Source organism: Roseibium sp. AWQ4_254, assembly GCF_056161025.1.
Genome location: NZ_JBSWYH010000022.1, coordinates 57672 through 114992, shown reverse-complemented (window position 1 = coordinate 114992; position 57321 = coordinate 57672). Strand labels below are relative to the sequence as shown.

The 57321-nt window shown below is 59.5% G+C and carries 48 protein-coding genes and 1 pseudogene (1 of these 49 cut by a window edge); 18 read left to right on the top strand and 31 right to left on the bottom strand.

All coding sequences use genetic code 11. From position 1 onward, the window contains the following. Positions 1–6 precede the first annotated feature (6 nt). From ACXAIC_RS17375 to ACXAIC_RS17350, 6 genes and pseudogenes are all read right to left on the bottom strand, one after another. Complete coding sequence (locus ACXAIC_RS17375; RefSeq protein ID WP_475182791.1) at positions 7–327, bottom strand: transposase; 321 nt, start codon at positions 325–327, stop codon at positions 7–9. A 17-nt stretch (positions 328–344) separates the two neighbouring features. Next, positions 345–674: pseudogene (locus tag ACXAIC_RS17370) on the bottom strand (helix-turn-helix domain-containing protein); the annotation flags it as partial. Positions 675–784: 110 nt separating this feature from the next. Beyond that, positions 785–1885, bottom strand: a complete 1101-nt coding sequence (locus ACXAIC_RS17365) for a glycosyltransferase family 2 protein (protein WP_475182773.1) — start codon at positions 1883–1885, stop codon at positions 785–787. Further along, complete coding sequence (locus ACXAIC_RS17360; RefSeq protein WP_475182770.1) at positions 1878–2648, bottom strand: sulfotransferase family protein; 771 nt, start codon at positions 2646–2648, stop codon at positions 1878–1880. The genes ACXAIC_RS17365 and ACXAIC_RS17360 overlap by 8 nt, the downstream gene beginning before the upstream one ends. 57 nt (positions 2649–2705) lie before the next feature. After that, on the bottom strand, positions 2706–3623 hold the full coding sequence (yegS, locus tag ACXAIC_RS17355) for a lipid kinase YegS (protein ID WP_475182769.1): 918 nt from the start codon (positions 3621–3623) through the stop codon (positions 2706–2708). Positions 3624–3661: 38 nt separating this feature from the next. Beyond that, the gene (locus ACXAIC_RS17350; RefSeq protein ID WP_475182766.1) at positions 3662–4585 is read right to left on the bottom strand and encodes a LysR substrate-binding domain-containing protein; all 924 of its coding nucleotides are present in this window, start codon (positions 4583–4585) and stop codon (positions 3662–3664) included. Between the two features lie 232 nt (positions 4586–4817). Here ACXAIC_RS17350 and ACXAIC_RS17345 point away from each other — a divergent pair, with 232 nt between their 5' ends. Both ACXAIC_RS17345 and ACXAIC_RS17340 read left to right on the top strand, forming a co-directional pair. After that, positions 4818–6035, top strand: coding sequence for an acyl-CoA dehydrogenase (locus ACXAIC_RS17345; protein WP_475182762.1), 1218 nt, complete (start codon positions 4818–4820; stop codon positions 6033–6035). A gap of 178 nt (positions 6036–6213) precedes the next feature. Beyond that, on the top strand, positions 6214–7395 hold the full coding sequence (locus ACXAIC_RS17340) for an NAD(P)/FAD-dependent oxidoreductase (protein ID WP_475182758.1): 1182 nt from the start codon (positions 6214–6216) through the stop codon (positions 7393–7395). A gap of 26 nt (positions 7396–7421) precedes the next feature. Here ACXAIC_RS17340 and ACXAIC_RS17335 read toward each other — a convergent pair whose 3' ends face one another. Next, on the bottom strand, positions 7422–8378 hold the full coding sequence (locus ACXAIC_RS17335; protein ID WP_475182753.1) for an N-formylglutamate amidohydrolase: 957 nt from the start codon (positions 8376–8378) through the stop codon (positions 7422–7424). Between the two features lie 404 nt (positions 8379–8782). Between ACXAIC_RS17335 and ACXAIC_RS17330 the strand changes: the two genes are divergently transcribed. Both ACXAIC_RS17330 and ACXAIC_RS17325 read left to right on the top strand, forming a co-directional pair. After that, the gene (locus ACXAIC_RS17330; protein WP_475182749.1) at positions 8783–9961 is read left to right on the top strand and encodes a pyridoxal-phosphate-dependent aminotransferase family protein; all 1179 of its coding nucleotides are present in this window, start codon (positions 8783–8785) and stop codon (positions 9959–9961) included. Between the two features lie 69 nt (positions 9962–10030). Then, entirely contained in the window at positions 10031–11755 is a 1725-nt protein-coding gene (locus ACXAIC_RS17325) for a Na/Pi cotransporter family protein (protein ID WP_475182745.1), read from the top strand. 24 nt (positions 11756–11779) lie between these two features. Here ACXAIC_RS17325 and pap read toward each other — a convergent pair whose 3' ends face one another. Next, positions 11780–13246 carry a polyphosphate:AMP phosphotransferase gene (gene pap, locus ACXAIC_RS17320; RefSeq protein ID WP_475182741.1) on the bottom strand — a complete coding sequence of 489 codons (1467 nt, stop codon included), beginning with the start codon at positions 13244–13246 and terminating at the stop codon, positions 11780–11782. Positions 13247–13467: 221 nt separating this feature from the next. Here pap and ACXAIC_RS17315 point away from each other — a divergent pair, with 221 nt between their 5' ends. The 6 genes from ACXAIC_RS17315 to ACXAIC_RS17290 all read left to right on the top strand — a co-directional run bounded on the left by ACXAIC_RS17315 (position 13468) and on the right by ACXAIC_RS17290 (position 21210). Next, complete coding sequence (locus ACXAIC_RS17315) at positions 13468–15486, top strand: bifunctional DedA family/phosphatase PAP2 family protein (RefSeq protein WP_475182734.1); 2019 nt, start codon at positions 13468–13470, stop codon at positions 15484–15486. 220 nt (positions 15487–15706) lie between these two features. Beyond that, positions 15707–16135 carry a YeeE/YedE family protein gene (locus tag ACXAIC_RS17310; protein WP_475182728.1) on the top strand — a complete coding sequence of 143 codons (429 nt, stop codon included), beginning with the start codon at positions 15707–15709 and terminating at the stop codon, positions 16133–16135. 1 nt (position 16136) lies between these two features. Continuing rightward, entirely contained in the window at positions 16137–16577 is a 441-nt protein-coding gene (locus tag ACXAIC_RS17305) for a DUF6691 family protein (RefSeq protein ID WP_475182725.1), read from the top strand. Positions 16578–16625: 48 nt separating this feature from the next. Then, positions 16626–17519, top strand: a complete 894-nt coding sequence (locus ACXAIC_RS17300; protein ID WP_475182720.1) for an MBL fold metallo-hydrolase — start codon at positions 16626–16628, stop codon at positions 17517–17519. 37 nt (positions 17520–17556) lie between these two features. Further along, positions 17557–19233, top strand: a complete 1677-nt coding sequence (locus ACXAIC_RS17295; protein ID WP_475182716.1) for a bifunctional protein tyrosine phosphatase family protein/NAD(P)/FAD-dependent oxidoreductase — start codon at positions 17557–17559, stop codon at positions 19231–19233. A gap of 192 nt (positions 19234–19425) precedes the next feature. Beyond that, positions 19426–21210 carry a SulP family inorganic anion transporter gene (locus ACXAIC_RS17290; protein ID WP_475182712.1) on the top strand — a complete coding sequence of 595 codons (1785 nt, stop codon included), beginning with the start codon at positions 19426–19428 and terminating at the stop codon, positions 21208–21210. Positions 21211–21361: 151 nt separating this feature from the next. On the opposite strand, the gene ACXAIC_RS17285 is transcribed toward ACXAIC_RS17290, so the two are convergent. After that, the gene (locus ACXAIC_RS17285) at positions 21362–21850 is read right to left on the bottom strand and encodes a hypothetical protein (protein WP_475182708.1); all 489 of its coding nucleotides are present in this window, start codon (positions 21848–21850) and stop codon (positions 21362–21364) included. 127 nt (positions 21851–21977) lie between these two features. Between ACXAIC_RS17285 and ACXAIC_RS17280 the strand changes: the two genes are divergently transcribed. Beyond that, positions 21978–22487 (top strand): MmcB family DNA repair protein, encoded by a 510-nt coding sequence (locus ACXAIC_RS17280; protein WP_475182705.1) that lies wholly within the window; start codon positions 21978–21980, stop codon positions 22485–22487. A gap of 102 nt (positions 22488–22589) precedes the next feature. On the opposite strand, the gene ACXAIC_RS17275 is transcribed toward ACXAIC_RS17280, so the two are convergent. From ACXAIC_RS17275 to tnpA, 6 genes are all read right to left on the bottom strand, one after another. Then, positions 22590–24239: a methyl-accepting chemotaxis protein gene (locus ACXAIC_RS17275; RefSeq protein ID WP_475182701.1), complete on the bottom strand. Its 1650-nt coding sequence runs from the start codon at positions 24237–24239 to the stop codon at positions 22590–22592. A 513-nt stretch (positions 24240–24752) separates the two neighbouring features. Further along, entirely contained in the window at positions 24753–24863 is a 111-nt protein-coding gene (locus tag ACXAIC_RS17270) for a hypothetical protein (protein WP_475182699.1), read from the bottom strand. Positions 24864–24939: 76 nt separating this feature from the next. Further along, positions 24940–25236, bottom strand: coding sequence for a hypothetical protein (locus tag ACXAIC_RS17265; protein ID WP_475182696.1), 297 nt, complete (start codon positions 25234–25236; stop codon positions 24940–24942). After that, positions 25236–26873, bottom strand: coding sequence for an IS66 family transposase (gene tnpC / locus ACXAIC_RS17260; protein ID WP_475182691.1), 1638 nt, complete (start codon positions 26871–26873; stop codon positions 25236–25238). The genes ACXAIC_RS17265 and tnpC overlap by 1 nt, the downstream gene beginning before the upstream one ends. A gap of 63 nt (positions 26874–26936) precedes the next feature. Further along, entirely contained in the window at positions 26937–27284 is a 348-nt protein-coding gene (gene tnpB, locus ACXAIC_RS17255; protein ID WP_475182688.1) for an IS66 family insertion sequence element accessory protein TnpB, read from the bottom strand. Next, positions 27281–27670 (bottom strand): IS66-like element accessory protein TnpA, encoded by a 390-nt coding sequence (gene tnpA, locus ACXAIC_RS17250; protein WP_475182686.1) that lies wholly within the window; start codon positions 27668–27670, stop codon positions 27281–27283. The genes tnpB and tnpA overlap by 4 nt, the downstream gene beginning before the upstream one ends. Before the next feature lie 239 nt (positions 27671–27909). Here tnpA and ACXAIC_RS17245 point away from each other — a divergent pair, with 239 nt between their 5' ends. Continuing rightward, complete coding sequence (locus tag ACXAIC_RS17245; RefSeq protein ID WP_475182684.1) at positions 27910–28203, top strand: putative quinol monooxygenase; 294 nt, start codon at positions 27910–27912, stop codon at positions 28201–28203. A gap of 129 nt (positions 28204–28332) precedes the next feature. Here the strand turns inward: ACXAIC_RS17245 and ACXAIC_RS17240 are convergent, their stop codons facing one another. The 7 genes from ACXAIC_RS17240 to xylF form a co-directional block, all read right to left on the bottom strand. Beyond that, a complete protein-coding gene (locus ACXAIC_RS17240; RefSeq protein ID WP_475182681.1) occupies positions 28333–29886 on the bottom strand; it encodes a putative bifunctional diguanylate cyclase/phosphodiesterase in 1554 nt (517 codons plus the stop codon). A 640-nt stretch (positions 29887–30526) separates the two neighbouring features. Then, a complete protein-coding gene (locus ACXAIC_RS17235; RefSeq protein ID WP_475182678.1) occupies positions 30527–30715 on the bottom strand; it encodes a hypothetical protein in 189 nt (62 codons plus the stop codon). 602 nt (positions 30716–31317) lie between these two features. After that, entirely contained in the window at positions 31318–32637 is a 1320-nt protein-coding gene (gene xylA, locus ACXAIC_RS17230) for a xylose isomerase (protein ID WP_475182676.1), read from the bottom strand. Between the two features lie 81 nt (positions 32638–32718). Continuing rightward, the gene (xylB, locus tag ACXAIC_RS17225) at positions 32719–34170 is read right to left on the bottom strand and encodes a xylulokinase (RefSeq protein ID WP_475182671.1); all 1452 of its coding nucleotides are present in this window, start codon (positions 34168–34170) and stop codon (positions 32719–32721) included. Positions 34171–34541: 371 nt separating this feature from the next. After that, entirely contained in the window at positions 34542–35309 is a 768-nt protein-coding gene (locus tag ACXAIC_RS17220; RefSeq protein WP_475182788.1) for an ATP-binding cassette domain-containing protein, read from the bottom strand. Positions 35310–35333: 24 nt separating this feature from the next. Continuing rightward, positions 35334–36629: a sugar ABC transporter permease gene (locus tag ACXAIC_RS17215; RefSeq protein ID WP_475182668.1), complete on the bottom strand. Its 1296-nt coding sequence runs from the start codon at positions 36627–36629 to the stop codon at positions 35334–35336. 124 nt (positions 36630–36753) lie between these two features. Beyond that, on the bottom strand, positions 36754–37785 hold the full coding sequence (xylF, locus tag ACXAIC_RS17210) for a D-xylose ABC transporter substrate-binding protein (protein ID WP_475182663.1): 1032 nt from the start codon (positions 37783–37785) through the stop codon (positions 36754–36756). Between the two features lie 351 nt (positions 37786–38136). Between xylF and ACXAIC_RS17205 the strand changes: the two genes are divergently transcribed. The 6 genes from ACXAIC_RS17205 (at position 38137) to preA (ending at position 46020) form a co-directional block, all read left to right on the top strand. Beyond that, positions 38137–39321: an ROK family protein gene (locus ACXAIC_RS17205; RefSeq protein WP_475182659.1), complete on the top strand. Its 1185-nt coding sequence runs from the start codon at positions 38137–38139 to the stop codon at positions 39319–39321. Then, positions 39318–40763 carry a di-heme oxidoredictase family protein gene (locus ACXAIC_RS17200; protein ID WP_475182656.1) on the top strand — a complete coding sequence of 482 codons (1446 nt, stop codon included), beginning with the start codon at positions 39318–39320 and terminating at the stop codon, positions 40761–40763. The genes ACXAIC_RS17205 and ACXAIC_RS17200 overlap by 4 nt, the downstream gene beginning before the upstream one ends. Continuing rightward, entirely contained in the window at positions 40760–42448 is a 1689-nt protein-coding gene (locus ACXAIC_RS17195) for a CRTAC1 family protein (protein ID WP_475182653.1), read from the top strand. The genes ACXAIC_RS17200 and ACXAIC_RS17195 overlap by 4 nt, the downstream gene beginning before the upstream one ends. Before the next feature lie 221 nt (positions 42449–42669). Next, on the top strand, positions 42670–42921 hold the full coding sequence (locus tag ACXAIC_RS17190; RefSeq protein ID WP_475182650.1) for a hypothetical protein: 252 nt from the start codon (positions 42670–42672) through the stop codon (positions 42919–42921). Positions 42922–43322: 401 nt separating this feature from the next. Next, complete coding sequence (locus ACXAIC_RS17185) at positions 43323–44714, top strand: NAD(P)-dependent oxidoreductase (protein WP_475182647.1); 1392 nt, start codon at positions 43323–43325, stop codon at positions 44712–44714. Further along, positions 44707–46020, top strand: coding sequence for an NAD-dependent dihydropyrimidine dehydrogenase subunit PreA (gene preA, locus ACXAIC_RS17180; protein ID WP_475182642.1), 1314 nt, complete (start codon positions 44707–44709; stop codon positions 46018–46020). The genes ACXAIC_RS17185 and preA overlap by 8 nt, the downstream gene beginning before the upstream one ends. A 123-nt stretch (positions 46021–46143) precedes the next feature. Here preA and ACXAIC_RS17175 read toward each other — a convergent pair whose 3' ends face one another. From ACXAIC_RS17175 to ACXAIC_RS17135, 9 genes are all read right to left on the bottom strand, one after another. Further along, on the bottom strand, positions 46144–48417 hold the full coding sequence (locus tag ACXAIC_RS17175; RefSeq protein ID WP_475182638.1) for a bifunctional diguanylate cyclase/phosphodiesterase: 2274 nt from the start codon (positions 48415–48417) through the stop codon (positions 46144–46146). A 337-nt stretch (positions 48418–48754) separates the two neighbouring features. Further along, a complete protein-coding gene (locus ACXAIC_RS17170; RefSeq protein ID WP_475182632.1) occupies positions 48755–49744 on the bottom strand; it encodes an ABC transporter substrate-binding protein in 990 nt (329 codons plus the stop codon). 282 nt (positions 49745–50026) lie between these two features. Further along, positions 50027–51925 carry a V-type ATP synthase subunit A gene (locus tag ACXAIC_RS17165; RefSeq protein ID WP_475182629.1) on the bottom strand — a complete coding sequence of 633 codons (1899 nt, stop codon included), beginning with the start codon at positions 51923–51925 and terminating at the stop codon, positions 50027–50029. Continuing rightward, on the bottom strand, positions 51922–52668 hold the full coding sequence (locus ACXAIC_RS17160; protein ID WP_475182626.1) for a hypothetical protein: 747 nt from the start codon (positions 52666–52668) through the stop codon (positions 51922–51924). Before ACXAIC_RS17160 ends, ACXAIC_RS17165 begins: the two co-directional genes overlap by 4 nt. 2 nt (positions 52669–52670) lie before the next feature. After that, positions 52671–53372 (bottom strand): hypothetical protein, encoded by a 702-nt coding sequence (locus ACXAIC_RS17155; RefSeq protein ID WP_475182623.1) that lies wholly within the window; start codon positions 53370–53372, stop codon positions 52671–52673. Between the two features lie 9 nt (positions 53373–53381). After that, the gene (locus ACXAIC_RS17150) at positions 53382–53831 is read right to left on the bottom strand and encodes an ATP synthase subunit C (protein WP_475182620.1); all 450 of its coding nucleotides are present in this window, start codon (positions 53829–53831) and stop codon (positions 53382–53384) included. After that, positions 53828–55621: a V-type ATP synthase subunit I gene (locus ACXAIC_RS17145; protein WP_475182616.1), complete on the bottom strand. Its 1794-nt coding sequence runs from the start codon at positions 55619–55621 to the stop codon at positions 53828–53830. The genes ACXAIC_RS17150 and ACXAIC_RS17145 overlap by 4 nt, the downstream gene beginning before the upstream one ends. After that, positions 55618–56241, bottom strand: a complete 624-nt coding sequence (locus tag ACXAIC_RS17140) for a V-type ATP synthase subunit D (protein ID WP_475182613.1) — start codon at positions 56239–56241, stop codon at positions 55618–55620. The genes ACXAIC_RS17145 and ACXAIC_RS17140 overlap by 4 nt, the downstream gene beginning before the upstream one ends. After that, a protein-coding gene (locus ACXAIC_RS17135) for a V-type ATP synthase subunit B (protein WP_475182609.1) crosses the window boundary here: on the bottom strand, positions 56241–57321 show its 3' portion. It continues 290 nt past the right edge of the window; only the last 1081 of its 1371 coding nucleotides appear in the window; the start codon falls outside the window, past its right edge; its stop codon occupies positions 56241–56243. Before ACXAIC_RS17135 ends, ACXAIC_RS17140 begins: the two co-directional genes overlap by 1 nt.

Genomic DNA, 57321 nt, shown 5'->3' with positions numbered 1-57321 from the left:
AGCGGCTCAGGCCGGAGCCGGCCGGAACTTCCAGGCCCGCCTCAAAGGCCGGGACCGTGACCGCAGGCGACAGGATGAAGTCATACTCCGCAGGGGGCCTTGTCCATGCGCGCGCCAAATCCGGGCCGCGCCGACACCGCGTGCTGGACAGATGGCGCCAAAGATCCAAGTTGATTTCGTCCGCTGGTCTTTGGCGACACGTGGTCGTGTTCCACGTTTGGCCCATCGCCGTGTGATCTTGGTCTTTTGGCCGACCCGCGCCTCATCCTGAAACCAGACTTCTCTTTGGGTTCCCCCTGCAAGCCGCTCTCGGATTTCCGCCAACACGCCGGGGACGTTTTTTTGAAAGCCTCAACGGCAAATTCGTTCTGCGCCGGATGCAGCGGAGGGGCGGTCAAACGCCGGCAGCCAGCGCGCTTCAACTCCCGCGACACTGTGCGCTCTTCAACGCAAATGCCGAACTCTGACACGATCCAAACCGCAAGGTCCTTAAGGCGCCAACGCACAACACCGTCCACCGAGGGATAGGGGCCGCGCTCGACACGCTCGATCAGCAGCCTGCGCTGCGTGTTATCAAGCTTCTTGCGACACCCCGCATTTTTCACGTCAATCAATCCGTCTGGGCCCTTGGCATTAAACCGCAGGACCCAATCCCAGATAACCTGCAAGGTCACACCACCCAAGGCAAACTCCTTGTGTTTGCCATTCTGAACCAAATTCGAAGGCGCTTGGGAAGCCTAAGGAGTCACTGTCCGTCGTCAATTTTTTAGAGACAGATGGTCGCCTATCCGCTTCCCTCAACACTTCTCATCAAACCACATGCCAGCAGGGCTTTAGTTCCCGTGAACTTAACGCTACAGTCATCAGAAAGTCCCTGCTCCATCAGCCGGGCCATTTGCGCATCGTAGTCGCGATAATGCCCCGCATCGCCGGTGTGCTGTTTGCGGGCGATCGCCTCGGTTACCTTGCTTTGAAAGTCGTCGAGATACTTGAAGTGCAACAACGCGCCCCAGTCGGGTGCGACGCTGATCTGCTTGTCGATGCCATGCACACCTCCGGAGAACTTGAAGTCGCTTCGCCATTTTATCAGGGGAATCTTGCTCTGCACGGCGGCGGTGTCCGGAAGTGCGTCCTTCACCAGCTTGAACAGCAAATGATCGACGATCCGTCCGATAGCCGTCTCGGGAGCACGCGAGCGAATTGAAAAAATCCGGTCGAGCAGTGCCCTGTCCAGAAAGCTTGCCGGGCGTTTGGCATTCTGGTGAAACAGCCGTTCTCGCGTTCCACCAAACAAATGACGGGACGGCGACTTGTATCGTTTCCGATGGCTCCCCTTAAGCGGACAGTATCGGTACCCGTTTCCGTCGAAAAAAGGACTGGCATCCAAAAAACTGTCGCCTGCCCTGTAATTCAGCTCCATCAGCGGACCCTTTGGGTACATGTCAACCATGGGACAAAACAACGCCCGGTGTTGCCCTGCATCAAGGGAATTCACAAGTTCATCAATCGACCGCTCGGGCCAGCCCGGATAGACAAAAAGCTCATCGACGTCGGGAAAGATCACCCAGCGGTTCTGCAGGTACCGCTCACAAACCAATTGGCGCCAGACTGACTTATGGTCCCGGTAAGGTCTGTCGGTTCGAACAACGCTCACATCAGAATAGTTTGCCAGAAGCGTGGAGGTATCATCGCTAGAATTGTTTTCGACAACAATGAAGTGGGCGACACCAAGTTTTCGGTGATGTTCCAGAAAATAAGGAAATCGCAGCGCTTCATTATAAGCGAGGATGACAGCCACCACCCCCTCATCCGGAACAGTGACGCGGTGAATGTCCGGTGACGCAAAGGCAGCGTTCAGACGGGTCTCAATAGAGCCCTCAATCATTGGCCAGTTCCTCCCAGCCGCGATCCTCCGTAAAGTAAGTATTCTTCGACGCTGGCGTATCAAAATCAAAGCCGAACCGATCGATGTCTACAGCATACCAGTCCGCAATTATTTGTATTGTCTTATTAGTGTAAATATCTCGATAGTTCTCATCTGATATCTTACTAACATTTCGACGCTTCAAATCTCCCTTTAGCAGAAAGTATTTTCCTATCTCTTCCGTCAGGTGCTCCTGACGCAGCACGTTAACCGGAACCCGGCTGTTCTCGTCCACAAGGTAATCCAACTGCGGATACCAGCCCCTAATTGCGCGATGCCAGAAATAATCTTCCCCGCCCCACATATGTCGCTCGTTCAGAAACGTCTCAAAGCCGGTCCGATCGAACCGCTTGCTTCCTTCCGTTTCATTGACACGGGTCTGTAAGGCAAACTTGAAACGTGAGACTGTTCTGGACCACGGGTTTCGGACGACAGAAAATGCAGTTGTTGCCTTGCGAACAGAAATATCGACATCTCGATAGCGTGCATGTTCATAGCTAGGCTGGCCGCCCTTTTTCTGCATATGCTGTTTCAGACCATCAGCATAAGCCTTGCTTTTCAGCCGCCTTCGATGGGCAAGAATGACCCGATCCTGAAGTTCGGGGGCATGACGTATCGCCATGCCCCCATTTTTCGGAATATGCACCAGCAAGTGCTTCTTGCGAACCAGCCCCAGGCGCGCCGGGGCAAATTTCAAAAAATTCTTGAGCTGGTATTCATCCATCAGGGCAGGAACTTCAATCTGTCTTTTGGAAACGGCATGTCAGCGGGCGAACAGCCGCTAGCGCCGCACATTAATCTGGTGGTGCCTTATCCCAATCTGGAAGTCCTGTCCATTCATCGGTTCGCCGTCCAGGTTGAACTGGACGGGTTTGTCCGTCTGGATGGAAACTGAACGGGCCTTGCGCTGGATCAGCGCGGAGGGCAGGCCGTCTACCCCGCTTTCCAGCAGCACCGACAGCAGATCTGTGACACCGCCACCCTTTGGAACAGGCAAGAGGGTCAGGTCCAGAAACCCGTCATCCAGTTTGGCGCGCGGGCACAGGCGGATGCCGCCACCCGCCCGGCGGCCATTGCCGATGGCAAGCGCCAGGAACGCCCCCTCCCAGGAAAAGTCTTCCGCCTCGATCCGCCCCTCGCAGGCGGCCAGTTCAGAAAATCGGTTGAGCCCGGTAAACAGATAGGCGGCTCCGCCCAACACCCGTTTCAATTTCGGGTCGGTCTGGGAGGTAACCTGCGTGCCGAACCCGCCGGTCGCCATGTTGACAAAAAAACTGCCATTGATCTCGCCCACATCCGTTGGCTTGGCGCTGGCCCGCACCGCAAAGCGCAGGCAGGCGGTCACATCGGCCGGATCCAGGCGGATATGGCGGGCGAAATCATTGGCCGTACCGAGCGGCAGAACCGCGAAGGCAAAGGGCGGCTTGTGATCTGGGGGCGTCCGGCGCAGCACCGCGTCGACGATTTCATGGAGCGTGCCATCACCGCCGCCGCTCACCAGCGTACTGATCGGCATCTCTTCGTGATCGCGCAGGGCCTCAAGGGCCAGCCGCTGGGTATCGCCCGCTTCATAGGTCACACGCACGGACACCTCATGGCCCCTCTCCCGCACCGCCGACACTGCCGCACGCACATCACTGCGGCCGGCCGACTTGCCATTGAGGATGAGCCTGAGATGCTGTGTGTCTGTCTTGCTCAACCGCCTAACATCCCCTGACTGTTTTTCCACATGTCCGTTCACTCCGGCAGCATGGTTTCACGTTTGACCCGGGCGGTTCTGGCTTCTTCCGTCAGCCATTGCCGGAACGCCTTGACGACCGGGCGCATAGTGCGCCCTTCCGGATAGACAAAGTGATAGGCCGTCTGCTGGTCCAGCGACAAGTCGAACAGGCGCACCAGCCGGCCCGAGGCCAGTTCCGCCTCCACGAAAAACCGTGGAATCAGGGCCGCCCCTGCATGATGGATCGCGGCCTCCGATATCATGACAAATTGTTCGAAACGGGCCCCTTGAAAGGCCGTTTCCGTTTCCACCCCGGCCAGATCAAACCATTGCCGCCAGGCAAGCGGCCGGGTGGCCAGCTGCAGGCGTGGCACCCGGACCAAATCTTCCGGGCTGCGGATGCCATGCCGGTCCCGGAACACCCGGGAGGCCACAGGGATCACCTCTTCGGCAAAGAGCCGCTCGGTGATCGCTCCTGCCCAGACCGGGTCGCCATGGTGGATGGCTCCGTCAAAGGGTTCCTCGTCAAAATCAAACGGCTGCAAACGCACGCTCAGGTTCAGCCCCGCATCCGGATAGCGGCGGCCAAACTCTGCCAGCCTTGGCGCCAGCCAGCGGGTGCCGAAGGTGGGCAGCACCGCCAGGTTCAAGACATCCGCGCTGCCCGCATAGGACATGACCTGGCGGGTAGCCGCCGTCATCTGCTCCAGCGCGCCGCGAATGTCATGAAGGTACAAGCGCCCGGCATCGGTCAGAACAATGCGCTGGCGCACCCGGCGGAACAATTCAACCCCCAACCGGTCTTCCAGATGGCGGACCTGTTTTGACACAGCCCCCTGGGTCAGGTGCAATTCTTCCGCCGCGCGTGTGAAGCTCAGATGCCGGGCCGCGCATTCAAAGGCAATCAGCGTATCTGCCGAAGGGATAAAGGCGCGTCGCATGGTCTTTTGCCGAATTCATTCCAATTTGTCATGAACGATGGACCAGCATTCGCTTTTCTGCAACTGAATTCTCGTCCAAACTCGCTCAATCAGAATGAAGTCAGGTAGAGGGTATGGTGCGAACAGCCGCTTTTTCGCGTCCTTGCAAGCTATGTCCCCATCGGCCGTTCAACAAGCCGGCCATGTATCATACCGGGTCCGTTTCTCAGCGGCCTGTCACCGGAGTAGAGCCATGAATGCACCCGTCAACGTCAAGTCCTCCCCATCCGGCGGCGGCACTTTCGACTGGCAAGACCCGTTTCACCTGCGCGAGCAGCTGGCCGAAGACGAGCAGCTGATTCAGGAAACGGCCCGTGCCTATGCCCAGGAAAAGCTGCTTCCACGGGTAATCGACGCCTACCGGGAAGAAACCACCGAGCGTGGCATCTTCAACGAGATGGGCGAACTGGGCCTGCTCGGTGTCACCCTACCGGAAGAATATGGCTGTGCCGGGGCCTCTTACGTCGCCTATGGCCTGGTGGCCCGGGAGGTCGAGCGGGTGGATTCCGGATACCGCTCCATGATGAGCGTGCAGTCCTCGCTGGTCATGTATCCGATCTATGCTTATGGCTCGGAAGAACAGCACCGGAAATACCTGCCGAAGCTGGCCACCGGCGAGTTTGTCGGCTGTTTCGGCCTGACCGAACCGGATGCGGGCTCCGATCCGGCCGGTATGCGCACCCGAGCGGAAAAGATTGACGGCGGCTACAAGCTGACCGGTTCGAAAATGTGGATCTCCAATTCGCCGATCGCCGATGTTTTTGTGGTCTGGGCCAAATCGGAAGCCCATGACGGCGCCATCCGCGGCTTTGTTCTGGACAAAGGCCTGAAGGGTCTTTCGGCCCCGAAAATCGGCGGCAAGCTGTCCCTGCGCGCCTCCATCACCGGCGAGATTGTCATGGACGGGGTGGAAGTGGGCGAAGAGGCGCTGCTGCCGAATGTCTCCGGCCTGAAAGGCCCGTTCGGCTGTCTGAACCGTGCGCGTTACGGCATTGCCTGGGGCTCCATGGGCGCAGCTGAAGACTGCTGGACCCGTGCGCGTCAATATGGCCTCGACCGGGAACAGTTCGGCCGCCCACTGGCCCAGACCCAGCTGTTCCAGAAAAAGCTGGCGGACATGCAGACCGAAATTACCCTTGGCCTTCAGGCCGCGCTCCGGGTCGGCCAGCTGTTTGATGCGGGCAAGGTGTCGCCGGAAATGATCTCCCTGATCAAGCGGAACAATTGCGGCAAGGCCCTGGAGATCGCCCGCCAGTCCCGCGACATGCATGGCGGCAATGGTATTCAGGAAGAATACCATATCATGCGCCACGCCCAGAATCTGGAAACGGTCAACACCTATGAAGGCACCCATGACGTGCACGCGCTGATCCTGGGCCGCGCCCAGACCGGCCTGCAGGCCTTTTTCTGAGCACAGCGGCCTTCCCAAATGGCGGCGCGGCATTTGATCCGCGCCGTTTTGTCTTGAGGCAAATCGCGTCTCATCGGATTTGCCTTTCGCTGCCTGAAATCAGAGATTTCAACGCAAAAGACAAAATGGTTTGAACTGATATGAACGCGATGCGTTCCAATCCAACCGGGACACCAGCATGACACAACAGACTGCGGATGTGGTCATCATCGGCGGGGCCGCCGTCGGATCGGCCGTTGCCTGCCACCTGGCAATGCGCGACGATTTTTCCGGGCGGATTGCGGTTGTAGAAGCCGATCCCGCCTATGAGATCTGTGCCTCCGCCCGTTCTGCAGCCTCGATCCGCCAGCAGTTTTCGACGGCCATCAATATCGAGATCTCCCTCTATGGCATCCGCTTCCTGCGCGACATCGGCGCCAAACTGGCGGTCGATGGCGAGGCCCCGGAAATCGGCCTGCAGGAAGGCGGCTATCTCTTCCTTGCCACGCCCGGAAAGGCGGACATTCTGAGGGGAAACCATGCCCTGCAGCAGGAACTTGGGGCAGATATTGCCCTGTTCGATGCGGACGGGCTCAAGGCACGCTTTCCCTGGCTCACGGTCTCAGACCTGGCCGCCGGCTGCCACGGCCTGACTGGCGAGGGCTGGTTTGACGGCTACGGCCTGATGCAGGCCTTCCGCAAGAAGGCCCGCTCCCTTGGCGTTGACTACCTGGCTGCCAAAGCCGGTATTGCCCCCCGCACGGGCGGCGGCTGGACCGTGTCCCTGTCCACCGGGGACACCTTGTCCACACCGGTGGTGGTCAATTGCGCCGGGGCCTCCGGCGGGGCCGAAATTTGCGCCCAGGCCGGTCTTTCCGTTCCCATCGTCCCGCGCAAGCGCTGCGTCTTCACTTTTGAATGCCGGGACACCCTCTCCGGCTTTCCCCTGCTGATCGACCCGACCGGCACTTATGTGCGCCCGGAGGGCACCGGCTTTATCTGCGGCTCCGCACCGCCTGCCGGTCAGGACCCGGACTGCACGGATTTCGACGTCGACCATACTCTGTTTGAGGAGCATATCTGGCCGGTTCTGGCTGAACGCGTCCCGGCCTTTGAGGCGATCCGGCCCGGTCCATCCTGGGCCGGGACCTATGACATGAACCTCTTTGATCACAATGCCTTTGTGGGTCCGGCAGCCGGGCTGGACGGTTTTTTCATGGCGCTCGGGTTTTCCGGACACGGCCTGCAGCAGGCCCCGGCCATTGGCCGCGGGCTCGCCGAACTGATCGCGACCGGCGCCTATCAGTCTCTGGACTTGTCACCGCTCTCCTTCGACCGGCTGGCCGCAAAGGCTCCGATTTCGGAAAAAAATGTGGTCTGACGGCTGCGCAGACCGCTACACAAGACCTATTCGGCGACCTCCAGCCTGACAGCTTCTTCAAAAGCGGCTTCAAAATCCGGCTGCAGCTTATCTGCACCGCCATCTTCCACCGCCTGAGAAGCCTCAGGCGCCGGGTCTGCGGCCTCCTCCGGTTCAAAGATCTCGTCCTGGTCCGATGGACCTGAGACCGGGTCCTGAATGCTGCACCAGTCGATCATCCGTGACAGGCTGTCGGACAGAATCGTCTGCAATCGTGCCAGCCGGGTCTTGTCAGGCTCAAAGGGCGGCGACTCGTGGCGAAGATAGGCCCGCTGGGCCAGAAGAAGCGTGAGGCAGTTCAACCCGCGCTCCGGCCGCCCGTATGAGCGCGTGATAAACCCGCCTTGGGTGTGTTCGTCAATGGCAACCGTGAAACCGTCGACACCGGCAAACCCGCTGACAAAAACATCCCGCAATCCTGTGTCGCAGGACGCGCCTTCTTGGGTGCCGATATTGACCAGAGGCAGACCACTGCCCGTCACGCCCTTGATCTGGGAGCGCATGGACTGGCAGTCGAGAAGAATGACCCGCCTGTGTTTGCGCAGCAGCCGGTCAACCTGCTGGCGCAGAGCCCTGTGAAACGGCGCGTGAAACAGAAGAACCCGCTGTTCAATCTCTGTCGGGCCCGGGTCTTCCCCCTCCAGATAGATCCGCTTCTCGTCCAGGGTTTCCAACGGGCAAAGACCGGCCTCTGTGCCGCCCGGCGCTCCATTTTCGGGTCCGGGCTCCTTGTCCGGATCGACTACATATCTTGAAATCGATGATCTCAGGACCGTTGCATCCAGTTCCCGGTGGATTTCAAAGACACGCTCCAGGCGCCAGGCCAGATCCGCCTGCAGCCGGCCCGTTGCATTCAGCCGTCCGGCCACAGGTTTGGGCACGTCCGTGCCGCTATGGGGCAGGCACAGGATAAGAGGGCTCTGTCCTTCTTCGACCAAAATCATGTTGCAGCGCCTGACCGACAATCCGGAACGGCATCAGATTGATGCTATTACTTAACGGAAACAAGACATTTTCTTTTCAAGCATGAGTCATTTGCGCACATGGTGAATGCATGCACCACGCTCATATGTCTTGTAATTCATAGTGTTACGCCATATCAGCCCCGTTTCCAAGGCCGATTTGAGCACACTCACAGTTTCCTGCACCTTGTTCGTTTTGCCAAGCAAAATCCCGCAGTACGTGTCTTATACTTTTCTACACTCACCCAAGATGTTGCAAAGGTGCGTTAAGTTCGCTTGACCTTGTTCCGATTGCAGGCGACCTTGGCTGGCTGAACTCTCCCAAGCTGGGTCGCGGCCCGTTTTCAACCTCTCCTGAGACCCTGCTCCTCGACAAAGGATCGCCCATGCCTCTTCGCCACGGCAAAGAATTCCTGATGATTCCCGGACCGACAAATGTGCCGGAAGAAGTCCTGCGGGCCATGCACAAGCCCGCCGTCGATATCTATGAAGGCCCGCTTCTGGAGGCCACCGGCACCTGCCTTGCAGGTTTGAAGCGCCTGTTCCGGACCGAAGGCAAAACCTACATCTACGCCGCCAATGGCCATGGGGCCTGGGATGCTGCGCTGTGCAACACATTGAAGCGGGGCGACAAGGTTCTGGCGCTGGAATCCGGCCGCTTTGCCCTTGGCTGGGGCGAGGCTGCGCAGGTCACCGGACTTGAAGTAGACGTTCTGGAAGGCGCCTGGGACAAGGCTGTCGACCCGGCCGCCCTCGAAGCGCGGCTGAAACAGGACAGCAGCCATGAGATCGCAGCCATTCTTGTGGTACAGGTGGATACGGCTTCAGGCGTATGGAACGATATAGCCGCCCTGCGCAAGGCGATTGACGCAGCCGGGCATCCGGCCCTGTTCATGGTTGACACCATTGCCTCCCTCGGCTGCATGCCCTTTGAAATGGACGCCTGGGGCGTTGATGTGGCTCTGACCGGGTCCCAGAAGGGCCTCATGTGTCCGCCGGGCCTTTCTTTTGTGGCCGCCAGCCCAAAGGCGGACAGGGCCCACGAAACCGCCACCTTGCGCACCAACTACACCGACTGGACGTTCCGCCAAGGGCCGGAACACTATCAGAAATATTGCGGCACACCGCCCGAGCATCTGCTCTACGCCTTTGAAAAAGGCCTGGAGCTTATCTTTGAAGAAGGCCTGGAACAGGCCTGGCACCGCCATGCCCTCCTGGCAGAAGCCACCCGCCGCGCGGTTGCCGAGTGGGCCCGCGGCGGCGCCCTGCATTTCAACATCGCCGAGCCCCATGCCCGGTCCAACAGCGTGACGGTCGTGCGGATTGACAATGGCAGGGCGGCCGAGTTGCGCGCCTTCACAAAAGATGTCTGCGGCGTGACCATTGGCGGCGCGATCGGGTCGCTGTCAGGACAAGGCGTCCGGATCGCCCATATGGGCCATGTCAATGCGGTCATGCTGCTGGGCACGCTATCGGCCATCGAACTTGGACTGGAAAAGCTGGACATTCCCTTTGGCAAGGGTGGCGTCCAGGCGGCCATTGACTATCTGGCGCAGGCGCTCTGAAATTCGGGGGAGCCTGCGCAAGAATAAGACCAAAGGCCCGGATGAAGACCTGAAAAAGGGGAGCTGACCATGATCATCCTGCTGAACCTTGCCGGGGCGCTCGGCCTGTTTCTGTATGGCATGAAGGTCATGAGCGAAGCCCTGTCCGAGCTTGCCGGGCGGCGCCTGAGAACCACCCTGGGCAAACTTACGTCCAACCGGGGCAAGGGCGTGCTGACCGGGGTGTTCATCACCTGCGTCATTCAGTCTTCGTCCGCCACCACCCTCATGGTGGTCAGCTTCGTCAATGCCGGGCTGCTGACCCTTAAAGGGGCCATTCCGGTGATCATGGGCGCCAATATCGGCACCACCTTCACCGCCTGGCTCATCGCCCTTCTGGGCTTTGGCGTCTCCATGACGGCAATTGCCATCCCGCTGATGGCCGTCGGCTTTGTGCTGTTTTCGCTATCGTCGGCACAGGCGCGCAAATGGGGTGGCGTCATTCTCGGCTTTGGCCTGCTGTTCATCGGCCTGGACTTCATGAAAGACAGTGTGCCGGATCTGCAGAACAATCCGGCGGTCTTCACGTTTATCGAACAGGCCTCGGGCTATGGCTTCGCCTCCACGCTGCTGTTCCTGCTGATCGGAACCGCGCTCACTGTCGTGCTGCAATCTTCCAGCGCGACCATGGCCATCACCATTGTGGCTGCAAGCCAGGGCTGGCTGCCTTTCGAGGCTGCGGCGGCCATTATTCTGGGGGAGAATGTCGGGACGACAATTACCGCCAATCTCGCGGCACTGGTCGCCAACACCAATGCCAAACGGGCGGCCCTCGCCCATCTGTTTGTCAATCTGTTCGGGGTGACCTGGGCGCTGGTGCTGCTTGGACCGCTTGTTGCCCTGGTCAGCGAAATCGCGCTTTTTACGGGTGCCGGCTCGCCCCTGGCCGACATGGCGGCCGTGCCCTTAGGCCTCGCCCTCTTCCATAGCTGCTTCAATATTTTGAACATCACGCTACAGATCGGGTTTGTCGGGCCCCTTGCCAGGCTGGTCACCCGGGCTCTGCCCGAGCAGCCGGATCCGGAACTGGAATTTGCGCTCCCGAAATATCTGACGGCCTCGTCCGCCAACTATCCGGAAACGGCGATTGATGCCTTTTTGAAAGAAGCGCGGCGGCTTTATAACAATGCGCTGTTTGAAGGGGTCGCGCACGGGCTGACCCTGTCGCGCAGCCAGATTCAGGCCGAAATTCCGCTGGCTGAAGTTGTCAATCAGGCCGGGCCGATGCAGCCTTATGACACCCAGACGCTGTTTCTGCGGCGCATCGAACCGCTGTTTGAGGACATGCTCACCTATTCCTCCAAAATTCTCGCCCAGGACGATCTGTCCAAAGAACAGGCCGACCAGGTCCAGACAATTCGTCTGGCATGCCGGCGGATGCTGGATATTTTAAAAAACAGTGCTGTGTTGAACCGGATCGCCACCCGGGATGTGGACGCCCCCAATGCAGCCTTCCTGGCGGAGATCAATTCCATCCGCCAAGTCATTGCCCATTTGCTGCGGGAGCTGTTTGCCCTGTTTTCCAAAGAGCCGGACCAGCGCACACCGGCCGCGTTCAAGGCCTTGCGCAAAGCGGCCGCCCAACATGATGATCACGTGTTTCAGGAAGTGGACGACCTGATCCGAAAACAGCAGATCACCCCGGGCGAAGGGGCAACCTTGATCAATGCCAGCTCCATCTCCAAACACATGAGCCGGGATCTGGTGAAGGTGGCCCGCACCCTTTACGGCACCTTCCACAGCCTTCCCTCATAGGGGACGGCCTTGTGGGGCCTGTGTTCAAAGACGCTCCTTCAGGCGGTCGCAGATTGTCTTGAGAACCTTGACCCGCGCATGGCGCTTGTCTTCAGAAGAGACAAGAGTCCAGGGGGCATAATGGGTCGAGGTGCGGTCGACCATATCGCCGGCCGCTATCGCATACTGGTCCCATTTCAGGCGGTTGCGCCAATCCTCATCGGTGATCTTGTGCTGCTTATAGGCCGTGTCCTCGCGGGCCTTGAAGCGGCGCAGCTGTTCCTCTTCGGAAATGGCAAGCCAGAACTTGCAGATGACGAAGCCGAAATCCGTCAGCTCCTCTTCGAACTCGTTGATCTCGTTATAGGCGCGCAGCCAGTCGTCATGACCGGCAAAGCCTTCGACCCGTTCGACGAGGACACGCTCATACCAGGACCGGTCGAAAATCGCGAAATGTCCCTTGCGCGGCACCCGCCGCCAGAAACGCCACAGATACGGGCGCGCCTTTTCCTCATCCGAGGGCGCCGAAATCGGATGAACCTTGTAAAGCCGGGGGTCGAGCGGGCGGATGACCCTGCGGATCGCCCCGCCCTTGCCTGCCGCATCATTGCCCTGAAACACCAGCACCACACCGGTCTTGGACATCGCCTTGCTGTCGGACAGATCCGACAGGATCTCCTGATAGGCCTCCCGCTGCTTTTCGTAAGCCGCCTTGTCCAGCTTTTCGCTCAGGTCAATCGTATCGACCGCCGTTTCCCGCTGCAAGCCACCGACAACCGGCGGGGCGGCAATGGAGCGGGCTTCGCCATTTTCCAGTTTGAGGCTCATGGAGCGGGCCACTGTCTGGGCCAGGGCCGCATCCCGGTATTCGGCATCCTGGGAGGGAATGACAAACCAGGGGGCATAGCCCTTGCTGGTTTCCAGAACGATCTTCTCGCCCGCCTCGCTCGCCCGTTTGTGGTGATTGAGGGCCGCCCAATCGGCCAGAACATGGCGGGCGGCTTGTTTCTTCTCAATCTTTTTCAGGCGCTTTTCCTGAATGTCCTTCGGCAGGAAGAACCAGAACTTGAGGATCAATACATCCTCATTGGCCAGCATTTCCTCAAAGCGGCGAATGCGCACCAACGCCTTTTCAAACGCATCCTCATCGATCTTCTTGTAGATCCAGTCTCGCAGCACCGACTGATACCAACTGCCGAACACAATGGCGGTTTCGCCCTTGGCCGGCAGGTCCCGCCAATAGCGCCACAGCGGCGGCCGTGACCGGGCTTCGTCCGTCGGGTCGCCATAGGCATTGCACACCAGATGGCGCGCATCCATCCAGCCATAAAGCCGGGCGACTGCCTCGCCCTTGCCCGCCCCGTCCAGACCATCCACGAGGATGAGGGTCGAAAACGGCTTTTTCTCAATGACCGGAAGCTGGGCAGACAAAAGCGCCTCGCGCAATTCAGGTTCAAGTTTCTTGAAGTCCTTCTTGGTCATCTTTTGCGGCAAACGGGCGGATTCAAACATCAATGGCTCCTGAAAAAGCGATCTGAGTGCATCTTGTCGCAGCCGCCCTTAAAAAACCATGGCGCAGATCAAAGATCAGGGAATGCGTGAGAAACAAAATTTTCGCTTTTGGTTGTCAGGATCGCCCCATATATGAAGCTGTATCCCGTATCTCAGCCTGTTCTTCCGCTTCGGAAGTCAGGTTCTCAAAATTTGATTTACCGTCAGGCTGACACACGTCCGTGACCGACTTTCTTGATCCCATCCTGACCTTTATCGCGGAAAACCCTTCGCTGGCCGGGTTGATCTGCTTTCTGGCCGCCATGGGCGAGGCGCTGTTTCTGGTCGGCCTGTTCGTGCCTTCCACCGTGGTTCTGGTCGGTGCAGGCACCCTGATCGGCCTTGGCAAACTGGACGCGCTGCCCATCGTGATCTGGACCACGCTCGGTGCGACGGCCGGAGATGCCATTTCCTATTGGGTAGGCTACCGCTTCAAGGACCAGCTCAAGAACAACTGGCCTTTGAACAAATACAGCCACATGGTTGAAAGCGGCGAGCGGTTTTTCGAAAAACACGGCGGCAAGAGCGTGTTTTTCGGCCGCTTCGTGCCCGGTGTCAAATCGGTGGTTCCGGGCATTGCCGGAATGGCCGGTATGAATTTCAGCCGCTTCTCCGTGGTCAATGTGACCTCCGCCATTGCCTGGACCATCGCCCATCTGGGGCCGGGCATTCTGGCCGGGTCCGCGCTAAACGCTCTGGGACAGATCAGCGGCCGGCTGGCCATGGTGCTGGGCGCGCTTCTGGTGGTCATCTTCCTGATTGTCATGCTCGGACGCTGGCTCATTCTGATCATTCTGCCGCTGTTTCCAAATGCCCATGCGCTCATTGTTGCCTGGTTCGCGCGCCGGCCGGACCGGATCTCCAAGTGGATTGCCCGCACCTTTGACCCGGCCCATCCCCGCTCGGTCGGCATGCTGGCCTCCGCGCTGTTACTGCTGGTCTCCGTGCCCGCCTTTTTCTGGATCGTCGGCGAGGTCGCGCCGGGGGAACCGCTGGTGCTGGCAGATCTGTCGATCCTCAATCTCTTCGACAGCCTGCGCACGCCGGCCGGGGACAGGATCATGGTGTTTTTCACCATGCTCGGGGACGGGATTGTCGTTACGGCGATTGCAGTTGTGGTTACCCTTTATCTGTTTGCGAAAAAGGCCTGGCGGCGCGGAACCGGCTTTATCATCGCCATGGCCGGCACCGCCGCCTTTGTGCCGCTCTTCAAGCTGCTGCTGCACCGCTCGCGCCCGCTGGACCTTTACACTGGCGCCCATGCCTACAGCTTTCCCAGCGGCCACGCGACGCTGACCGCCGTCCTCTTCGGGATCTGCGCGGTTCTGATCGCCCATGAACTAACCCGTTGGGCCAAGGCCAGCATCTTCACGGTGACTGCCGCCCTCGTGATCACCATCGGCTTTTCCCGGGTCTATCTGGGCGCCCACTGGATGTCCGATGTTCTGGCCGGTCTGTTGTTCGGTACCGCGATGGTTGCCGCCTTTGCCTTTGTGTTCGGCCCGATCCACAACGAGAAGATCGGCCGGGTTACCCTGGCCGCTCTTGTGGCCGCCACTCTGGCCCTTTTTGGCGGCTGGCATATCACCTCTTCCTTCGACACGGCCCTGGTGACCTACCAGCCAAAGGCCGAGACCGAGACCCTGACCGCACAAGACTGGTTTGATGGCGGCTGGCGCTCCCTTCCAGACCGGCGGATCGAACTCAACGGTGATCTGGAAGAGCCCCTGGTGATCCAGTATGCGGGGTCCCTGGAACACTTTGCGCAGCAGGCTGTAAAGGCCGGCTGGCAACGCCCGCCGAAATGGTCCCTCACTTCCGCCGGTGGTTTCGTGGAAGGCAAGACCCCACCCGATTCTCTGCCGATCCTGCCCCGCAGCCAAAGCGGCCGGCAGCCGGATCTGGTGCTGATCCGCAAAGACGCTGGCACGGACAAGGAAGGCCGCTGGGTACTCCGGCTGTGGCCGAGCCGGTATCAGGTCGAGGAAAATGGCCAGGATCATCCGCTATATCTCGGCAGCGTGGTGCATGAGGATATCTTGCGGCCCATGGGCGAATTTTCCGGCCCCCGGACCGATCTTCACGTTCCCTCTGCGTCCGAGAACCCGGCTCTGCTCCTGCCAGGCGCCATGTCCCGAAAACGCGCAGACGGGACAGATGTGGTGCTGAGCCTGCCCTCAGCCTCGCTGGCCGAGAACTGAGACCTGGTCCCACCTTCCCCCCAACCCGGTTCCAATTCCAGTTGTGCCTCCTGCACTTTGTCCGGTCCTTCTTTTCCCTCTGTTTCCTGCCTCTTTCAGGCTTGATCCTCACATTTTCCTGCGCCGTCACACTGGTTCAAGATGCCGCAGGCCGCTCTCGGGGCTTGCGTTCAATTACTTATATTCATAAATTCGAATATATTGTAGTTTGAGGCCCATCATGACAGATTTTACACCCTTCACCAGTTTCGCGGGCGGATTGCTCATCGGTGTTGCAGCCGTCTTTCTGATGGCAGCTCATGGCCGCATTGCCGGGATCAACGGCATCGTCAATGGCCTGCTCACATTTAATATCGGCCGGGACTGGGCGTGGCGGGCGGCCTTTCTCGCCGGCATGATTGCCAGTCCGCTCGTGCTGCTGGCTGCAAGTGGCCAGTTGCCCGACATTCAGGTGTCCTCCCCCCCTGTCCTGCTTGTGGCAGGTGGATTCCTGATCGGCCTTGGCACATCGCTGGGATCAGGCTGCACCAGTGGCCACGGGGTCTGCGGACTTGCGCGCCTATCGGCCCGCTCCCTCGTGGCAACCCTCACCTTCATGGCCACAGCCGCCGTGACCGTATTCCTCAGCCGTCATATGTTTGGAGGGTGACATGCTCAAACTTCTTTCCGCTTTTGCCATTGGCCTCGTGTTCGGATGCGGTATTCTGATCTCCGGAATGGGCAACCCGGCGAAGGTACTCAACTTCTTCGATGTTTTCGGCAGCTGGGACCCGAGCCTCGCCTTTGTGATGGGAGGTGCCCTGCTCGTGACCGCCGCTGGATACCGGCTTGTGTTCCGGTGGCCCCGTCCGCTTCTGGCTGCGGCCTTCAGCCTGCCAGCCCGGCAGGATCTGGACCGGCGGCTCATCACCGGATCGGCGATCTTCGGGATTGGCTGGGGCCTTGCCGGTTTCTGCCCGGGCGGCTTGATCCCGGTGCTTGGTTTCGCAGGCCAGGATGCGCTTCTCACCGCCGCCGCCCTTCTGGCTGGCATTCTTGCCGCCAGAGGGGTGACCCGATTGACCTTCAAGGACCAGCCGGCCCGCGCCTGACCGCGGCAACGCCCGTCCCTTTCAGCCTTTCGTTCAAGGAGACACCAGATGTTCGCTTCAAACTACCCGGTCGATATGACGGTCATCCCTGAGGTGACGGCCTTCTTCGATCCCGCAACCAACACGATCAGCTATGTGGTAAAGGATCCGGCCTCCAAAGCATGCGCGGTTGTCGACAGTGTCATGGATATCGACTATGCGGCCGGGCGCATAACCTATGACCATGCGGACCAGATCATTGCCCATATCAAGGAACATGATCTTGAGCTGGAATGGCTGATCGAGACCCATGTGCATGCGGACCATCTGTCGGGGGCGCCCTATATCCAGCAGCAGCTCGGCGGCAAGCTCGGCATTGGCGACAAGATCACCGTTGTTCAGGAAACCTTCGGCAAAGTGTTCAACGAGGGCACGGAGTTTCAGCGGGACGGCAGCCAGTTCGACCGTCTTTTCAAGGATGGTGATACCTACAAGATCGGCTCCCTGACCGCCTTTGCCATGTATACGCCGGGCCACACGCCCGCCTGCATGGTGCATGTGATGGGCAACGCGGCCTTTGTCGGCGACACCCTGTTCATGCCCGATGGCGGCTCTGCCAGGGCCGATTTTCCCGGTGGCGATGCGGCCACGCTCTACGATTCCATCCAGAAGGTGCTCGCCCTGCCCGATGAGCTGCGCCTGTTCATGTGCCACGATTACGGGCCGAACGGCCGGGATATTCAGTGGGAGACAACGGTGGGAGACGAAAAGGCCCACAACATTCATGTGGGCGCCGGCAAGACCCGGGAGGAGTTCGTCAAGTTCCGGACCGAACGCGATGCGGTGCTCGACATGCCGAAGCTGATCATCCCGTCGCTTCAGGTCAACATGCGCGCCGGTCAACTGCCGCCAAAGGACGAGAGCGGCAAGACCTTCCTGAAGGTCCCCGTCAACGCGCTTTGACCCAATGAACCGCAACAAACACTCGGGAGGGACCGCTGTGACACTGAAATCGATAACGGACCAAATCTATGTGTCGCCGCAAATCCGGCCCGAGGATCTGGCCGAACTTGCCCAGGCCGGTATCCGGTCGGTAATCTGCAACCGGCCGGACGGTGAAGGCGCCGACCAGCCGGCTTTTGAGGAGATTGAGGCCACCGCCGGAAAGTTCGGGATCGAAACCCGCTATCTGCCCATCGTTGCGGGCAAGGTCGGAGATGGGGATGCGGACGCCTTCGGCCGTTTGCTGGAAGGCCTGCCCAAGCCAACCCTAGCCTATTGCCGGACCGGAACCCGGTCGGCCACCCTGTGGTCCCTGTCTCAGGCCGGGACCTTGCCGCTGGCTGAAATCCTGGAGCGGACCAAGGCGGCCGGATACGATATGGCCGGCGTCGCCAGACGGATCGTGAACGGCGGCAGGACACCGACAGAAACCGCAGAAGATGCCCGTTTCGATGTCGTCATTGTTGGCGGTGGCGCGGCAGGCATCTCTGTGGCCTCCAGCCTTCTGTCCCGCACATCAGATCTTGAGGTCGCCGTGATCGACCCGGCCGATGTACATTATTATCAGCCCGGCTGGACCATGGTCGGCGGCGGCATCTTTCAGGCCGCAGACACGGCAAAGACCATGGGTTCGCTCATTCCCAGGGGCGTTCACTGGATCAAGTCGGCGGTGGCTGCCTTTGAACCGAAAGACAATGCGGTGGTTCTGGACGGCTGCCGGGTGATCAAATACGGCCGCCTGGTGGTCTGCCCGGGCCTTAAACTGGACTGGCACCGGGTGGAGGGCCTGGTGGACACTCTTGGCAAGAACGGGGTGACCTCCAATTACCGCTATGACCTCGCCCCCTATACCTGGAAACTGGTGCAGGAGATGCAGGCTGGCAGGGCGCTATTCACCCAGCCCCCAATGCCGATCAAATGTGCGGGCGCGCCGCAAAAGGCGATGTACCTGTCGGCGGATCACTGGGTCCGCACCGCCCGTCTGGGCAATATGGACATCCAGTTCATGAATGCGGGCGGGGTTCTGTTCGGGGTCAAGGATTACGTGCCTGCCCTGATGGACTATGTGAAGCGCTATGGTGTGCAGCTGAATTTCTTTCACAATCTGGTTGCCATTGACGGTCCGGGCAAGACGGCCACGTTCGAGGTCTCCCAGCCGGACCAGCCCGTGAAGCGGATTGAGGCCGGTTTTGACATGATCCACGTAACACCTCCCCAGACGGCACCGGACTTCATAAGAGTGTCGCCATTGGCAGATGCGGCAGGCTGGGTGGATGTGGATCAGGCAACTCTGCGCCACACCACCTATGACAATATCTGGTCACTCGGTGATGTGATGAACGCCCCAAATGCAAAGACGGCCGCCGCCGCCCGCAAACAGGCCCCAGTGGTGGCGGAGAATATCGTCTCCGACATCAGGGGCGGCAGTGCAACGGCCCAATATGATGGCTACGGCTCCTGCCCGCTCACCGTGGAGCGCGGCAAGATCGTGCTGGCCGAGTTCGGCTATGGCGGCACCTTGCTGCCAAGCTTCCCGCGCTGGCTGGTGGACGGCACCAAACCGACCCGGACCGCCTGGCTCTTGAAGGAACGCATCCTGCCTCCGGTCTATTGGAAGGCCATGCTGCGCGGCAAGGAATGGCTGGCCAAACCGGAAAAAGTCTCTGCGTCCTGACCGCCCAGCCACCGCTCTGAATTGCTTTCCCGGGCCGGGACACTGGCCCGGATCCTGTTCGAGACAGCCCCGGAGTGCACCCGCCCGCAAGCTGTCCCATGTTCACCGGCCTCCCCGTTCCGGCACGGCCCTCCCGCGCCGCAAACGCATTTTCTGGCCCTCCGGCGCCTTGAGATGCCTTAGAAAGATCACATGACTGCGCTCAAGCGTTTCCTGCCCATTCTCGACTGGGGCAAAAGCTACAACAAGACAACCGCGACCAGCGATCTGGTGGCCGCCGTGATCGTGACGATCATGCTGATCCCCCAGTCACTTGCCTATGCGCTCCTGGCGGGCCTGCCGCCTGAAGTCGGTCTATATGCCTCGATCCTGCCGCTTGTGGCCTATGCGGTGTTCGGCACCAGCCGGGCGCTGGCGGTCGGCCCCGTGGCCGTTGTCTCCCTGATGACAGCCTCCGCCGTCGGTGAATTTGCCACTCAGGGGACGCCGGAATATCTTGGTGCAGCGATTGTGCTGGCCCTGCTGTCCGGCTTGATGCTGACGGCCATGGGCTTTTTCCGGCTCGGGTTTCTGGCCAATCTGCTCAGCCACCCGGTCATTTCCGGCTTCATCACCGCGTCCGGATTGCTGATTGCGGCCAGCCAGCTGAAGCACATTCTGGGGGTCCCGGCGCATGGGCACACGCTCTACGAGATTCTCCTGTCGATCCTGAAGCATCTGGACGCGGTCAACGGGATCACCCTGACCATCGGGGCATCCGCCACCTTGTTCTTGTTCTGGGTGCGCAAGGGCTTGAAACCCCTTCTGCTCGGCCTGGGCCTTCCCGCCTTTCCCGCCGATCTGCTGGCAAAGGCCGGGCCGGTGGCGGCCGTCGCCGTAACCACCCTTGCCTCTGCTCTTTTTCATTTGTCCGATGCCGGGGTGCGGGTCGTCGGTGACATCCCCTCCGGCTTGCCCATCCCGCATCTGCCTGCCTTTGACAGTGAGCTGTGGCTTGCGCTTGCCGGGCCCGCACTGCTCATTTCCGTCATCGGCTTTGTGGAATCGGTCTCTGTCGCCCAGACCCTGGCGGCCAAGAAACGCCAGCGGATCGAGCCGGATCAGGAACTGATCGGCCTTGGCGCCTCCAACATCGCCTCCGCCCTCTCTGGCGGATATCCGGTCACAGGCGGGTTTGCCCGCTCGGTTGTCAATTTCGATGCAGGCGCGGCAACCCCGGCCGCGGGGGCCTTCACGGCCATCGGCATTGCCCTTGCCACCTTGTTTCTGACGCCGCTGCTGACCCATCTGCCGCAGGCCACCTTAGCAGCGACCATCATCGTTGCGGTCCTGTCCCTGGTGGATTTCGGTGCTGTGAAACGCACCTTCGCCTATTCCCGAAGCGATTTTGCCGCCATGGCGGCAACCATCCTGATCACCCTCTTTTTCGGGGTCGAGCCCGGGGTGGTCACAGGGGTCGGCTTGTCTGTCGCTCTTTATCTTTACCGCAGCAGCCGGCCCCACATGGCCATTGTCGGCATTGTTCCAGGCACCGAGCATTTCCGCAATGTGGACCGGCACAAGGTTGTGACCGGAGACCGGGTTCTGACATTGCGCGTAGATGAGAGCCTGTTTTTCGCCAATTCCAGATTTCTGGAAGACCGGATCTACGAACTGGTGGCAGACCGCCCGGAGATCGAGCATGTGGTCCTGATGTGCCCTGCGGTCAACGAGATCGACGCCAGCGCGCTGGAAAGCCTGGAGGAGATCAATCACCGCCTGTCGGATTCAAGCGTTGCCTTCCACCTGTCAGAGGTCAAGGGGCCGGTCATGGACCGCCTGAAACGGACCGACTTTCTGGAGCACCTGACCGGCGAGGTGTTTTTAAGCCAGTATGAAGCGCTCTGCCGGCTGGACCCGCTGACAGCGCATATTTCCGAATCCCGGACCCCGAAGAAAAACGCGCAGTCTGATATCTGGTCCGGACCGGATATTTAGAGCAAACCGCGTTTGATCGGATTTATCTTTCGCTGCCCGACATCACAGAAGGTCAACGTAAAAGACACAGCAGTTTCAGTCCGGATGCACGCGACGCGCGCCCAACCAATCTCGTGTGAAAAACCGGAATTCTATTGCCGGAAAGGCGCCGTCACTCGGCGCCCTCCGCTTTCAGAACCGGCTGGATCGCCTCACAAAAGCGGAATTGCACCGGCCGTCCTTCTCCTTCCTGCACCAGCAGGGTGTTTTCGCCCCGAGGCTGGACCGTCACCAGCTCAATGGCTTCCGCACCACTGTCGAGAAGACAATTGATGGCCGCTCTCTGGGTGTCCATGCGCCCGAGCTCCGCCCCATAGACCTGGCAGATCCGGTCCGGCATTTCCCAAAGCCCCCGGTAGATTGCCAAAGTGCTTCCGGGCGGGGTCCGGTCAATGCTGTCAGCCGGACAATTCTTGAGATCCCGCACCCAGATCCCTTGCGCAAAATCAGCAAACCGCAAATCCAGGGTCCGGCCTTTGAGAAGCGGTGCGGATTTCGGGATCTTGACCTTCAGATCCCCTTTGGCCGCCGAGGCGGGTCCAGGGACAGCGCAAACGGCAAGCCCCCCAAGCAATGCACATGTCAAAAGTCCTAAACGCATATCCCCTCCCGGATCTGCACAAAATCGCATGTCATTTGCATATCGCGAAACACGCCAAAAGGCGAGACAGTCCTTTCCGCTGCGAAACATGCTTGCAGAAAGTGAACAAAAATGGAACAAATATCAGATGACACAGGATGATCGTCTCACCGCAGGCCGCCTTCAGATCCATGATCCGCTGGCGGACGGGCGGCAATCGGAGCGAGCGCTGAGAGTTTGGCGCGGCGCGGCCCGGCTGCTGCGGCAGCTTGATTTTGCCTGCCTGCCGGAAGTCACCCTGGCCTCGTCCCGCCGCGCGGATTTGCTCGCCCTCGGGCCCCGCCACCAGCTCTGGATCGTGGAAGTGAAATCCTCCCTTGCGGACCTGCGCGCCGACAGCAAATGGCCGGACTACCGCCAGCATTGCGACCGGCTTTATTTTGCCACCCTTCCCGACGTGCCCCTGGAGGCGTTTCCCGAAGAGGCTGGGCTTATTCTGTCTGACGGATTTGGTGCTGAGATCCTGCGCGAGGCCCCTGAGCACAAACTGTCCGCCGCGACCCGCAAGGCCGTGACCTTGCGCTTTGGCCGCCATGCGGCCAACCGGCTGCACGATCTGCAAGACCCTGACGGACGAGCCTCTTTCGAAGGCCTTTAGAAAACCGCCAGCAAAAACGGGACCCGGCCCGGCCGGATCCCGTCTATTCGTTTCATATGCCTTGCGCCGCCCTTTCAGGCTACGCCTGTCCGGTCTTTCCGGTCAGGCAGCTTCGGCAGATGCGTTGGCCTTCACGTCATCGAGAAACGCCCCGACATTTTCCCGCAATTCCTGGGCTTCCCGCTCAAGGCTGTTGGCCGCTGCATGGACCATCTCCGCGGCTTCATTCGTAACGCCTGCCGCCTGAGAGACCCCGCCGATGTTGTCGGAGACCTGTTGGGTGCCGGAGGCCGCCTGCTGGATGTTCTTGGCAATGTCATTTGTGGCGGCGCCCTGCTGTTCCACAGCTGCCGAAATGCCGGACGTGATCTCGTTGATCTTGCCGATCGTGTCGGTGATGATCCGGATCGCATCCACCGCCTGGCTGGTTTCCCCCTGAATGCTGGAAATCTGCGTGGAGATTTCCTCCGTCGCTTTGGAGGTCTGGGTTGCCAGTTCCTTCACTTCGGCAGCCACAACTGCAAACCCCTTGCCGGCTTCTCCGGCCCGGGCCGCTTCAATGGTGGCATTCAACGCCAGAAGATTGGTCTGCTCGGCAATCGCCTGGATCAGCGTAACCACCTCACCGATCTTGGCTGCGGCTTCGGACAGGCCCTGAATCCGCTGGTTGGTCTCCGACGCCTGCACGGTCGCCTGCGAGGCAATCTCACTGGATGCAGTCACCTGGCGGCTGATTTCCGAAACGGAAGCGGCCAGTTCATCGGCGGCCGCGGCAACCGTTTCCGTGTTGGAGGACGCCGCAGACGCTGCCGCTGCCACAGCTTCGCTCTGGTTGGTGGTCTGCAGGGCCCCGGAATTCAGGTTGGTCGAGGCATGCTGCAGACTGTCGACAGACGCCCCGATTGTTTGCAGCAAACCGGAGACCTGAATTTCGAATTCGGAGGACAGATGCTGAATATTGCGCGAGCGCTCCAGATCCTGTTCCTGCCGCGCATGCTGGCGGTCTTCCAGATCGCGGCGGGTATTTTCATTCGCTACAAAGGTCTCCATGGCACCGGCCATTTCGCCGATTTCGTCCCCGCGCCCGGCGCCTTCAACGGCCACATCCGTATTACCGTCTGCCAGTTGCTTCATGCCTGATGTCAGCTTCTTCAGCGGCACGGAGATGTTGCGGATGGCAGCCACCGCCACGAAGGCAGCAATGAGACCGCCGATCATCAGGAAGCCAAGCAGCGCGCTGGCCTTGGACCAGAATGCGGCAGACACATCATCCACATAAACGCCAGTCGCCGTCACCCAGCCCCAGGGTTTGAAGGTTTCCGACCAGGTGGATTTTGGCAGAGGCTCCGTTTGGCCCTTCCTGTTCCACATATAGGAGCTGACGCCGCCGCCATTCTGGGCAACCCGGATCATTTCCCGCACGTGGTATTTTCCAGTCTTGTCGCGCGAATCCCAGGCGCTTTTGCCTTCGCTCGACTTTTTGGCACTCACGATCCGGTTTCCGGCCTCGTCAAAAATAAAGGCATAATTATTGCCATCAAAATGAATGGCCCGCACCACGTTGCGGGCCCACTCCTGTGCCTCCGCCCGGCTCATCTGGCCGGAGGCTTCCAGTTCATGGAAATATTTCAGAACGGAATTGGTGATTTCGACAACTGTCTGAGTTTTTTCCGTTCTTTCTCCGTAGAGAATGGACCGGAGCGACCACAGATCATAGCCCACAAGTGCTAGGGTAAACACGGCCAGACTCATGACCGGAATCCAGATTTTGAAACTGATTTTGAATTTGTCGAGAAGCATTTTTTCGGCGCCCGAATTAAGTCAGATGCGCATTTGATTGCATGATTCCATTAAGTAACTATAAATTTTATTTTTTATTTTGTGCAGATACTTCAATATCTTACAGCCTTATTTTTCCAGAAACAGCTGAAACCGTTGCGTCACTTCAGTTCATTTCCTCTAAGTTACAGATACCCCTGCCCGCCCGTTCTCACTGGAACATTTTTCAAGCCGGCAGTCGGAGAAACTCACCGATAGAGGAAACCGTGTTTGGGGGCCGTCATGGCGATGTTCATCTGGCTTGCGCGGAGGAACCACAGATACACAATTCTGACGTGCCAAAGGTGCGGCCAACCAATACATAAGGCGTTCAGCTCGTCCCAATCCCCTATGATTATGTGATCGCCGCGCTATCGGATGTCATACCAAGCGTAGTTGATCATGACCCATGCGAAGAACTTCGCATCCACGAAAAGCCAGGCCGTGTCACGTCGGGTTTCGGTCAAAGAACTTCACATCTATTGTCTCCTCCAAGTGTCGCATGCGGCGGCTCAAAGTCGGTGACCTTGAGTCTGAAACGGCAGCAGCCCCCGCCAATCCGCGTTCTTTAACGAGGGCTGGAAAAAGCCGTAGATCATCCCAATTCGGCGTTTTGTTTGTAACCGGCCGATTGTTACCGCGGCGATTGGGCCTTGACGCGGGCAATGACGTTGGGATCAGAGACGAAGTCTTCGAGGAAGCTGTGCCAGTTTTCGGTTGAGCTTCGGGCGTTCGCCAGCATGTCTTTCAGTTCGCAGATGCCGTCGTCAGTAAGCGCTGTAACATAGTCGTCCTGACCAGTTTGGACGCTGACGATGCTGCCGTAGGTCAGGTTGTCATCGTTTTCGACGATGGCCTCCAGGAGTTCGAGGTCTTCTCCGAGCAACTGCGCGACACACTCGAGTGTGGTGACATGAGTGACGGCGGCCATCAGGCAGCCTCTGCGCAGGAGACCGGCATGGGTTTCCAGTTCCAGGGAAGCAGATCGTCGAGACGGTTGATCTTGTGATCGTGGATGCGATCGAGAACATCGGTCAGATAGGCCTGTGGATCGAGCCCGTTCATCTTGACGGTTTCGATGACCGTCATGGCACGCGCGAGTGTCTCGGCACCGGTGTCGGCGCCGGCGAATAACCAATTTTTTCGGCCGATTCCAATCGGACGCAGGGCGCGTTCAGCGGCATTGTTGTCTATCGCCACGCGGCCATCTTCAAGGAACAGGCAGAAGGAGGGCCAGCGGCTGAGGCCATAGCGGAACGCCTTGGCAAGTTCGCTCTTGCCGGGCAAGCGTGTCAGTTGCCGCTCGGCCCAGACCTTGAAGTCGTCGACCTTCGGCTTGGCTCGCGCCTGGCGCGCGGCACAGCGGATGTCGGCAGGCTGGCCCGAGATCTCACGCTCGATGTCGTAGAGGGCTCCGATCCGGTCGAGCGCCTCGCGGGCGATCTCGGATTTGGTTGCGCTCCAGACATCGTGGAAATCCCGGCGCAGATGTGCCCAGCATGCAGCCTCGCGGAACCGGCAGGTTCCGTCCAGCCCGGGCTCATAGAGCTTCGCAAAGCCCTTATAGCCATCGGCCTGGAGAATGCCGCTTGCGTGCCTGAGATGGTGCTGGACGTGCCCCTCCTTCCAGTCAGGGGCGAAGTAATAGACCGCTCCGGGTGGCGCGGCACCGGACCATGGACGCTGATCGCGAACGTAGGTCCAGATCCGGCCCTTCTTCACGCCCTTGCCAAGGCCCCCGCCAGACCCTTTGTCCCGCAAGGATCGATCCAGAACCCGGATCGGAGTGTCATCGGCATGCAGCAGATCACTGCCCATGACCTCGGCCTCGATCCGGTCGATCAAAGGCTGAAGCACCCGCATGGCGCGGCCGCACCAATCCACCAGCGTGCTGTCGGGGATGTCGGCGCCCATTCGGCCGAAGATCTCGTTGAGGCGATACAGCGGCAGGTGGTCATCAAACTTGGAGACCAGGATGTAAGCCAACAGGCCCGCACCTGCCATTGAGCCCGGGATCGGCCGGCTCGGCGCAGGCAACTGCACCATCTTCTCGCACCGGCGGCAGGATTTCTTGAGCCGGGCGATCTGGATGACCTTCAGCTGCGCCGCGATCATGTCGAGGATGTCGCTGACGTCCTCGCCCACGACACGCAGATCGCCGCCGCAATCGGGACAGCATGTGCCGGGGTCCAGTTCCCGGCGCTCGCGCGGGGTCGCTGCCGACACACCCGGACGCCGCCGCGGCTTGTGCTCGCGCGTGCCGTTGACAGCAGCTGCGGGCTCGTCCTCGCCTTGATCATCGTCGATCGGCGCGCCGGCGTTCTCGGTGACCGCAACCAGCAGATCTTCCAGCGCCAGTTCCAGCTGTTCGATCTCACGCTCGATCTTTTCCGAGGACTTACCGAAGGCCTGTTTCTGGAGTTTGGCGATCCGAAGCCGCAGGGCCTGAACCAATTGGCCATGGGCCCGAAGCGTTGCCGACATCTTCGCGTTTTCCGCCTGCAAAGCGGCGATTTTCGCCTTCAGGATGGCGGGATCGTCAGGAAGATTTGCGGCATCGACAGACATGATCCTGACTTACCACAGATCCAATGGATATGCCAAAAAAACAAAGCAAATCAGTTAGATAATTCAACCCACCCGAGCCGGCGGCGAACCCCAGTCCGGCCTGCGCCAGTCGATGCCTTCCCACAGCATCGCCAGCTGCGCCGAAGTCAGACGAGCCGTGCCGTCGGCAACCGAAGGCCAGGGGAAGCAGCCCCGCTCCAAGACCTTGTAGTAAAGACAGAAGCCCTGGCCATCCCAATATAAAAGTTTCAGCCGATCACCCCCCCGGCCACGGAAGGCAAACACTGCTCCACTCGTTGGCTTCTGACGAAGCACATCCTGTGCAAGCGACGCCAGACCTCCTATGCCCTTGCGCATATCGGTGGCACCGCAGGCGAGATAGACCCGAACACCAGTCCCCGGGCCAATCATGCCGCTTCGACCGCCCGGATCAGCTGCGTCAGCGTGCTCGCATCCAGGCGGCCGTCGAAACGCAGGCAACGCCCGTTGCTCAGGCGCAATTCAACCGGAACTGGATCCGAATTGACCGACTCCTCACGGATCGCCGGACGAACCTCCGGAATTCCCTGCGCAGATGAAAGCTCCACCGGAAAGAACAGCGCGCCGCCGTCCGGCGACCACAGCCCTTTCTTCTTCAGCTCACGCCGCCACGTATAGATCTGCTGTCGGGTCACATCGTGGCGCTGCGCAACCTGGGTCACCGTTGCACCCTCAATCCCGACAGACATCACGATCCCGAGCTTGTCCTCATCTCGCCACCGCCTTCGCCGCTCAAGTCCAAGGATTTCACCACGCATCGACAACCCCGCATAAGATACGTCGCAAACGACGTCGTTATGCACGTCTCTTACAATAAAGGGCTCAATTCAGGCAGGCGGTGGCAACCGGGTGGTTACTTTTGTTTTTGAAAGTCATATTTCAGATACTGAGGTAGAGACGGAATGGTGACCAACGTAAACTAGGCAAAGATTCAGCTAACCAAGGCTTTTGGGCCGCTTTCACAAAATATGACAAGATAACAAGGGACATCATTTAAATGACAAAAGACCATATCGTCATGGTGACTTTTAAACCTAAGCCCTTACATCTCGAAGCCTTTGCAGGCGCCATGCAATCTGTCAAAATCGAGTTGCCTTGTGTGGACGGGTGCAAAGCCGTTCGTGTCATGGCTCATCAAGACGACCCGTCAGTATTCATGTTGATTGAGGATTGGGAAAGCTCAGACAAGCATGCGGTTCACATCAATCGTCTGGTCGAATCTGGCGAGTGGGCTGGTCTTGAACAGATGCTTGCGGTGCCCCCTACAAGCATCGTTCTGACACAAGTCTAACAAATCTCGGAGACCAGTCATATCGCTGGTCTCTGCCCTTTGCCAAACCAGCCGTTGACCCGACTATGCCGAACGGCAGAAAATCCCGCACAAGAGACACTGCCCTGGACCGCATCCAACGACGATGTTCTAGAGGACAGCCCGCCCGGCCGTCTTGGTCCCGGCGTGATGCTGCTTCTTTTCCAGAAAAGCCGGCACGTCCTCAGCGTTCAAGGGCTTGGAGAAGTAATAGCCCTGGATGTTGGTGCAGCCGAGCAAGACGAGCGCGTCCAGTTGTTCCCGGGTTTCCACACCTTCAACGACACATTCCAGATTGAGATCCCTGCACAGGGAAATCACCAGACGCACGATGTTCCGGCTGGACTCATCCTGATCGATATTCTCCACAAAGGACTTGTCGACCTTCAGCTTGTCCAGTGGCAGACCATTGACATAGGCGAGCGACGAGAAGCCCGTGCCGAAGTCATCCAGGGCGATATGCGCGCCGCACGCCTTCAGGATGCGGATATGCGCCAACGCCATCTCGTAGTCCTGGATCATCGAGCTTTCGGTGACTTCAAACGAGAGCCGGGCAGCACTTGCGGTATCTGCTTCGAGCATCTGCAGAATTTGCAGGATCGTATCGGGACTGCACAGGTCCTGGCCGGAGAGGTTGAAGGACAGGCGAACATCCACCGGCCAGTCCTTCATCTGCTTCAGACAGCGTTTGAGAAGCATCGGCGTAATCACTTTCATGAAGCCGGTTTGCTCGGCAATCGGGATGAACTCGGCCGGAGACACGAAGCCAAGTTCTGCGCTTTTCCACCGGGCCAGGGCTTCAAAAGTATGGGCCCGGCCACTTTCCAGATTCACCATCGGATGGAAGACGAGATAGAGTTCGTTTTCTAGGTGGTCCGATTTCAGGCCCTGAATGATCTTGCCGGTGCGCAGCTGATGCTTCTTGTGCTCATTTGAGAAGATGACCGTTTGCGACTTGCCGCTTCGCTTGGCCTGATAAAGCGCAATATCCGCCTGCTCATAAAGCTCTTCAGGTGCAAAATCAGCCTCGTCCTCAAACTCTTCCAGCCCCGCACTGTACCGGGCAATACCGACAGAACAGCCGACGGAGATGGAGATGGTGCCGACTTCGATCGGTTCCCGCAGCACGTCCATCAGACTTGCCCCGATCCGGATCAGATCATTGTCGCTCTTCTCGCCGTGCACGAAGAACCCGAATTCGTCCCCTCCGATCCGGCACAGGGAAAAGATGTGCTCGCTGGCGGTCAGGAGCCGCTGGGACGCGACCCGTAAAACCTCATCACCCACAACATGGCCATAGGTGTCATTGACCGGTTTGAAACCATCCAGATCCACGACTCCGGTAAACACCTGGCTGTCGTCGGTCCGGGACGCATTCAAGGTCGATTTCAGGATCTGGAAATAGTGTCGGCGGTTGGGCAGTCCGGTCAACATGTCCAGGCTGGCGAGACGGGCTTTGTCCTCGCTCAGATTGATGATGTCGAACTTGGATTTCAAAAGGGACCGGAAGTCTTCCAGAAACAGCTGCGAATGAACGACGACGGCAGCAAAAACTCCGATGATCACAAGACCGGCAAACACATCGGCAGTGTCTCCCAGCCAGATATGCACCACCGACAACGGCACAAAGACGATCGCGCCTACGAGCCGGGCCGTCGTTTTCATGTAATAGAGTGTAAGGTAGGTTAGGAAACCGACCGCAGTTTGAGCTATGAATACATAATACTTCCCGACTTCATCTGCCCGCAGGTAGAAATACATATTCACCGCACAGACAATCGATGACGCGGAAACCCAAAAAATTGCTTCATAGGAAATCACACTTTCAATGTGATTGCTCAATATAGTTTTATTACTTTTAAGGCAATACCAAAACAATCCATGAAGAAATGCGATCAAAATAAATAAAAATTGAAGAAGGATCGAAATCCTCCAATCGAATTCTTCGCTATAGATGAAGATATTTCCAAGGATGGCGATAGTCGCAACTGCAACACATGGCGTTGACGCACGGCCGAAAGCTTCATATTGCGCCACTTGGAGCGCCCGACGTTCAATAGCGGATATTTCTTCCACAAGCTTCACTCTGCACTTTGACCTCCCAAACCGTCCTCATAACTGCTGCGATAAGATTTCAGCAGTTTTCTTCATCTCGACAATAATATTTGTAAGTCCGCAACAAAGAGATGCGCGGCCGCAGCGCCCATGTCCACGCCCCAAGAAAAAGCCTGCGGTTTCATTAGGCTGCCTTCACATCCAGCAGAAACGACCCGCTGGCTGATCGCATATCTTCCACTTGCTGGATTCAGTGCTCCATGCGGGCAATGTAGTCGTGGGTTGCGGCAACAGGCTTCCAGGAACGGGGCAGAATGAACTGGTTGGTATGCACCACAACCTTTGCCATCACCGCGTTCATTTCCGCTGCCAGAAACGCATCTCTATTCATGCCTTCCACTTTTGCGATGTCTTTTTCCACGGACACGAGACTTTTCAAGCTCCAGGCTCCAACCACCGCAGCCCAAGAGGGTTTTCTGCTTTACAGTCATGCGAGAACTTTTACGAGTAATTTCACACGTAATTTCACACGTAATTCCAAAAACTAATATAATAAATCGTTAATATAATATAATTTTATTATTTAATGCATACGAAAATATTGTTTCTTTCTTTTTCTGAGCAATCATAATTGTAATATTTAATTTATTTTATTTGAAAATACATAATAAATTATTTAATTACTGCTTTTCTTTCATTGTGCTCTCATCAACAAGACATGAAATCTTTAGGTGCGATTTCCGGATTCGCTCGTGAATTTTCCTTCAAAAACTCTACGGCAAATCATGTTTTTTTGCCGGGTTCCAACAAATTTCGAGAACCGGAAAGACCGCCCTTGCCAGCAAGTCCCCTCTGCCACTTGCGTCAAAAAATTTGATCGCGTCACAAGCCAAGGGTCTTATACACAGCGTAATTCCGGCGGCCACTCTCCTGAGCCCAAAGATGGAGTTTCACAGAAAAGCCCCCAAGAGGCGACGCCACAAGGACCAACAAAAAGGCCGCGGAAACCCGCGGCCCTTGAAAGAGAAAAACCGAAGCCGGTCAGACGAAAAGATTGGCCAGGCTTTCCAGATATTCCTGCCGTCCCGATTTGGGCTGGGGCTCCAGATCCGCTCCATGCACCCGCTCCGCCAGCGCCTCCAGGGAAGACCCGCCATTCAGGATAGCCGCGTTTTCCGGTGCCTTCCAGCCCGCATAGCGGTCCTCGACAAAGCCTTTCAGACGGCCATCCTCGATCATCGCCGCTGCGGCCTTCAGCCCCCGGGCGATGGCATCGGCAGACCCCACATGGGCCTGGATCAGATCCAGCGGATCGAGCGACTGGCGGCGCAGCTTGGCATCGAAATTCGTGCCTCCGGTCGTGAAACCGCCATCCATCAGGATCTCGTAATAGGCAAGCGCCAGTTCCGGCACGTTCATGCCGAAGTGATCCGTATCCCAGCCGCACTGGTAATCGTTCCGGTTCATGTCGACAGACCCGAGAATGCCGAAGGAGCGGGCCATATGCAGTTCATGCTCGAAGGAGTGCCCGGCCAGGATCGCATGCCCCTGCTCGATGTTCATTTTCACCTCACTCTCCAGACCATAGGCCTGAAGGAAGCCATAGACCGTGCCGACATCATAGTCATATTGATGCTTGCTCGGTTCCTGGGGTTTGGGCTCGATCAGGATCGTACCCTTGAAGCCGATCTTGTGCTTATACTCCACCACCATGTTGAGAAACCGGCCCAGCTGGTCCAGTTCCTGTTTGGCATTGGTATTCAGAAGGGTTTCATAGCCTTCACGCCCGCCCCACAGAACATAGTTTTCACCCTTCAGGCGGTAGGTCGCATCCATGGCGTTTTTCACCTGGGCCGCCGCATAGGCAAAGATATCCGGGTCCGGGTTCGTGGCGGCACCGGCCATGAAACGGCGGTTGGAGAAGAGATTGGCGGTCCCCCACAGCAGCTTCACGCCGGTGTCAGCCATTTTGCCTTCAAAGAGATCGGCAATGGCATTCACATTGGCATTGCTTTCCGCAAGCGTCTTGCCCTCCGGGGCAATGTCCCGGTCGTGGAAGGTGAAATACGGCATGCCCAGGATCTGGTACATTTCGAAGGCAACATCTGCCTTCAGCCGGGCCTGGGCCATCGGATCGCCCCCGGCCGCCATCCAGCTGCGCTGGAAAGTTTCCCCGCCAAACGGGTCTGTGCCCGGCCAGCAGAAGCTGTGCCAGTAGCATACCGCCAGGCGCAAATGATCTTCCATCCGCTTGCCCAGGACGATTTCGTCCTTGTTGTAATGGCGGTAGGTTAGCGGGTCGCGGCTTTCCGGACCGGCATAGGGGATCGGCTGCAGGTCGCCAAAAAAACCAGTGCTCATGTCATCATCTCCCTGGATCGCCCCTGCCCCCAGAACTCTGGGGAACAGGTCAAAGGCAATCGGTTGTCAAATCAGTCTTTTTCAGTATCCGGCCTGTTTGAGCGCCGGATAAAGTGTGCGCCAGCGGGCATAGGCTTCGCCATAGGGGGCGATCAGGGCAGGCACCGGATCGATCGTGGTTTTCACGTCCGGCTTGCCAAAGACACCCGCCGTTGTGCCCGTTGCCGCCGCCTGGGCAAGCCGGGCCGCCCCGAGCGAGGCGCCAAAATCGCCATCAACCGGCACATCCACCGGCACTTCAAGCACGCTGGCGATAATTTGCAGCCAGACGATAGAGCGCGACCCCCCACCGACAGCCAGCAGGCGGCCAGCCTTGGTTCCCGCAACGCTCAAGGCTTCCATGCAGTCCTTCAAGGCAAAGGCCACCCCATCCAGAACCGCATGGGTCAGATCTTCCGTGCCCGTCTTATGGGACAGACCGGCAAACCCGGCCCGGATGGCCACATCATTGTGCGGGGTCCGCTCCCCGCCGAGATAAGGCAGGAAGGCGGCCCCTGACGGGCCGGTCACCTCTCCAAGGGCGGCCGTCAACTTTTCGGGCGGCGTTTTCACCACTCCCGAGAGCCAGTTGAGACTGTCAGTGGCCGACAGGATCACCCCCATCTGGTGCCAGGTATCCGGCACCGCATGACAGAAGGCGTGCACCGCGCCGTCTACATTCGGGGAAAACCGGTCATTGGTGACAAACACAACCCCCGAGGTGCCGAGAGACACGAAGGCGGACCCGGGATCCACAGCGCCAACACCGCAGGCCGAAGCCGCATTGTCGCCGCCACCGCCCGCAACCACCGGCGCCCTCTCAAAGCCCCAGCGGGCACAAAGCGCCTTAGCCAGGGTTCCTGAGGGTTCAGTGCCTTCCACAAGGCGCGGCATCTGGTCCCGGGTCAGCCCGGTTGCCGCCAGAAGCGCGTCGCTCCAGTCCCGCTCAGCCACATCCATCCAGAGCGTCCCGGCGCTGTCCGACATGTCGCTGGCATAATCCCCGGTCAGCTTGAACCGCACATAGTCTTTCGGCAGCAGGACCTTGGCCGTGCGGGCAAAGATCTCCGGTTCGTTTTCGCGCACCCATTGCAGCTTCGGCGCGGTAAAGCCCGGCATGACCAGATTGCCGCCAAGGGTCATGAATCTCGGCTCCGCTCCAGCCAGCGCCGTGCATTGTGCGCCGGACCGGCCGTCATTCCACAAGATGCAGGGCCGCAAAGGCGCCCCGTCCCGGTCCAGCAGCGTTGCCCCATGCATATGTCCGGAGAGGCCAATGCCGGTCACTTTGGACAGTTCCAGAGGCGCCTGGGCCTTGAGCGCATCGAGCACATCCTGACACGCCGTCCACCAGCTGTCCGGATCCTGCTCAGACCAGCCCGGATGGGGCCGGTTCACACTCAAGGGGGCCGTCGCAGAGGCAATCAGCTGCTGGTTATCGGCCAGCAGAATGGCTTTGACGGAACTGGTGCCGATATCAAGTCCGATAAACATGAGGTGCGTTCCTCAAAACAGGCAAAAAGAAAGGCCGATGCCTGCGGGCAGGCTTCGACGGGGTCTGACCCTGCGCCAGGTGCAGCCGGACAGGCTGGACCGGCAAGGGACCCCTGCGTGCAAACCCTCAACAGATCCGCGCGCGGAGGCATTCAATCAAACAGAGCGTCAACGCTGCCGCTGCGCGTCTCCCGGATCCGCCGGCGACAGTGCCGCAGGCCAAATCTCTGGTTGGCCGACGACAGTGTCGCCGACCATTGCTCTCGTTAGCCGACGACAGTGTCGCCGACCATTGCTCTGGTTAGCCGACGACTGTGCCGTCGGCCATTGCTCTGGTTAGCCGACGACTGTGCCGTCGGCCATCGCTCTGGTTAGCCGACGACAGTGTCGTCGGCAAGGGCCCCCGGTCCGGGAGTTGCCCCGGGAGGGCACTTGCCAAGGATGATCATGCCCAGAACATCGTCGTCGGTCACATCCGTGGTTTTCGCGGTTCCGACCAGCTGGCCGTTTTTCATCACCGCAATCCGGTCGCAAAGCTGGAAGACGTCGTGAATGTCGTGGCTGATCAGGAAGATCCCAAGACCCTGCTTTTTCAGTTCCTGAATCAGCTCGGCCACCATCTGGGTTTCATGCACCCCGAGCGCGGCTGTCGGCTCATCCATGATCAGGATCTTGGCGTTGAAATAAACCGCCCTGGCAATGGCCACGGACTGGCGCTGGCCACCCGACAGCGCCTTGACCGGCGCATGGAACTTTTTGAAGTTCGGGTTCAGCTTGCCCATGATCTTGCGGGTTTCCGCTTCCATGGCATCGTCATCGACAAAACCGAGCGATGTGGTCAGCTCCCGGCCCAGAAACAGGTTGGAGGCTGCATCCAGATTATCGGCCAGTGCAAGCGTCTGGTAGATCGTCTCGATATTGTGCGCGCGGGCATCGCGCGGCGAGTGGATATGCGCTTCCTCACCATTGATCAGGATCTGGCCGCTGTCGGCCTTGTAGGCGCCGGACAGGATCTTGATAAGGGTCGATTTTCCAGCGCCATTGTGGCCAAGCAGGCCGACCACTTCACCGGGATGCAAATCAACGGACACATGATCGACCGCATGAACGCCGCCGAAAGAAATGCACATGTCCTTCATTTCCACGAGAGGGGTTGTCATGGCTTACTCTCCCGTGCGCTTGCGGTAGATGATGTCGACCAGAACGGCCAGGACCAGCACCACACCAACAACAATGTTCTGCAGCGGCGCATCCACACCAACCATGGCCATACCCGACTGGAGCGACTGCATGATCAGGGCGCCGAGAATGGCTCCATAGATCGTGCCGACGCCGCCGGACAGCGCGGTCCCGCCAATCACAGCCGCCGCGATCACCCGCAGCTCATCCAGCGTGCCGATGTCGTTGGTGGAAAACCCGAGACGGGCGGAGGCAACGGCCCCAGCCAGGCCACACAGGCCGCCCATGATGGCGAAGATCTTGACCGTCAGAAAACGGGTGTTGATGCCCGACAGCTCCGCTGCATCCGGATTGCCGCCAGCGGCAAAGATATAGCGTCCGAGCCGGGTCCGCTGGGCCGTCACTGTCATGGCAACAGCCACCAGAATGAGCAACACCACCGAATAGGGAATACCATAGCCGACTTCCAGACCTTCCGGCATGGTTTCATCAGCCGCCGCAAAGATCCGTTTCAGCCGGGCCGGCGGAATATGATAAGCGTTCAAAACCGCCACAAAGCCCAGGATCGCGCCGGTGGTAATCAGGCCGAGGGTGATTTCCGCCCAGACCGGCTTGACCGGAAAGCCGTGGGACGCCTTGCGCCTGCGTGAGGCGACCTGAAGCCAGAGCACCAAGAGCGCTGCCACCAGGCCAAACACCCAGGAGGCGCTTTCGCCAAGCGTGCCGCCAATGCCCCCCAGCATGGTGAAGGTCTCGTTCAGCGGCCCGATGGTCTGCCCGGATGTGATGAACCAGGCCACATTGCGCCAAACCAGCAAACCACCCAGGGTGACGATAAAAGCCGGAATGCCGAGATAGCCGATCATCCAGCCCTGAAATGCGCCGATCAACACCCCGACAACGACCCCGGCAAGAAGCGCCAGCACCCAGATAGCCGGGTGGCCGACACCCAGAACGTGCGGGCTGGCCAAAATGTCAGTCTGCAGCACCGCCATGACGGCGGCAACCGTGGCAAGCAGGGAGCCGACCGAAAGATCGATGTGGCGGGTTACGATCACAAATACCATGCCAGTGGCCATGATGGCGACCGACACGGTCTGGATTGTCAGGTTGAAAATGTTGCGCGGTGTCAGAAACCGGCCATCCGTAACCACATTGAACACCAGGCACAGGACGATGAACGCCCCGATCATGCCCAGAAGGCGGGTGTCGAGCTGCAAGGCAGCAAACATGTTGCGGGCTGCCGGGCCTTTGGAGCCGGGCAGAGCGGTGTCGGACATCAAGGTTACTCCTGCTTGGAGACCATTACGCTTGTGCGTCGGGTGGCCACCCGGGGAACCGCGCAAACGGCCTTCCCAAAAATGGCCCCGCTGTCAGCAGCGGAGCCATACGTGTTGCTTCAGATCAGTTGCAAGGCGCCGGGCCGTTGCTGACGCCCTGGCACAGATCATCCTTGGAGATCCAGCCCGCATCGACAACAGCGGTCAGGTTGTCCTTGGTGATCGGCATCGGCGACAGGAACTTGGCGGTCAGCTCTGTGCCGGACGGAGACGCCCACTTGGTGGCGCCATCAATGTCGCCCATCGCCGTGCCGCCTGCCAGGGAAACCGCGATTTCACCGGCAGCCTTGCCAAGTTCACGGGCGTCTTTCCACACGGAGACAGTCTGCGTGCCCTTGGCGACCCTGTTCAGAGCCGCATGGTCACCATCCTGGCCCGACACCGGAATGCCGTCCATGCCCTGGGCGGTCAGGGCAGCGACCACACCACCAGCGGTGCCGTCATTGGAGGCCACCACCGCATCAACCTTGTTGTCATTGGCGGTGAGGATCTGTTCCATGTTGCGCTGTGCGTTGGCCGGAAGCCAGCCATCCGTATAGGCTTCGCCGACAATCTTGATGTCGCCGGTGTCAATGGCTGCCTGCAGCACTTCCTGCTGACCGCCGCGCAGGAAATCTGCGTTCGGGTCGGTCGGAGAGCCCTTGATCATGACGTAGTTGCCTTTCGGCGCGGCCGCCAGGACCTCAGCAGCCTGCATGCGTCCAACCTCGACATTGTCGAAGGTCAGGTAGAAGGCGCGGGAATCGTCGATCAGACGGTCATAACCAACCACCGGGATGCCTTCATCGGCAGCGGCCTGAACAGCCGGGCCGATCGCCTGGGAGTCCTGGGCCAGAATGATCAGAGCGTTGGCGCCCTGGGCGATCAGGGCTTCCACGTCGGACAGCTGTTTGGCGGACGAGCTCTGGGCGTCGGCCGAGATGTATTTCGCGCCTGCAGCTTCCAGGGCAGATTTGATGGCAGCCTCATCTGTCTTCCAGCGTTCTTCCTGGAAGTTGGACCAGCTCACGCCGACGACGATGTCGGCAGCCTTGGCAGCGGAAAGGGCAGTCGCGGACAAAAGGGCGCCCGCCAGTAAAACGGTAATCTTGCGCATTATAATGTTTCCTCCAGTTGGCACAGCATTCTCATCGGCTGGGCCTGAACCATGCGTGTCTCTAATCGGGCACGATGTTGCAGTGCCACATATTGGACAAGCTTATTGTTATTTTTTTTAGTGCCCGAAAAAAAGTTGCAGGAAAGCGCCGCTCCTGTCAACATGGTTTTGCGAAACTCTGTTCCGTCTATCCAAAAATACAACAAGGAACAGGGAGAATCCGGGGAAGATCCCGGACGGAGGAAACATCTTACCAAGAGCCGAGGGAGCATGGCACGCAAGGCGGACCGGGACCAGATCAGGCGGCAAAACCGGAGTATTATTCTACAGGCCCTGCGCCGGAGCGGCCCCATGGCCCGGATTGATCTTGGCCAGATCACACGGCTCAGCCCAGCCACTGTAACGGCAATCACCTCGGACCTGCTCGAGCAGGATCTTATTCTCAGCCTGGAAGCCGAGGAACCGAAAACGCACCAGTCCAGGGGCCGCCCGCGCACGCTGCTGAAGCTCAATCCGGAGGCCGCCTTCATCATCGGGGTCCGCCTTTCGGTCAACACGATCGATCTCTCCCTGGTGAATTTCTCAGGTGAAGTTGTTCATGATCACCGCACCCGGTTCGACAGTGCCACGGCCAATGCGGACAGTTTTCCCAGAACCCTTGTCAACGCCATTGAAGACTTTCTTGACGCCGCCAGGATCGATGCGTCCCGGGTTCGTGAAATCGGCGTAGCGGCCCAGGGCGTGGTCAAGACAGAGACCGGGCAGGTGGCCTGGAGCCCGGCCTTTGCCGGGCGCCGGATCCCGGTTGTCGCCCCCTTGCGGGAGGCGTTCGGAGCCGAGTGCTACATTTCCAATGACACCAACATGATCACCGAGGCGCTGCACTGGTCGGACCCTGCCCGATATAGCGGCACCTTTGCCGTGATCATGCTGGATTATGGCGTCGGCATGGGGCTTTATCTGGACAACCGGTTGTTTTCCGGCGGCAGTGGCACGGCGGCTGAATTCGGCCATGCCAATCACATTCCGGGAGGCGCGCTCTGCCGCTGCGGAAAACGCGGCTGTCTGGAGGCCTACCTTTCCGATTACGCCCTGGTCCGGGCCGCGAGCCACCTGCCTGAAGACACTGATCCTGTCTCCATCGAGGCCGGGGTTCACGGCCTTGAACGGCTGCTGGAACGGGCCGGGTCCGGCGACATGGATGCCCAAACTGCCTTTCACGATGCCGGACGAGTGCTCGGCTTCGGCATGGCACGGGTGATCGCCATGATCGATCCGGGCCGGCTGGTTCTGACCGGCGCGGCCATGCGCGCCTTTTCCTTCATGGAGAAAGGCATGTGGGAAGCGCTTGAGGAAGCACTTGTGGCGGATCTTCGCAACAATTTCACCCTGGACGTAATGCCCTGGAACGAGAATTTCATCCGCAGCGGCCTGATCGCCCAATCCATGGAGCGCCTCGACAAGGACTTTCAAGGCACTGCCACCCGTCCTCAACGGCAAGGCGGGCATCCGGGAAGCGAGGAGGTCCGTGCGTGAGGCTGCTTTACGGCCAGGGGGCCGCTGTTGCTCTTGCCGGATCTTTGTCTGCTCTCCTGGCTGCCCCCCTCGCAGCGACCGCGGCCGACCCCGGCTTGCCACCGTGGAGCGAAAAAGCCATTCGCGCCGATGTCGATCTGGAGGCGCTTGCAGCATCCGGCAAAGACCCGATCCAGGTGCTTCAGCCTCTGGGCGAAGAGCTCTTTTCCGCAAAATTCACCCGACAGGACGGTGTGGGCCGGCCGGATGCGACCGGTGCCATTGTCCCGACCAAGGTGCGCCGCAGGTCTCACTTGTCCTTCCAGCGCCTTGCGGGGCCGGACGCCAATTCCTGCGCGTCCTGCCATAATGAGCCGGTGACAGGCGGCGCGGGCGCCTTTACGGCCAATGTCTTTGTGTCGGAAGGCTTTGAAAGCGCCGATTTCGATACCATCGATCCGCAATTTTCCAATGAGCGAAACACGAATGCGATCCAGGGCACCGGACTGATCGAGCTGCTGGCCCGGGAAATGACCCATGACCTGCGCGGCCAGCGGACGGCCGTCCTGTCCGCAGCCCGGGGCAGCGGTCAGCCGGAAACCGTCGCCCTTGAAACCAAGGGCGTCTCTTTCGGCCGCCTGACCGCCTATCCCGACGGAACCCTTGATGTGAGCGCCCTGGACGGCATTGACGATGATCTGACCCTGCGCCCCTTCAGCCAGAAAGGCGTATTTGCCTCGCTGCGCCAGTTCACGGTCAACGCCATGAATGCCCATCACGGCATTCAGGCGAGCGAACGCTTTGGGCCGGAATGGACCGGAACGGCAGATTTTGACGGCGATGGCGTGGAGCGGGAAATGTCACCCGGTCAGATCTCCGCTTTGGTGGCCTGGCAGGCGACCCTGCCCGCCCCCGGCCGGAAAAAGGATTTGCCGGAGGTCTGGCACCGCGCCGCAGAAGAGGGAGAAGAGCTGTTTTCGCAGATCGGCTGTGCGGCCTGTCACATCCCCAGTCTGCCGCTGGACAGTCTTGTCTTTTACGATCCCGGCCCCTTTGACACGGCTGGCACCTTGCGCCAAAGCGACATGGAAGCCCCGCTGGCCCTGGATCTGGCCACGCTCGACTGGGTCAACGCTCTGCCGAGAGATGATCAGGGCCGGGTTCTGGTACCCCTTTACGGGGACCTGAAACGGCACCGGATTGCCGATTCGAAGACCGACACATTCGGCAACGAGTTGCTGGCCCAGCGGTTCGTGCCCCGGGACATGTTCATCACGGCAGAACTCTGGGGTCTGGCGAGCACGGCCCCCTATGGCCACCGGGGCGACCTGACGACACTTGACGAGGCCATCCGTGCCCATGGCGGCGCGGCGGCGGACAGCCGCGAAGCCTATGACAGTCTGCCGGAAACGGACCGCCAGTCGGTGATCGCCTTTTTGCGCGCTCTGGAGATTGGCCAATGACCCGCTGCGGGCTATCCGCCCCTTTTCTGCCTCTCCTGTTTGGCGTTGTTACCGCCGCGCTCACCGCACCGGCCACCACCTTTGCCGAAGGGGATGCTCCAGCGCCTGTGCCCCATTTTTCGGAGGAGGCCGAGGCTGCCGGGATCCGGCATGTTTATGATGGCCCATGGGAATATTTCGTCGGTGGCGGTGTTGCGGTTTTCGATTGCAATGGTGACCGCCGTCCGGACCTTTTTCTGGCCGGGGGCGAAGGATCTGGCCGCTTCTTTGTCAATGCCAGCCCTACCGGGGGGGCGCTGGCATTCACGCCGGCGGACAGCGGTGTCAGCGGCAAACAGCTTGCAAAAGTGCTGGGAGCCTATCCGCTCGACATCGACAATGACGGATTGCTGGATCTGGTGCTCCTGCGTCTGGGGGAAAACCTTCTTTTGAAAGGCAAGGGCAATTGCAGGTTTGAGGTGGCCAACCGGGCACTCGGCTTTGACGGCGGCCGGGCATGGACCACTGCTTTCGCCGCAACCTTTGAAGACGATCAAACCTCTCCGACCCTCGCCTTCGGTAACTATGTTGACCGGTCCGCACCGGGGGCGCCCTGGGGCACTTGCCACGACAATGTTCTGGTCCGCCCGGATGCCGCTGATGCTGCAGACCGAGCAGGCAGCAGCGCCCCGCGCTATTCAAACGCCACGCGGCTGTCGCCCGGCTATTGCAGCTTGTCGATCCTCTTCACCGACTGGAACCGGTCCGGGGAACCGGCCCTGCGGGTCTCCAATGATCGTCATTATTACCGGGGCGGCGAAGAACAGCTGTGGGCCGTGCCGCCCGGACGGCCGCCGCGCCCTTACCGCAAAAGCGACGGCTGGCAGCATCTGAAGATCTGGGGCATGGGCATTGCCTCCATTGATCTGGATGTGGACGGCTTTCCCGAATATGCGCTGACCAGCATGGGCGACACCAAGCTGCAAAAGCTGGACGCGGACACTGATGAAACGGTTCCGGTCTATACGGACATCGCCTTTGACCTCGGCCTGACCGCGCACCGCCCCTATACGGGCAACGACCTGAAGCCCTCTACAGGCTGGCATTCGGAATTTCAGGATGTCAACAATGACGGGCTGTGGGACCTCTTCATCGCCAAGGGCAACGTGGAGGCGATGCCGGATTTTGCTGCCTATGACCCGGATAATCTGCTGCTGGGCCAGTGGACCGGCCGGTTCAGCGAAGCTGGCGGCGCAGCAGGATTGGCCCTGGACCGGCGCGGCCGAGGCGCGGGCCTTGCGGATTTCAATGCAGACGGCCTGCTGGATCTGGTGATTGTCAACCGGGCCGCACCGGTCAGTCTTTATCGCAATCTCGGCAAGGGCACCGAAGAGGAGCCCAAGCCGCTCGGCAACTGGCTCGCCGTCGAGATCCGCCAGCCGGGCCAGCCCAACGAATGGGCGGTTGGCGCGAAGATCAGCGTGAAAACCGGCAACAGGACCGTCGTGAAGGATATTCAAGTTGGGGGCGGCCATGCCTCCGGCCAGCTGGGATTTGTGCATTTCGGGCTGGGTGTCGCAGAGCGCGCGAATGTGCGCATCAGGTGGCCCGATGGCGACTGGAGCCACAGCTACCGGGTCTTCGCCAATGGGCATGTGCTGATCGAGCGCGGCGCGGAAAAGGCCAGGCTCTGGTATCCGCATTAGCCTTGCATGTTTCTTCGGCCCGGCTGGCAAAGATCGTCCTGAAACATTTCTGCCTTTTCTGGGTATATCTCCAAACGACACGGCTTGACGGCACGCCCTGACGTGCTGTGCCCGCAAACTTCGGTACACTTACCCTCGTAAATTTAGTCTGTGTTGGCGCTTACGGGCTGTTGGGCATGGGGTCCCGGAGTGACGCCGCGTAACTGAAGGTGGGCAGTATCATGTTTGTGGGGATTTTGGCCGGAGCCATACTTTATGGCGCCGTCACTCTGGTGTTTTTGATTTTGTCATCGGCAGAGCTACTGGAAAGCTGTACCAGCACACCTTCCCGTCTGGCGCTTGTCTTTCTGATCTCCGTCTTCTGGCCGGTGGCCCTGGTTGTGCTCTCCCTCGTCGCGGTTTTCGCCCGGCTGGCGGGGTCCCGCACCCGGTCGCGCAGCCTTGTGGGCGGCCTGCCCTACGGAAGCTGCTGACCCTCCCGAGACAGCGCGCTGATTGCCGCGGCAGTCCGTAGACAGGATCCGCGCCAAGCCACGGAATGCCGCATGTTCCAGGGAATGGAACATGCGGCGCTCATCCAATTAAAAGCGTTGGATCTTTGACCTTGAGATCTTTGATTTCAGGCGGCGACCGGCAAGTCTGATGGCCCGCAGTGCGTGGTCGTCGCGTCTGGCGAAAATTTAGTCAAGCCTGCTTTTTGACCTAAAGTCTTGGGATTTCAGTAATTTTATTGCTGATTTTTTGGCTCAAGTTTTTAATCATTCCAAAAATATTTGACTAACTGTTCAAATTTTTGCCCAATAGGGTCATTGAGCCTGCTCACAAAACGAAGCGGGCCACCTCGAAATTGATCGCCAACCTTCCGGAGATCTCCATGACCCAGACCAAAGCCGGCCCGGACATCGCGCCCGGACGTCTGCCCGAGGAAGCCTATGCGGAGAACTTCAGCGACCTGCACCCGCTGCTGGAGCCTCATGAGGCTCAGGTGGAAGCCGACCGCTGCTATTTCTGCTACGACGCACCCTGCATGCAGGCCTGTCCGACAAGCATCGACATTCCCCAGTTCATCCGCCAGATTTCGACCGGCAACCCGGACGGATCGGCCAAGACGATTTTCGAGCAGAACATTCTGGGTGGCATGTGCGCCCGCGTCTGCCCGACCGAAACCCTGTGTGAACAGGTCTGCGTGCGGGAAACCGCCGAAGGCAAGCCGATCAAGATCGGCCAGCTGCAGCGCTACGCGACCGATCACTACATGGCCGGGCATGACACGACCCCATTCACCCGCTCAGCCTCGACGGGCCGGAAGATCGCTGTTGTCGGCGCCGGACCGGCTGGACTGTCCTGCGCCCACCGGCTGGCCGTCCACGGCCATGACGTGACCCTGTTCGATGCCCGCGAAAAGCCCGGCGGGCTGAATGAATTCGGCATCGCGTCCTACAAGTCAGTCGATAATTTTGCGGCTCGCGAAGTGGATTTCATTCTGTCCATCGGCGGCATTGAGCTAAAGACCGGCATGCGCCTTGGCGACAATCTGGATCTTGCCGGTCTGCGGACCACCTACGACGCGGTGTTTCTCGGCATCGGGCTCGACGGTGTGAACGCCCTTGACATGGACAACGAGACTGCCGACGGCGTTCTGAGTGCCGTCGACTACATTTCGGATCTGCGCCAGAGTAACGACCTGTCCGGATTGCCCGTTGGCCGCCGCATCGTCGTCATTGGCGGCGGCATGACCGCCGTCGACATTGCCGTGCAGACCCGGCTGCTCGGGGCCGAAGACGTCACCATCGCCTACCGGCGGGGACAGGAGCGCATGAACGCCTCCCGCTATGAGCAGGACCTGGCGCAAACATCCGGGGTGAAAATTCTCACCAACGCGCAGCCGCACACGCTCAAGACACAAGACGGGCACATTGCGGCCATCGAACTGGAGCGCACGGCAACGAGCGAAGATGGCAGCCTGACCGGGACCGGTGAGATGATCACCCTGGCGGCCGACATGGTCTTCAAGGCGGTCGGGCAGACCCTTGTCCAAAGCGGTCTGGATTCTGCGATCAGGGTCGAAAAGGGCAGGATCGCCGTTGATGAGACCCGCAAGACCAGCCTTGCCGACGTTTGGGCCGGGGGAGATTGCATTGCGGGAGGCGAGGATCTGACGGTGACTGCCGTTGAGGATGGCAAAATTGCCGCCGAAAGCATCCACGCCACTTTGAGCGAACACGCGCAGACGACTGCGGACGCGAGGGAGAGAGCCCATGGCTGATTTGCGCACGGACTTTATCGGGATCAAGTCCCCGAACCCGTTCTGGCTGGCCTCCGCACCGCCAACGGACAAGGAATATAACGTGGTCCGGGCCTTCAAGGCCGGGTGGGGCGGTGTTGTCTGGAAAACCCTTGGCGAAGATCCGGCCGTGGTCAATGTCAACGGCCCGCGCTATGGCGCTATTCACGGCAAGGACCGTCAGCTGATCGGCCTCAACAACATCGAACTCATCACCGACCGGCCGCTGGAAGTGAACTTGCGGGAGATCAAGCAGGTCAAGCGGGACTGGCCCGACCGGGCCTTGATTGTCTCTCTGATGGTCCCTTGCGAAGAGCAGAACTGGATCAGCATCCTGAAACGGGTGGAAGAAACCGAAGCGGACGGAGTGGAACTCAATTTCGGCTGCCCGCATGGCATGAGCGAACGCGGCATGGGCTCGGCTGTCGGTCAGGTGCCTGAATATATCGAGATGGTGACCCGCTGGGTGAAGCAGCATTCGCGCATGCCCTGCATTGTCAAATTGACGCCCAACATCACCGATGTGCGCAAACCCGCGCAAGCTGCCAAGGCCGGCGGTGCAGATGCGGTGTCGCTGATCAACACGATCAACTCCATCATGGGCGTGGATCTCGACATCATGTCCCCCTCGCCCTCCGTGGACGGCAAAGGAGCCCATGGCGGCTATTGTGGCCCGGCGGTGAAACCGATTGCCCTCAACATGGTTGCTGAAATTGCCCGCGATCCGGCCACCCATGGTTTGCCGATCTCCGGGATTGGTGGCGTGACCACCTGGCGGGACGCGGCCGAGTTCATGGCGCTGGGCGCCGGATCCGTTCAGGTCTGCACAGCGGCTATGACCTACGGTTTCAAGGTGGTCGAAGACATGATCACAGGCCTCAGAGACTGGATGGATCAAAAGGGCTATACCTCCGTCGACCAGTTCGTCGGCAGCGCGGTGCCCAATGTGTCGGACTGGCAGTATCTGAACCTGAACTACATCGCCAAGGCACAGATCGATCAGGATCTTTGCATCAAATGCGGCCGCTGCCACATTGCCTGCGAAGACACGTCCCACCAGGCCATCACCAGCTTGGTAGACGGGGAACGCAAGTTTCAGGTGATCGACGAGGAATGCGTTGGCTGCAATCTTTGTGTCAATGTCTGCCCGGTGGAAAACTGCATCACCATGGAGCCGATGGCGGCCGGAAGTGTCGACCCGCGCACCAGAAAGACGGTCGACAAAGACTACGCCAACTGGACCACCCATCCGAACAACCCGATGGCCATCCAGGAGGCCGCCGAGTAACCCACCTCTTGGGGGCAGAAAAGCTCCCCCAGCAACCAGATCCTCCGCAGGCGGGCAGCCCCCCTGCCTGCGGCGCTTCGCATTCCTGCCGATCTCAATGGATGGAACCCGATCTGACCGGGATCAGTCGCCCGCCACCTTTCCGAGCTGTGTGACGCTCCCGGCAATGCTCTCCAGAGGCGCGGGCTTGGCATAGAGAAAGCCCTGCAGATAGTCGCACCCTGCCTGCGACAGAAACACTCGCTGCGCCTCGGTTTCCACCCCTTCCCCGACAGTCTCCATTCCAAGAAGACGCGCCAGGCTCAGGAGGGAGCGCACAAGAAGGTCCGTCTCGTCATCCCGCCCGATCCGGCTGACGAAGCTCCGGTCGATCTTGAGTTTGTCGAAACGGTATTTATGCAGATAGCTCAGGCTCGAATAGCCGGTGCCGAAATCATCAATGGCAATGCAAAGGCCAAGCCCCCGCAGCGCTTCGAAGGTGGCGGCAACCTGGTCGTCGTCTTCAATCATGAGATCTTCGGTGATCTCAAGGATCAGCCGCTCCGGCGGAAATCTGTACCGGTTCAATAGAGCACTGATCTCCTGCGCAAAATCGGGCCTTTGAAACTGGGTTGCACAGACATTCACCGAGACCCCGGCGCCTTCCCAGTGCCTGGCATCGCGGATGGCCTGTTCCAGAACCCAGGAGCCGATCTCAGACATCAGGCCTGCTTCACGGGCAACCGGCAGGAACACGTTGGGCGCCACTAGAGAACCGCCTTCGCGCTGCCAGCGGATAAGCGCTTCATAAAAGCGGATCTTGCCGGTCTCGCAGCCGATGATCGGCTGATAGAACAATCTGAACTCGCCGTCCGGAATAGCTGAATCCAGATCCTTGCGGATTTGCCGGGCCTCGCGCAGATGGGCATCCATGTGCGCATTGAACATGCGGATGGAAGACGTGCGCTCCGATTTGCAGCGCTGCAGAGCGATGTCCGCCGCCCGGATCATGTCTTTTAGCGCCTGCCCGTGCTCCGGATAGCGCGCTGCACCCGCGCTGCAGGACGCTTCCAGAAGCTTGCCCTCGTAAGCGATTGGCTGTTTCAGAGCGTTCATGAGGTTCTGGAGGTGTGCCGGTGTTTCCTCTTTCCGGTTGACCCGGTCTGTCAGCAGGGCAAATTCGTCGCCGCCGATCCGCCCGATCAGATCTCCGGGCGCCAGCAGTTCCCGGATTCTGGCCGCCTGGGTAACGATCAGGTGATCGCCCGCCGCATGGCCGTGCATATCATTGATCTGCTTGAACCTGTCGAAGTCCAGATAGGCCACCGCAAAGGGGATGCCGGATTTCTCGCGCAAGGCCACCCATTTGCGGGCCGCATCATGGAAATACCGGCGGGAGGCAAAGCCCGTCATGGAGTCATAATCGGCCGCTCTGCGGGCTTCCCGCTCACGTTCGGCCAGCCGCCGTTTGGCAATCGCGTTCTGGCGCAAGGCTGCAAGGGAAATTCCAAGGATGATCAGGAGCGCCAGCCCCAGAACCGGAACAGAGGCCATGATGATCCCGGACGCCCGGCTCATGGGGTACCAAGCCAGGGACCCCAGCGTCTTGCCATCACTGCGTTTGACCGGCACACCGATCATGCCGTCCGGAACGGCTTCGGCAAACTCCAGATTGTCGAGGGACAGGCTGGCCAGGAGCGAGGCCAGGTGGGCTGTATCCAGGTCCAGAAACGTGATCAGAATATTTGGCGGGCCATAGGTCATCTCAATGCCGCCGGGATCAGGGACAATTGCAAAGGCCGACATAATGCGCGGCCGCCCCTTGACCAAAACCACGTCCGTTGCCGAGATATCAGACAAGGCCCCGGAGAACACCACATCTCCGGATGCGCTGCGCTTCAGCCCTTCAAGATAGTTCGCCCGGATTTCACTAATTGCGTCTTCAATTTGGGCATCCACTCCATCACTCAGAAAACCGGACAGGTTCCAGTTGTGCTTGTCTGCGAAGAACAGGGGTTTTCCCGCAGGGTCCAGCAGAATTGCAATATCAAAGGAAAAGTCCTGCGCCATGTCGACGCCGAAACGGTTCTCGATCCAGGCTTGGGACGGATTGGTCTCAATGTTGATATAGGCCGCATTGGATGCGGCATAGCGCTCGATTTCCTGAAGCAGGCGTTGCTTGTGGTTCGCAAACACCCGTTCAACCGATTTTTTTTCGCGCGCCGCTGCCTGCTGCTCGGCCACCAGGATCTTGAAGAAGACCGCGCCGAACGAAATCACCGCAGCGAGCAACATCACCATCAGAACCGCACCCAGCCGCCCCCCGAAGCGGCCGGCAGTCTCACTCGTGAGCCCGTTGCCGCCCTGATCCCGCCCCGGCAAATCTGCACCGTCCAACGTGTCTGTTTGGTTCTGCATATCGTATCGTTAGCTTCCGCTGAGGCCATTGAACGCGTTGGCTAAATAATAAACAGACAAATTAATATTTTGACACAGCAAAACGAAAAACATCATAAATCTGCGCATATTTCTCAATGAAAAAAAGAAGTAAACAAAAATACAACCTATGATTATCGATAAAATTACGCAAAAAAACAAATTCATACTCGTATAAATAGCAACGCCTAACTTTGCAGGTTGCATGCACAGACATGCAAAAGGCCGCCAGATGGCGGCCTTTCATTTGTCCTGGTCTACCAGACTGTCCCGGCCGTAAAGCCGGGACACCGGCGCCCCGATGCCTTCGAAAACAAGCTTACATCTTGTCAGTGACTGCCGTTGAGGTTGCCCCCTCCGGTTCCTTGGTGATCACCGGGTCAGACCCACCGGCCAGAAGCGATTTCACCGTGCGCTCATAAGCGCCCATGTCGAGCTTTCCGTCGGAGCCGTCCACCAGTTTGTTGATTTCGCCCACCATGCGGATCTGATGTTTTTCGGTCTGTGCACCGGTTGCATCATTTTCCAAAACGATTTCAGCAGCTTCCTCAGGATGCTCGGCCGAATAGGCCCAGCCTTTCATGGAGGCACGGACAAACCGGGAAAGCTTATCGACCATGGCCGGATCCTTGAGGCTGTCTTCCAGCACATAAAGGCCGTCTTCCAGGGTCGCAACACCCTGGTCTTCATATTTGAAGACCACAAGATCCTCTGCCGGAATTCCGGCATCAATCACCTGCCAATATTCATTGTAGGTCATGGTGGAAATGCAGTCGGCCTGTTTCTGCAACAGCGGATCCACGTTGAAGCCCTGTTTCAGAACCGTAACGCCGTCCTCGCCGCCATCGGTAGGAATACCGAGCTGGCTCATCCAGGACAGAAACGGATATTCATTGCCGAAGAACCAGACCCCCAGTGTCTTGCCCTTGAAATCTTCAGGAGAGGTGATGCCCGTGTCCTTCCGGCATGTCAGCATCATGCCCGATTTCTTGAAAGGCTGCGCGATATTGACGAGCGGAACCCCCTTTTCACGCGACGCAAGCGCGGAGGGCATCCAGTCGACGATCACATCCGCTCCCCCGCCGGCGATCACTTGCGGCGGAGCAATGTCCGGGCCGCCCGGCTTGATCGTGACATCCAAACCCTCTTCGTCATAAAAGCCCTTGTCCTTGGCCACATAGTAGCCGGCAAACTGTCCTTGAGTGACCCATTTGAGCTGCAGTGTGAGCTCGTCAGCGGCCTGAGCGGCGCCCGAGATCAGGCTTGCGCCCAGAACCGATGCAAGCGCAAGACTTTTCAATGCCTTCATTGCCATTCCCCTACTTGTTATACCCGGCACCTTCAGCCAGGTTTTCTCTGGAATTGTCACCCTCCTCCAGCATGGGACTCAAGCAGCTTGCCGCCGGAGCGCCGTGAGGCGGAGTTTGGCCGAACGCGCGTTGCCGGGCTTTTTGCCTTCTGAACACCGGACGCTGACCAAATGGTCAAGAAAATCTAGAAAGGTGCTATGTACCTGGTCAAGACTATTTTTTGATCAAGCTCTTTTCGGGAGGCTTTTACCGGCCCTTTCTGACCGCTGGACCGTCTTGTCTCAACCACCTGAATGACCCGTTGCCCCCGTTGCCTCGTGCGCGCGCCCGGCAGATCCCGCCCCAACCCCGGAAGCAGCCCCGGAAGCAGCCTTGAACAAAGCCGTGATTTTGGCGGTCAGCTCCGTGCGCTCCTTGCTGCCATCCGCCGAATAGTTGAGATTTTTGAAGAGCGACGTCTGCTCTGTGAAAAACTGTCGCACGGCGTCCTTGTCCTCAAAGGCAAACTCTGCCTTCGCAATCCGGTAGACGAGAGCAAAGGTTTCCTGTTGGCGGGCCAGAGGAGCAGACACATCGACATCGTCAAACGCGTCCTGCTGCAGATAGACCATGTCGAGAAACAGCGCCTTTTGCTGAAGCACGAAATCCTCGGTGGAAACGCCCTCCTCCCCGGTCACCTGCATCATGCGCGTGATCTCGTCGCCCTTGCGCAGAAGCTCGATCATCTCTTCCACCCGGGGCACCCAGTCCGCGCCGATATTGTCCTGATACCAGGCGCCCAGCTGGGTGTGATAGCGGGACCAGGACAACAGCGGGTCAACGGCGGGGTAAAAGCGCTTGTAGGCCCGTTCCGAAGACAGGCCGAGAAAGGTCTTGACGGTTCCGAGGGTCGACTGTGTCACCGGCTCTTCGAAATTGCCCCCCGCCGGGGACACAGTCCCGATCATGGTCAGGCTGCCGGTCTCACCGGTTGCGGTCTTGAGGACCCCGGCGCGCTCATAGACGCCCTTGATGGCGGAATCCAGATAGGCCGGGAAAGCCTCCTCGCCGGGGATTTCTTCCAGGCGGCCGGAGGTCTCGCGCATGGCCTGTGCCCAGCGCGAGGTGCTGTCTGCGATCAGCAGCACATCATAACCCATCTGCCGGTAATATTCACCAAGGGTGATGCCGGTATAGATCGAGGCTTCGCGGGCGGCGACGGGCATGGATGACGTGTTGCAAATGATGACCGTGCGGTCCATCAGCGTGCCGTCCCCGGACGGATCGGGCTGATGGGGAAATTCCGTGATGGTTTCCACGACTTCCCCGGCCCGCTCGCCGCAGGCGACCACGATCACGATATTGACCGCCGAGAACCTGGAAATCAGGGATTGCAGCACGGTCTTTCCCGCCCCGAAGGGCCCTGGAATACAGCCCATGCCGCCCCGGGCAATCGGGAAGAAGGTGTCAATCAGGCGCAAGGTGGTGATCAGCGGTTCGCTCGGATAGAGCCGCTCGCTCTGCCCCGCCTTGATCAGGCCCTCCGGAAGGGCCCGCCGCACCGGCCAATGCTGCACCATGGTCAGATCACGAGTTCCGCCCCGGCCATTTTTCAGCGTAACAACCACATCGTTGATGGTGAAGGAGCCCTTGCGCACCCGCTCCACGGACCAGGACCCGTTGAGCGCAAACGGCACCATGACCTTGTGCTCGAAACGGCCTTCCGGCACCGTGCCGAGTGTATCCCCGGCCTTTACCGGATCGCCCGATTTCACCTGTGGCTCAAAGGCCCATTTGCGGGTCTGGTCGAGCGCATTGGTCAGCACCCCGCGTGGCAGGAAGAACCCGTGCTCGGCCGCAATATCGGCCAACGGGTTCTGAAGCCCGTCAAACACCGTGCTCAACAGACCCGGCCCCAGGGCCACCGACAGCATCTCGCCGCTCTGGATCACCTTGTCGCCCACCCGGACCCCGGCCGTACTTTCAAACACCTGGGCTTCGGCCGACTTGCCGCGCACCCGCAGCACCTCGGCTTTCAGATATTCCCTTGGCTTGCCGTCCCGTTCCGGTCCGTGGGGAATGATATAGACCACCTCGTTCTTGATCAGCGGTGCAGTGCCAAGGGGGGCAAGGGTCACAAGATCGTCCTGAACGGCAATGATCTCGGCCGTCGGCTCCGGAAGCTGAACATGGCTGGTCATGAAGGGGCATCCTCACGCAATAAAACAGTGTCTGACAGAAACTCCTCTCCGGCCAAAGAGCCGGAGACTTCACCGGTCCCCTCAAGGGCAGCGGTCAAAAGGCCGCTCAGGCGCCCGGCTGCTCCGCTCTCATTGTAGCGGGACCAGCGCTCAACGATGACCCATCGCAGCACATAGATGCAGACAGCCTCGAAATCGAATTCATGCAGTGCCCCATACTGGTCAAGCTGGCGGAACACCTGGGTCAGGGCCAAACGCTCCATGGCGATATGGTCGCCCGCTTGCATCAGGCGCTGCGCTTCGCCAATCCAGGGCATGAAATGCCCGAGGCCAAAAGCCGGGTCGCTCCAATTGGCCTTGATCCGGCTACACCAGCGGCCATAGCCCCAGTCGGAAATGTTTCCGGCGCTCTCCTGTCCGTCCCGGCGGCGGCGCAGCGCCGCAATCAGGGTCCGTGTCTCCATGCGCGCCGTGACCAGATGCTGAAGATCCTGCATGTCCTTCAGATCAGCGGTGATCTGACGGGCCCGCCCGATCACCTCACTGTCGGTGTCATATTTGGCCACACCCGCCCAGGCGGTGATTTCCACCAGCTCTTTGAGCAGGAGCTGATGCTCCGCCTCCAGCATGGCAAGGCGCTGCCTGAGCCGGAATTCGGAGATCGGCACCTCCTTGCGGGAAAACAGGCTGCCCAGATGGGGCAGGCTGGTCACCAGCGCGATATATTGGTGCGGCTGCGGCATGGTTAGCGGAGCACCCCTTCCATCACCGCCCGCAGGCGCGGCTGCAAATGCCGTTTGAGCAAGGTGGCAATTGCCTCTTCGGTCAGGTCGATAGAAACATCCCGCTCGGTCAGTTTCACCTTGATGCCGTCAAAACCCGGCGCGGTGGAGAAAGTCACCCCCTCCCGCAAGGCATCTCCCGCGAGGGCGATGACAAAATGGGTCAATGTGCCCGGCTCAACCGCCTCAGGAGACTGTTTCAGCTCCTCGAAGGTCACGATCTTTTCCGGCAGCACGATCACCATCGGTTCGCTGTCATTCACGGAGGCATTGTCACGGGCCGTCGCAGCCATGGCCAGAATGAGCTTTTGCAAAAACGCCTCATCGCCCAGGGTGGTGCCGACCAGACGGGCGGCCTCCTGCTGGATGCGCTCGCCCAGTTCATTGCGCAGGCTGAGCACCAGATCGCGTGCGGCAACCTTGAGCCCGTCTTCCGTTGCCGCCTTTTCCCGGGCCGCTTCACTGCGAGCGCTGTTCACCAAATCATCCGCCTTCCGGCGGGCCTCCGCAACGATCTCCCCGGCCTGAGCCTTTGCCCTGGCCAGGATCTCGTCCCGTTCGCTTTCACCCGCTGTCACACCTTCCTGTTTCAGGCGGTCAATCAGCGCCTGGACCCCGGCCCCGGCCGCATTTTCCAGATCCGTCGTGCCGTCATGTTTGGACATGCGCGCCTCCTAGTTCGGGATCGATCCGGCCAGCACCAGCGCAAAGACCAGCGCGAATACGGAAAAGCCCTCCAGCACGGCAGCCGGGGCCAGTGAAATGCCAAAAATCTCCGGCTTGGCCTTGGAGGCATGGATCGCCGAGGCCAGGACCTCGCCCTGACGGATGCCGGTGAACAGCATGGTCACTCCGGACAGGACACCGATGCCAAACAGGGCTGCGCCATTGGCCGCATCAACACTTGACTGCTGCAGCGAGAACATGATGACGATGCCGTAAATAACCTGGGAGGACGGCATCAGCGAGACACCGATAAAGCGGCCATAGCCGCCCTCACTGTCCAGCATGGCGCCGATGGCGGCACTGCCGCCCAGCGCACAGCCCCAGGCGCTGCCAATGGCACCAAGGGCCACGGGGGCAAATAACCCAAACCAGCCGAGAGCCACAACGAATTCGTTCACAGGCGTGTCTCCTCTTTCTTGAACGGACGGAAGGGCATGCCCTCGTCTTTCAGACCCCAATTGAAAAATTCAATGACATTCAGGCGCAGGCCATGGACGCAGCCGGCAATCAGCCCAAGACCGATATTGATGGCATGGCCGAGCACCAGAACCGCGAGCGCAATCAGAAGACCAATGCCCGGAACCGCCTGATTGAGCTGCCCGGAGAGCGAATTGATCGTTTCCGCCAGGGACGCCGCCGCAAGGCCAAGCGCGAACAGACGCATGTAACTCAGCACATCGGAGAAGACATTGACCACCCGCGCCAGCGCCGCCAGCCCGTCAAAGACCCTGAGGCCGCCGGCCTTCAGGGAGGTGACCTTCCGGTCGCTACCAAAGATCCCGACCAGCAACAGACCGCCGACGACCGCTGCCGGTCCGGCCGCAGCCAGTGCCGTGCCCTGCCCCAGAAAGGTGGCCAAACCGCCGAGAGCCACCAGACACCAGCCTGCGGGCTGCAACCGGCCGCTCAGGCCGGTCTCGTGGAGCGCGCGCATGATATTGGCCAAAACGATATGAACGACGCCGATGGTCAGCGTGATTTTCATCATCGTGTCCACATCCTTCAGATGAAGCACTTTCAGATGGGCCAGAAAACCGCCCTCTGGTGGCGCCACCCCGAAATAACTGCCCGTTGCGACCCCGAAGACTGTTGTGGAAACCATCAGCCAGACCGACATGCGCCAGAGCCGCCGTGCCTGGGCAGAACCGGAAAAGCGCTTGCGGAGCAGGACCAGCAGGGACAGAAGCAGCAGGCCATACCCTGCATCCGTCATGATCATGCCGAAGAAGATGATGAAGGACACATAGACAATTGCCGACGGATCCCAGTCCCGGTAACCGGGGGTCTGGTAGAATTCCACCAGATCCTCGCCGCCCTCCAGGGCCGCCGGATTTTCCAGCAGGGTTGGCGGGCGGTCGTCCCGCGAAACCTTGTCAAAGACGGCGGCCACACCAAGCCCGGCGGCAAGGTCCTGAATGCGAGTTTCCTGATCCTGCCGGGCCCAGGCCTGAAGCACAAAGACACGGGCGGTATCGGCGGTTTCCAGCGCCGCCCGCTGCCGGGCTGCCCGGTCACGGGCGGCAGCCAGGTTCTGCGCCAGCAAATAGCGCCACTTGGTCAGAGACTGCCGCTCCAGGTCCAGCTCTTCCAGTTCCACCAGTGCCTGCTCACGGGCGTTTTTCAACTGGGAAAGGGACTGGGCGCCGATATGGACCCTGGGCACAGGCATGGCGCTCTGAGGCGGCTCCTCCGGCGCAAGCAGAACAATATAGGCACGGAACCTGTCCCGGTGGACGATCTCCATGACCTTACCCGCCGGATCCACATGTTTGAGCGTGCCGGTGGGCACCACATAGAACCAGAGCCTGTTGTCACCGATTTCCGCAAGATCCGAGAAACTGAATTCCCCCCAGGGCTCCACATCCTTGATCCTGCGCGCCAGTTGGGCCAACCGGTCCTGACAGGCTTGCAAGGCCTTGCGGTTTTCCAGGGCTGCCGTCACCACATGTTCCAGATCGAAGCCTTCTGCCAGGGTCTGGGGGTGGCGCTGCACGGGGCCGTCGATCAACCAGCGCAAAGCCTCAACCGCCTCCCGGCCGAGACCGGCCGGAACCGCTTCCAGTTCCTTTTGCGCGGAACCGAGCGGGATCAGATGCAGGGAGCCAAACACCTGAGCGGCTTCCAGCACCTTGTCCTTGTCTTCCAGAATGCCGATCAGACTGACCTTGACGAGCGGAACAATGGTCATAGCTGCGCCATCCTGACGCCTGCGCTGCGGGCCGCTGTCTTGCGTTTGGATATTTTCGCGCGCACCACCGCATCCCGCTCCGCATCAGCCAGTGCCATGCGGATTTTCTTGATATTTTGCTCCGCCTTCGGGATCAGCACCTTTTCAAACAGATTGACCCTGCGCGAGATCACCGCTTCGGCCTCCACCAGCCGGGCAATCCGCTCCCGGGCCACATCCCGTTCCAGAGTGAGCTTGAGCAAATCACGCATGGCCGACACATAGGGATCGACCCAGTGCGGGCGCGCCAGAAGGGAATAGGGCTTTGTTTCCACCTCAATACTGTCCAGCACCGGCAGAACCGTGCCCGACAGGTTCTGCTCGCCGCGCCGGACGGCTTTCAATGTCACCAGGCCTTCCAGGGGAACCTGCGTGTTGGCAAGCATGGGCAGGTCTGCCGCGACATCCTTGAAGCGTTGTTCACAGTCCTGTTCCAGCCGGGCCAAAACCTGCCGCGCCTTGGCACGCTCGGCCATGATCTGCAGCCGCTTGAGCTCAAGAGACGGCAGAAACCGGCGGTACTCGGCCAGTTGTGTGTTTTCCCGAGCCAGGGATGACTTGTTGAGCGCGAGCTTCGCCATCAGGCCGCAGCCTCACCATCTGTGCTGCCGGTGGCCGGGGCCGCCTTCGGAAAATACTTGTCGATGAGGCCCTGTTTCATCACGAGCTGATCCGGCTCGAAACACTCCGCCAGCGTCTGCCAGCACAGGTCCAGCGCCTCTTCCAGCGGCCTGGAGACATCAATATCCATGAACCGCTCTCGGAATAACGCGCCAAATTTAAGCAACTGCCGGTCATAACCTGACAGTTCAAACGCCATGGACTGCTTCTGTTCCGCATCGCGTGCGCCGGAATAGAACCGGATCATGGTGTTCATGATCTGATTATGATCCTCCCGGGTGACCTTGCCGATCACATGCTGTTTCAGCCGCGACAAGGACCCGAACGGGTCGATCACCCCGCTGTGCAGATAGAACTGCCCCTCGGTGATGTAGCCGGTATTGTCCGGCACAGGGTGCGTTACATCGTTCCCCGGCATGGTCGTGACCGTAAGTATGGTGACGGAGCCGGACCCTTTGAAGTCACAGGCCTTTTCATAGCGCCGCGCCAGCTGGGAATAGAGATCCCCCGGATAACCGCGATTGGCCGGCACCCGCTCCATGGCGATGGAAACCTCTTTCATGGCATCGGCAAAGGCGGTCATGTCGGTCAGGAGGACCAACACGCGCTTGCCTTCTTCCACGGCAAATTTTTCAGCAACCGCCAGCGCCATGTCCGGCACCTGCAGCCGCTCCACCACCGGATCGGACGCCTGATTGATAAACATGACCGTGCGCGGAAAGACTCCTGCGTCCTCGAACTGTTTCCGGAAGAACGCATAGTCGTCAAAGATCAGGCCGAGACCGCCAAACACCACGATATCCGCATCCGCCTGAATGCCGATCCGGGCCAGAAAAGGGTTGTAGGGCTCTCCGGAGACCGAGAAGATCGGGATCTTCTGGCTTTCGACGAGGCAATTGAAAATATCGATCATCGGCACATCCGTGCGGATCATCCTGGAGGCCAGAACCCGTTTCATCGGGTTTGCCGACGGTCCGCCGATGGGCACCGCCGGATCGCTGGACAGGTCCGGCCCCTGATCAATGGGATGGCCCGCACCA

Coding starts and splice junctions, on each gene's coding strand:
- ACXAIC_RS17365 (WP_475182773.1), bottom strand. CDS start 1,885: ATGATTGAGGGCTCTATTGAGACCCGTCTGAACGCTGCCTTTGCGTCA.
- ACXAIC_RS17360 (WP_475182770.1), bottom strand. CDS start 2,648: ATGGATGAATACCAGCTCAAGAATTTTTTGAAATTTGCCCCGGCGCGC.
- ACXAIC_RS17350 (WP_475182766.1), bottom strand. CDS start 4,585: ATGCGACGCGCCTTTATCCCTTCGGCAGATACGCTGATTGCCTTTGAA.
- ACXAIC_RS17345 (WP_475182762.1), top strand. CDS start 4,818: ATGAATGCACCCGTCAACGTCAAGTCCTCCCCATCCGGCGGCGGCACT.
- ACXAIC_RS17340 (WP_475182758.1), top strand. CDS start 6,214: ATGACACAACAGACTGCGGATGTGGTCATCATCGGCGGGGCCGCCGTC.
- ACXAIC_RS17335 (WP_475182753.1), bottom strand. CDS start 8,378: ATGATTTTGGTCGAAGAAGGACAGAGCCCTCTTATCCTGTGCCTGCCC.
- ACXAIC_RS17330 (WP_475182749.1), top strand. CDS start 8,783: ATGCCTCTTCGCCACGGCAAAGAATTCCTGATGATTCCCGGACCGACA.
- ACXAIC_RS17325 (WP_475182745.1), top strand. CDS start 10,031: ATGATCATCCTGCTGAACCTTGCCGGGGCGCTCGGCCTGTTTCTGTAT.
- pap (WP_475182741.1), bottom strand. CDS start 13,246: ATGTTTGAATCCGCCCGTTTGCCGCAAAAGATGACCAAGAAGGACTTC.
- ACXAIC_RS17310 (WP_475182728.1), top strand. CDS start 15,707: ATGACAGATTTTACACCCTTCACCAGTTTCGCGGGCGGATTGCTCATC.
- ACXAIC_RS17305 (WP_475182725.1), top strand. CDS start 16,137: ATGCTCAAACTTCTTTCCGCTTTTGCCATTGGCCTCGTGTTCGGATGC.
- ACXAIC_RS17300 (WP_475182720.1), top strand. CDS start 16,626: ATGTTCGCTTCAAACTACCCGGTCGATATGACGGTCATCCCTGAGGTG.
- ACXAIC_RS17290 (WP_475182712.1), top strand. CDS start 19,426: ATGACTGCGCTCAAGCGTTTCCTGCCCATTCTCGACTGGGGCAAAAGC.
- ACXAIC_RS17285 (WP_475182708.1), bottom strand. CDS start 21,850: ATGCGTTTAGGACTTTTGACATGTGCATTGCTTGGGGGGCTTGCCGTT.
- ACXAIC_RS17280 (WP_475182705.1), top strand. CDS start 21,978: ATGACACAGGATGATCGTCTCACCGCAGGCCGCCTTCAGATCCATGAT.
- ACXAIC_RS17275 (WP_475182701.1), bottom strand. CDS start 24,239: ATGAGTCTGGCCGTGTTTACCCTAGCACTTGTGGGCTATGATCTGTGG.
- ACXAIC_RS17265 (WP_475182696.1), bottom strand. CDS start 25,236: ATGGCCGCCGTCACTCATGTCACCACACTCGAGTGTGTCGCGCAGTTG.
- tnpC (WP_475182691.1), bottom strand. CDS start 26,873: ATGTCTGTCGATGCCGCAAATCTTCCTGACGATCCCGCCATCCTGAAG.
- tnpB (WP_475182688.1), bottom strand. CDS start 27,284: ATGATTGGCCCGGGGACTGGTGTTCGGGTCTATCTCGCCTGCGGTGCC.
- tnpA (WP_475182686.1), bottom strand. CDS start 27,670: ATGCGTGGTGAAATCCTTGGACTTGAGCGGCGAAGGCGGTGGCGAGAT.
- ACXAIC_RS17245 (WP_475182684.1), top strand. CDS start 27,910: ATGACAAAAGACCATATCGTCATGGTGACTTTTAAACCTAAGCCCTTA.
- ACXAIC_RS17240 (WP_475182681.1), bottom strand. CDS start 29,886: ATGAAAACGACGGCCCGGCTCGTAGGCGCGATCGTCTTTGTGCCGTTG.
- xylA (WP_475182676.1), bottom strand. CDS start 32,637: ATGAGCACTGGTTTTTTTGGCGACCTGCAGCCGATCCCCTATGCCGGT.
- xylB (WP_475182671.1), bottom strand. CDS start 34,170: ATGTTTATCGGACTTGATATCGGCACCAGTTCCGTCAAAGCCATTCTG.
- ACXAIC_RS17220 (WP_475182788.1), bottom strand. CDS start 35,309: ATGAAGGACATGTGCATTTCTTTCGGCGGCGTTCATGCGGTCGATCAT.
- ACXAIC_RS17215 (WP_475182668.1), bottom strand. CDS start 36,629: ATGTCCGACACCGCTCTGCCCGGCTCCAAAGGCCCGGCAGCCCGCAAC.
- xylF (WP_475182663.1), bottom strand. CDS start 37,785: ATGCGCAAGATTACCGTTTTACTGGCGGGCGCCCTTTTGTCCGCGACT.
- ACXAIC_RS17205 (WP_475182659.1), top strand. CDS start 38,137: ATGGCCCGGATTGATCTTGGCCAGATCACACGGCTCAGCCCAGCCACT.
- ACXAIC_RS17195 (WP_475182653.1), top strand. CDS start 40,760: ATGACCCGCTGCGGGCTATCCGCCCCTTTTCTGCCTCTCCTGTTTGGC.
- ACXAIC_RS17190 (WP_475182650.1), top strand. CDS start 42,670: ATGTTTGTGGGGATTTTGGCCGGAGCCATACTTTATGGCGCCGTCACT.
- ACXAIC_RS17185 (WP_475182647.1), top strand. CDS start 43,323: ATGACCCAGACCAAAGCCGGCCCGGACATCGCGCCCGGACGTCTGCCC.
- preA (WP_475182642.1), top strand. CDS start 44,707: ATGGCTGATTTGCGCACGGACTTTATCGGGATCAAGTCCCCGAACCCG.
- ACXAIC_RS17175 (WP_475182638.1), bottom strand. CDS start 48,417: ATGCAGAACCAAACAGACACGTTGGACGGTGCAGATTTGCCGGGGCGG.
- ACXAIC_RS17170 (WP_475182632.1), bottom strand. CDS start 49,744: ATGAAGGCATTGAAAAGTCTTGCGCTTGCATCGGTTCTGGGCGCAAGC.
- ACXAIC_RS17165 (WP_475182629.1), bottom strand. CDS start 51,925: ATGACCAGCCATGTTCAGCTTCCGGAGCCGACGGCCGAGATCATTGCC.
- ACXAIC_RS17160 (WP_475182626.1), bottom strand. CDS start 52,668: ATGCCGCAGCCGCACCAATATATCGCGCTGGTGACCAGCCTGCCCCAT.
- ACXAIC_RS17155 (WP_475182623.1), bottom strand. CDS start 53,372: ATGTCCAAACATGACGGCACGACGGATCTGGAAAATGCGGCCGGGGCC.
- ACXAIC_RS17145 (WP_475182616.1), bottom strand. CDS start 55,621: ATGACCATTGTTCCGCTCGTCAAGGTCAGTCTGATCGGCATTCTGGAA.
- ACXAIC_RS17140 (WP_475182613.1), bottom strand. CDS start 56,241: ATGGCGAAGCTCGCGCTCAACAAGTCATCCCTGGCTCGGGAAAACACA.